Origin of the sequence: Nostoc linckia z4 (genome assembly GCF_002608075.1) — a bacterium.
In the GTDB taxonomy this organism is placed as follows: domain Bacteria; phylum Cyanobacteriota; class Cyanobacteriia; order Cyanobacteriales; family Nostocaceae; genus Nostoc; species Nostoc linckia.
Map to the genome: position 1 here is coordinate 1 of NZ_LAHA01000006.1, position 57,671 is coordinate 57,671.

55 protein-coding genes and 2 pseudogenes (1 of these 57 running past the window's edge) are annotated in these 57,671 nt (G+C 41.1%); 35 read left to right on the forward strand and 22 right to left on the reverse strand.

The annotated features are described in order from the left end of the window. Positions 1-914 precede the first annotated feature (914 nt). From VF06_RS07545 to VF06_RS40445, 3 genes are all read left to right on the forward strand, one after another. A complete protein-coding gene (locus VF06_RS07545; protein ID WP_099072653.1) occupies positions 915-2,105 on the forward strand; it encodes an AbrB family transcriptional regulator in 1,191 nt (396 codons plus the stop codon). Positions 2,106-2,271: 166 nt separating this feature from the next. Next, positions 2,272-3,087 carry a DUF1838 domain-containing protein gene (locus VF06_RS07550; protein ID WP_099072652.1) on the forward strand — a complete coding sequence of 272 codons (816 nt, stop codon included), beginning with the start codon at positions 2,272-2,274 and terminating at the stop codon, positions 3,085-3,087. 163 nt (positions 3,088-3,250) lie between these two features. After that, a complete protein-coding gene (locus VF06_RS40445; RefSeq protein WP_180267664.1) occupies positions 3,251-3,421 on the forward strand; it encodes a hypothetical protein in 171 nt (56 codons plus the stop codon). A 361-nt stretch (positions 3,422-3,782) separates the two neighbouring features. Here VF06_RS40445 and VF06_RS07555 read toward each other — a convergent pair whose 3' ends face one another. Beyond that, positions 3,783-4,673, reverse strand: coding sequence for a DUF1963 domain-containing protein (locus VF06_RS07555; RefSeq protein WP_244917938.1), 891 nt, complete (start codon positions 4,671-4,673; stop codon positions 3,783-3,785). Further along, positions 4,666-5,658, reverse strand: coding sequence for a glutaminase A (glsA, locus tag VF06_RS07560; protein ID WP_099072650.1), 993 nt, complete (start codon positions 5,656-5,658; stop codon positions 4,666-4,668). Before glsA ends, VF06_RS07555 begins: the two co-directional genes overlap by 8 nt. A gap of 887 nt (positions 5,659-6,545) precedes the next feature. Here glsA and VF06_RS07565 point away from each other — a divergent pair. The 4 genes from VF06_RS07565 (at position 6,546) to sodB (ending at position 10,998) form a co-directional block, all read left to right on the forward strand. Next, the gene (locus VF06_RS07565) at positions 6,546-7,652 is read left to right on the forward strand and encodes a septal ring lytic transglycosylase RlpA family protein (protein ID WP_099072649.1); all 1,107 of its coding nucleotides are present in this window, start codon (positions 6,546-6,548) and stop codon (positions 7,650-7,652) included. 14 nt (positions 7,653-7,666) lie between these two features. Further along, positions 7,667-7,891 (forward strand): hypothetical protein, encoded by a 225-nt coding sequence (locus VF06_RS41960; RefSeq protein WP_180267278.1) that lies wholly within the window; start codon positions 7,667-7,669, stop codon positions 7,889-7,891. A gap of 33 nt (positions 7,892-7,924) precedes the next feature. Continuing rightward, positions 7,925-9,532: a bifunctional pantoate--beta-alanine ligase/(d)CMP kinase gene (locus tag VF06_RS07575; protein WP_099072647.1), complete on the forward strand. Its 1,608-nt coding sequence runs from the start codon at positions 7,925-7,927 to the stop codon at positions 9,530-9,532. A gap of 863 nt (positions 9,533-10,395) precedes the next feature. Continuing rightward, positions 10,396-10,998, forward strand: a complete 603-nt coding sequence (gene sodB / locus VF06_RS07580; protein ID WP_099067066.1) for a superoxide dismutase [Fe] — start codon at positions 10,396-10,398, stop codon at positions 10,996-10,998. 471 nt (positions 10,999-11,469) lie between these two features. Here sodB and VF06_RS43610 read toward each other — a convergent pair. Next, positions 11,470-11,667 (reverse strand): annotated as a pseudogene (locus VF06_RS43610) (IS701 family transposase); the annotation flags it as partial. Between the two features lie 206 nt (positions 11,668-11,873). On the opposite strand from VF06_RS43610, the gene VF06_RS07590 reads away from it, so the two are divergent. Both VF06_RS07590 and VF06_RS07595 read left to right on the forward strand, forming a co-directional pair. Then, positions 11,874-12,794 carry a DUF928 domain-containing protein gene (locus tag VF06_RS07590; protein WP_099067065.1) on the forward strand — a complete coding sequence of 307 codons (921 nt, stop codon included), beginning with the start codon at positions 11,874-11,876 and terminating at the stop codon, positions 12,792-12,794. A gap of 99 nt (positions 12,795-12,893) precedes the next feature. After that, positions 12,894-13,514 (forward strand): hypothetical protein, encoded by a 621-nt coding sequence (locus tag VF06_RS07595; RefSeq protein ID WP_099067064.1) that lies wholly within the window; start codon positions 12,894-12,896, stop codon positions 13,512-13,514. Between the two features lie 127 nt (positions 13,515-13,641). Here the strand turns inward: VF06_RS07595 and VF06_RS07600 are convergent, their stop codons facing one another. Beyond that, a complete protein-coding gene (locus VF06_RS07600) occupies positions 13,642-14,274 on the reverse strand; it encodes an FMN-dependent NADH-azoreductase (RefSeq protein ID WP_099067063.1) in 633 nt (210 codons plus the stop codon). Between the two features lie 470 nt (positions 14,275-14,744). Here VF06_RS07600 and VF06_RS07605 point away from each other — a divergent pair, with 470 nt between their 5' ends. Next, a complete protein-coding gene (locus VF06_RS07605) occupies positions 14,745-15,617 on the forward strand; it encodes a helix-turn-helix domain-containing protein (protein ID WP_099067062.1) in 873 nt (290 codons plus the stop codon). 319 nt (positions 15,618-15,936) lie between these two features. On the opposite strand, the gene VF06_RS07610 is transcribed toward VF06_RS07605, so the two are convergent. From VF06_RS07610 to VF06_RS07620, 3 genes are all read right to left on the reverse strand, one after another. Beyond that, positions 15,937-16,554, reverse strand: a complete 618-nt coding sequence (locus tag VF06_RS07610) for a response regulator transcription factor (protein WP_099067061.1) — start codon at positions 16,552-16,554, stop codon at positions 15,937-15,939. Next, complete coding sequence (locus tag VF06_RS07615; RefSeq protein WP_099067060.1) at positions 16,551-17,366, reverse strand: S1C family serine protease; 816 nt, start codon at positions 17,364-17,366, stop codon at positions 16,551-16,553. The genes VF06_RS07610 and VF06_RS07615 overlap by 4 nt, the downstream gene beginning before the upstream one ends. 305 nt (positions 17,367-17,671) lie before the next feature. Continuing rightward, entirely contained in the window at positions 17,672-18,577 is a 906-nt protein-coding gene (locus VF06_RS07620; RefSeq protein ID WP_099067059.1) for a S1C family serine protease, read from the reverse strand. Between the two features lie 709 nt (positions 18,578-19,286). Here VF06_RS07620 and VF06_RS07625 point away from each other — a divergent pair. Continuing rightward, the gene (locus VF06_RS07625) at positions 19,287-20,369 is read left to right on the forward strand and encodes a hypothetical protein (protein ID WP_244917939.1); all 1,083 of its coding nucleotides are present in this window, start codon (positions 19,287-19,289) and stop codon (positions 20,367-20,369) included. Between the two features lie 145 nt (positions 20,370-20,514). Here the strand turns inward: VF06_RS07625 and VF06_RS07630 are convergent, their stop codons facing one another. Continuing rightward, complete coding sequence (locus VF06_RS07630; protein ID WP_099067057.1) at positions 20,515-20,796, reverse strand: hypothetical protein; 282 nt, start codon at positions 20,794-20,796, stop codon at positions 20,515-20,517. Between the two features lie 170 nt (positions 20,797-20,966). Here VF06_RS07630 and VF06_RS07635 point away from each other — a divergent pair, with 170 nt between their 5' ends. The 5 genes and pseudogenes from VF06_RS07635 to VF06_RS42480 all read left to right on the forward strand — a co-directional run bounded on the left by VF06_RS07635 (position 20,967) and on the right by VF06_RS42480 (position 22,313). Then, positions 20,967-21,332, forward strand: coding sequence for a hypothetical protein (locus tag VF06_RS07635; protein ID WP_099067056.1), 366 nt, complete (start codon positions 20,967-20,969; stop codon positions 21,330-21,332). A gap of 127 nt (positions 21,333-21,459) precedes the next feature. After that, positions 21,460-21,621 (forward strand): type II toxin-antitoxin system HigB family toxin, encoded by a 162-nt coding sequence (locus VF06_RS07640; protein WP_099067055.1) that lies wholly within the window; start codon positions 21,460-21,462, stop codon positions 21,619-21,621. Positions 21,622-21,764: 143 nt separating this feature from the next. Next, positions 21,765-21,908: pseudogene (locus tag VF06_RS07645) on the forward strand (type II toxin-antitoxin system HigB family toxin); the annotation flags it as partial. Then, positions 21,892-22,026 (forward strand): hypothetical protein, encoded by a 135-nt coding sequence (locus VF06_RS42475; protein ID WP_257207485.1) that lies wholly within the window; start codon positions 21,892-21,894, stop codon positions 22,024-22,026. The pseudogene VF06_RS07645 and the gene VF06_RS42475, both read left to right, overlap by 17 nt. A 38-nt stretch (positions 22,027-22,064) precedes the next feature. After that, positions 22,065-22,313, forward strand: coding sequence for a helix-turn-helix domain-containing protein (locus VF06_RS42480; protein WP_244917940.1), 249 nt, complete (start codon positions 22,065-22,067; stop codon positions 22,311-22,313). Positions 22,314-22,491: 178 nt separating this feature from the next. On the opposite strand, the gene VF06_RS07655 is transcribed toward VF06_RS42480, so the two are convergent. Together VF06_RS07655 and VF06_RS07660 are read right to left on the reverse strand one after the other, a co-directional pair. Then, positions 22,492-23,811, reverse strand: a complete 1,320-nt coding sequence (locus VF06_RS07655) for a serine/threonine protein kinase (protein ID WP_099076427.1) — start codon at positions 23,809-23,811, stop codon at positions 22,492-22,494. Positions 23,812-23,871: 60 nt separating this feature from the next. Further along, a complete protein-coding gene (locus tag VF06_RS07660; protein WP_099067052.1) occupies positions 23,872-24,906 on the reverse strand; it encodes a serine/threonine protein kinase in 1,035 nt (344 codons plus the stop codon). 180 nt (positions 24,907-25,086) lie between these two features. Here VF06_RS07660 and VF06_RS07665 point away from each other — a divergent pair, with 180 nt between their 5' ends. Beyond that, a complete protein-coding gene (locus tag VF06_RS07665) occupies positions 25,087-25,893 on the forward strand; it encodes a Uma2 family endonuclease (protein ID WP_099067051.1) in 807 nt (268 codons plus the stop codon). Positions 25,894-25,942: 49 nt separating this feature from the next. Then, on the forward strand, positions 25,943-26,704 hold the full coding sequence (locus tag VF06_RS07670) for a Uma2 family endonuclease (protein WP_099067050.1): 762 nt from the start codon (positions 25,943-25,945) through the stop codon (positions 26,702-26,704). Positions 26,705-26,974: 270 nt separating this feature from the next. Here the strand turns inward: VF06_RS07670 and VF06_RS07675 are convergent, their stop codons facing one another. The 3 genes from VF06_RS07675 to VF06_RS07685 form a co-directional block, all read right to left on the reverse strand. Next, positions 26,975-28,105 carry a CO2 hydration protein gene (locus VF06_RS07675; RefSeq protein WP_099067072.1) on the reverse strand — a complete coding sequence of 377 codons (1,131 nt, stop codon included), beginning with the start codon at positions 28,103-28,105 and terminating at the stop codon, positions 26,975-26,977. Positions 28,106-28,285: 180 nt separating this feature from the next. Next, complete coding sequence (locus VF06_RS07680) at positions 28,286-29,791, reverse strand: NADH-quinone oxidoreductase subunit M (protein WP_099067049.1); 1,506 nt, start codon at positions 29,789-29,791, stop codon at positions 28,286-28,288. A gap of 125 nt (positions 29,792-29,916) precedes the next feature. Beyond that, positions 29,917-31,773, reverse strand: a complete 1,857-nt coding sequence (locus VF06_RS07685) for an NAD(P)H-quinone oxidoreductase subunit F (RefSeq protein WP_099067048.1) — start codon at positions 31,771-31,773, stop codon at positions 29,917-29,919. Positions 31,774-32,432: 659 nt separating this feature from the next. Between VF06_RS07685 and VF06_RS07690 the strand changes: the two genes are divergently transcribed. The 7 genes from VF06_RS07690 to VF06_RS07720 all read left to right on the forward strand — a co-directional run bounded on the left by VF06_RS07690 (position 32,433) and on the right by VF06_RS07720 (position 38,359). After that, positions 32,433-32,741 (forward strand): carbon dioxide-concentrating mechanism protein CcmK, encoded by a 309-nt coding sequence (locus VF06_RS07690; protein ID WP_015209255.1) that lies wholly within the window; start codon positions 32,433-32,435, stop codon positions 32,739-32,741. Between the two features lie 94 nt (positions 32,742-32,835). Next, a complete protein-coding gene (locus VF06_RS07695; protein ID WP_010995041.1) occupies positions 32,836-33,180 on the forward strand; it encodes a carbon dioxide-concentrating mechanism protein CcmK in 345 nt (114 codons plus the stop codon). A 6-nt stretch (positions 33,181-33,186) separates the two neighbouring features. Further along, a complete protein-coding gene (ccmL, locus tag VF06_RS07700; protein ID WP_099067047.1) occupies positions 33,187-33,489 on the forward strand; it encodes a beta-carboxysome shell vertex protein CcmL in 303 nt (100 codons plus the stop codon). A gap of 241 nt (positions 33,490-33,730) precedes the next feature. Continuing rightward, positions 33,731-35,389 (forward strand): beta-carboxysome scaffolding protein CcmM, encoded by a 1,659-nt coding sequence (ccmM, locus tag VF06_RS07705; RefSeq protein WP_099067046.1) that lies wholly within the window; start codon positions 33,731-33,733, stop codon positions 35,387-35,389. A gap of 175 nt (positions 35,390-35,564) precedes the next feature. Further along, a complete protein-coding gene (ccmN, locus tag VF06_RS07710; RefSeq protein ID WP_099067045.1) occupies positions 35,565-36,323 on the forward strand; it encodes a beta-carboxysome scaffolding protein CcmN in 759 nt (252 codons plus the stop codon). A 47-nt stretch (positions 36,324-36,370) separates the two neighbouring features. Continuing rightward, complete coding sequence (gene ccmO / locus VF06_RS07715; RefSeq protein WP_099067044.1) at positions 36,371-37,159, forward strand: beta-carboxysome assembly protein CcmO; 789 nt, start codon at positions 36,371-36,373, stop codon at positions 37,157-37,159. A 258-nt stretch (positions 37,160-37,417) separates the two neighbouring features. After that, positions 37,418-38,359 carry a LysR family transcriptional regulator gene (locus VF06_RS07720; RefSeq protein WP_099067043.1) on the forward strand — a complete coding sequence of 314 codons (942 nt, stop codon included), beginning with the start codon at positions 37,418-37,420 and terminating at the stop codon, positions 38,357-38,359. Here VF06_RS07720 and VF06_RS40450 read toward each other — a convergent pair. Continuing rightward, complete coding sequence (locus VF06_RS40450) at positions 38,329-38,493, reverse strand: hypothetical protein (RefSeq protein WP_180267277.1); 165 nt, start codon at positions 38,491-38,493, stop codon at positions 38,329-38,331. The two genes, VF06_RS07720 and VF06_RS40450, sit on opposite strands and share 31 nt — an antisense overlap. A 127-nt stretch (positions 38,494-38,620) precedes the next feature. Here VF06_RS40450 and VF06_RS07725 point away from each other — a divergent pair, with 127 nt between their 5' ends. Both VF06_RS07725 and VF06_RS07735 read left to right on the forward strand, forming a co-directional pair. Beyond that, a complete protein-coding gene (locus VF06_RS07725) occupies positions 38,621-40,249 on the forward strand; it encodes a mucoidy inhibitor MuiA family protein (protein ID WP_099067042.1) in 1,629 nt (542 codons plus the stop codon). A gap of 816 nt (positions 40,250-41,065) precedes the next feature. Further along, complete coding sequence (locus tag VF06_RS07735) at positions 41,066-41,743, forward strand: Uma2 family endonuclease (RefSeq protein WP_099067040.1); 678 nt, start codon at positions 41,066-41,068, stop codon at positions 41,741-41,743. A gap of 171 nt (positions 41,744-41,914) precedes the next feature. Here VF06_RS07735 and VF06_RS07740 read toward each other — a convergent pair whose 3' ends face one another. Next, positions 41,915-42,115: a hypothetical protein gene (locus VF06_RS07740; RefSeq protein ID WP_099067039.1), complete on the reverse strand. Its 201-nt coding sequence runs from the start codon at positions 42,113-42,115 to the stop codon at positions 41,915-41,917. Positions 42,116-42,489: 374 nt separating this feature from the next. On the opposite strand from VF06_RS07740, the gene mnmE reads away from it, so the two are divergent. Together mnmE and VF06_RS07750 are read left to right on the forward strand one after the other, a co-directional pair. Then, complete coding sequence (gene mnmE / locus VF06_RS07745; RefSeq protein ID WP_099067038.1) at positions 42,490-43,884, forward strand: tRNA uridine-5-carboxymethylaminomethyl(34) synthesis GTPase MnmE; 1,395 nt, start codon at positions 42,490-42,492, stop codon at positions 43,882-43,884. Positions 43,885-44,112: 228 nt separating this feature from the next. Next, a complete protein-coding gene (locus tag VF06_RS07750; protein ID WP_099067037.1) occupies positions 44,113-44,616 on the forward strand; it encodes a GNAT family N-acetyltransferase in 504 nt (167 codons plus the stop codon). Positions 44,617-44,762: 146 nt separating this feature from the next. Here the strand turns inward: VF06_RS07750 and VF06_RS07755 are convergent, their stop codons facing one another. Further along, a complete protein-coding gene (locus tag VF06_RS07755; protein WP_099067036.1) occupies positions 44,763-45,656 on the reverse strand; it encodes an alpha/beta hydrolase in 894 nt (297 codons plus the stop codon). A 195-nt stretch (positions 45,657-45,851) separates the two neighbouring features. Between VF06_RS07755 and VF06_RS07760 the strand changes: the two genes are divergently transcribed. Continuing rightward, positions 45,852-46,829 carry a lysophospholipid acyltransferase family protein gene (locus VF06_RS07760; RefSeq protein ID WP_180267279.1) on the forward strand — a complete coding sequence of 326 codons (978 nt, stop codon included), beginning with the start codon at positions 45,852-45,854 and terminating at the stop codon, positions 46,827-46,829. A gap of 4 nt (positions 46,830-46,833) precedes the next feature. Here VF06_RS07760 and VF06_RS07765 read toward each other — a convergent pair whose 3' ends face one another. Together VF06_RS07765 and VF06_RS07770 are read right to left on the reverse strand one after the other, a co-directional pair. Continuing rightward, positions 46,834-47,130 carry a hypothetical protein gene (locus tag VF06_RS07765; protein ID WP_099067035.1) on the reverse strand — a complete coding sequence of 99 codons (297 nt, stop codon included), beginning with the start codon at positions 47,128-47,130 and terminating at the stop codon, positions 46,834-46,836. Between the two features lie 356 nt (positions 47,131-47,486). Next, the gene (locus VF06_RS07770) at positions 47,487-49,136 is read right to left on the reverse strand and encodes a hypothetical protein (protein ID WP_099067034.1); all 1,650 of its coding nucleotides are present in this window, start codon (positions 49,134-49,136) and stop codon (positions 47,487-47,489) included. 103 nt (positions 49,137-49,239) lie between these two features. Here VF06_RS07770 and VF06_RS07775 point away from each other — a divergent pair, with 103 nt between their 5' ends. Continuing rightward, complete coding sequence (locus tag VF06_RS07775) at positions 49,240-52,536, forward strand: alpha-mannosidase (RefSeq protein WP_099067070.1); 3,297 nt, start codon at positions 49,240-49,242, stop codon at positions 52,534-52,536. Positions 52,537-52,598: 62 nt separating this feature from the next. On the opposite strand, the gene psbN is transcribed toward VF06_RS07775, so the two are convergent. Continuing rightward, positions 52,599-52,730 carry a photosystem II reaction center protein PsbN gene (psbN, locus tag VF06_RS07780; protein ID WP_096540744.1) on the reverse strand — a complete coding sequence of 44 codons (132 nt, stop codon included), beginning with the start codon at positions 52,728-52,730 and terminating at the stop codon, positions 52,599-52,601. Between the two features lie 85 nt (positions 52,731-52,815). Here psbN and psbH point away from each other — a divergent pair, with 85 nt between their 5' ends. Further along, positions 52,816-53,019 (forward strand): photosystem II reaction center phosphoprotein PsbH, encoded by a 204-nt coding sequence (gene psbH, locus VF06_RS07785; protein ID WP_099067033.1) that lies wholly within the window; start codon positions 52,816-52,818, stop codon positions 53,017-53,019. A gap of 359 nt (positions 53,020-53,378) precedes the next feature. Here psbH and VF06_RS07790 read toward each other — a convergent pair whose 3' ends face one another. After that, on the reverse strand, positions 53,379-54,011 hold the full coding sequence (locus VF06_RS07790) for a Uma2 family endonuclease (RefSeq protein WP_099067032.1): 633 nt from the start codon (positions 54,009-54,011) through the stop codon (positions 53,379-53,381). A 452-nt stretch (positions 54,012-54,463) separates the two neighbouring features. Between VF06_RS07790 and VF06_RS07795 the strand changes: the two genes are divergently transcribed. Then, entirely contained in the window at positions 54,464-54,736 is a 273-nt protein-coding gene (locus VF06_RS07795; RefSeq protein WP_099067031.1) for a TatA/E family twin arginine-targeting protein translocase, read from the forward strand. Positions 54,737-54,933: 197 nt separating this feature from the next. After that, entirely contained in the window at positions 54,934-55,575 is a 642-nt protein-coding gene (gene pth / locus VF06_RS07800) for an aminoacyl-tRNA hydrolase (RefSeq protein ID WP_099067069.1), read from the forward strand. Between the two features lie 390 nt (positions 55,576-55,965). Here the strand turns inward: pth and rpsU are convergent, their stop codons facing one another. Beyond that, positions 55,966-56,145 (reverse strand): 30S ribosomal protein S21, encoded by a 180-nt coding sequence (rpsU, locus tag VF06_RS07805; RefSeq protein ID WP_008226419.1) that lies wholly within the window; start codon positions 56,143-56,145, stop codon positions 55,966-55,968. 379 nt (positions 56,146-56,524) lie between these two features. Further along, positions 56,525-56,866, reverse strand: coding sequence for a hypothetical protein (locus tag VF06_RS07810; protein WP_099067030.1), 342 nt, complete (start codon positions 56,864-56,866; stop codon positions 56,525-56,527). 385 nt (positions 56,867-57,251) lie between these two features. Between VF06_RS07810 and VF06_RS07815 the strand changes: the two genes are divergently transcribed. Further along, positions 57,252-57,671, forward strand: partial view of an SPFH domain-containing protein gene (locus VF06_RS07815; protein ID WP_099067029.1) — the beginning only. The gene runs 423 nt beyond the window's last position; 420 of the gene's 843 nt are visible here — the first part of the coding sequence; the start codon lies at positions 57,252-57,254; the stop codon falls past the right edge of the window.

Consider the following 57,671-nt stretch of genomic DNA (forward strand, 5'->3'; position numbering starts at 1 on the left):
CTATTTTTCATTCAGCGTAGGCACTCCCCGTTTTGATGTCAGATATCAAAACCTTTACTAATTGGGAATCCTACCTTTTTTTGTCCCAAAAAACGATTCATATTTATATTGAGAATAAAAATAAAATTTTACCAGTATTAGTACTGTTTGTAATGTTATAAATATTTATAGCGTACTGAAGCAAATTTTTAGCGATCGCTTGTTTTTCTCCGACCTCACGAAATCGCGTTGCTCCCGTACAATATTTGCTCAACAGTAAAGAACCTTAGAAAATATTGGTTACCACAAAATCAGGGTTTTACGAGTTTCCAGTCAAGAACCCTATTGCCTACGTACAAATGAATTGTTGACTGTTGAGAGTTAACTGTGAACGGTCAACAGTCAACGCATTAACTGGAATAATTGATTTTTTGGAGTTCCCTAAAACTATTCCCTATTCCCTCAACTCTGCTTCCTACCCCCATCAAACAACTTTTTCGGCAAACCCAATTTATTGATTACGGGATGTGCGTCTCATCTGCCCTTGACATGAATGCCAAGATACCCTTACCACAAAATTAATCAATCCCAATTCAAATATTGAGCCTTAATTCAGATAAAGTGCTTGTAAGTACTCTTTTCAATTAAGCATTTTTCTGCTGCTTAACTAACTCCTTGAATACCTGAAAGTTTTCTTGGATATCGATATGCACCACTGCTCTAATTGCACACCCACAATGCTAACTCTGTTAGATTTAATATATGACTTATTATTGTTGTATTTGCTGTAATTGCTGGAAGTGTTGAATACTTTCTGGGATATCGATATCTACTACCCCGGTTATTACGTATAGTAAATGATAACTAATCTGACATTTACCATCTGTCGCATTATTTTTCCAAATTAAATTAAATTAATAAAAAAGCTGATATCGATGAATCAAAGCCTCAGTGTTGCTTCCAACCTAGAAGAACACACTCATAAAAATCCTACTGTTAGCAAACAACAATTATTTGTAAAAAAATCAATTGTTCTTACCCTCGAAATACTTTTAGCATTAACTGTGGGTATAAGTCTCGCAAAATTTCATATTGGTGGGATTGCTTGGATATTTGCTGGAATTGCAGCTGGTTTGGTAGTTCTCCAAGGAAGCCGAATTTTCTATGAATATTCTCCCAAACCAAACCGTACTGCAAGAAAAGTAGGGATGGCACTTGTAGGCTTGACTGTCGGCGCTTCCAATGCTCACGCTAATTTAGCTAATGTTGCTTCTGGTATTCCCATCTTTATTTTTCTGACTTTGTTTTTGTTACTGTGTGGCACTTGCATTGGTTATTTATACTCTCGTGTTAGTAAAACTAACCTATTGACAGCATTACTGGCTACAGTTCCAGGTGGTGTGGGAATTATGGCAGCGATCGCCGCTGATTACAATAAAGATGTAAGCTTGGTTGCTTTAGTTCAAGCGATTCGCGTTACCTCAGTAGTTGTCCTGTTTCCCTTCATCGCCAGAACATTAGTTGGCAATTCCTGGATGCAAACACTACCCGTCAAAAGTGCTTTGCTCGATTTCGATCCGTCTCAACTAGGATTACTTTTATTGCTACTGGTAATTACTGCATTAGTAGTTTATCCCGCTATATTTTTCAAAATTCCCGCTGGCGATTTTTTTAGTGCATTGTTAATTGGTATTGGGTTTAATCCTTTGCTCAATTCCCTACCTTTTGTAAATGATATTAGCTTTACTCCACCACCTTTAGTTAACTTATTCGGTCAAATGCTGTTGGGAATTACCATTGGTGAGTATTGGGGAGACAAACCAAACTTTACCAAGCGGACTGTCGGCTATGCTTTGATGTCTGTGACCATGACCCTCGCAACTGGAGCGATCGCTGCTACACTTGCTACGCAATTAACCTCTTGGGATTGGTTAACCTGTCTCTTAGTCACAGCACCAGGAGGTTCAGCAGAAATGATCCTAGTTTCCCTAGCACTAAATCATAATGTTGAGATTGTCACAACTGGTCATTTAGTGCGACTAATTGCCATTAACAGTTCTTTACCTCTTTGGCTGTATTTATTTCGCTGTCTCGATAAGCAGCTTGATTCGGGGATTGGGGACTAGGGACTGGGGCATGGAAGAGGACAAGGGGGAAAGGGAAAAGGGTAAGGGGAAAAGGGTAAAGATTAAATTTATTCCTTTTCCCTTTAACCTTTAACCTTTTCCCTACCCAATACCTAATGACAAATTCGCTTATCCTTTTGTTATCCAGATACAAAGGATGTTTTAGATGGTTGCTCAAATCCAAGAACTTGAAGCGCAGCACTGGGTGAAAACTCGTTCTTCCCTCGATCCTAGCGAATCGACTTTTCTCATCTGGAAAGGTAAAATTTACGCTCTCATCCCTGGAGAGAAAAGACAACTTTTGTTTAAGATATTCGGATTGAGTGTTAGCAGGTGTATTCCCACAGAGGAAGGTAGCTGGGATTTTACTTCTAGAGAACTGACGTACTACCTAAATCCACAAACAGAGGAAGTTTTAACCAAGTGGGAAAATCCTTGGACAGGGGAGACAGTTCCGGTCATCCATGTTGCGAATAATCCCGTGCAGGGCATATTTAAGGGAAATTTTCCCGCCCAAGTAGACGGTGACAGTACAACCTTCATTTTTGATATATTCCCCTATTACCCCAATCCTTTAGCAGAAGATCCCAAGTTTGCCGAATACAGCCCACATCCAATTTATCAGGCAGCAGAATTATTTAAATTAACCGTGCCGACGGCGGATTTATTCAATCCTGAACTCTCTTCAGTTTCTCAACTGAAACTGAGTTGGGATAGAATTGGTCAATGGCTTCCCTGGATGAAAATGGGCGATCGCCCCGGTCAACTGATCTACAGTGCATTTGGCAGCAAAGTCAATGGTGTAAGTGACCTCCCCCCATTCCTCCAAGACGAAATCAATAACCGTATTCCTTTATATAAAAAAGCGCCAAAAGGCTTTATCGATGGTGAAGATATGACTTCTTGGTTGTACTTCCAAAAACACTTTCAAGCTTATTTAGATGGTGAAATCTTCCCTCTTCCCCAAGCAGAAGAATTGTAAATAGATATCTCCAGAAATTAATTGTGCGTTGCCTAAAACCTTTGTAGAGACGTTGTATTGCAACGTCTCTACATTTATTTTCTGATAACATGTATGAGTTCGATGTGCGGGTTTTAGTCGATAATCCCGCCAAAGCTTTGATAGAAGCTTTGGCACTGAGCAGGTGAACCTTCCTGCTAAACACGATGCCCAAGAAATTGCGCGATCGCTCCAATATACCATTAGCTTTTACTGCCAGCTTCGCGCTGAATTAAAAACCCCATTGATTATCCGTTCTCAAGCAGAAGCCGCCTCTAAAAAGTATCTGCAAGCAGTAATAGATAACTTCAAATAGCTATGATTAAAAAGATAATTTAGTAAAAGGCGATCGGGTTAAATTTTTTATTTCTCAATAATTTATTTACTATTTATTAAGTAGAAGGACTAAATTAAACCTAACTTGAGGTTGCCGGGTTTCGACTTCGCTCAACCCTCATTTTCTCAAGGTTCGAGCATTGAGCGCAGCGATGTCCTGAGCTTGCCGTTGGCGTTGGCGTTGGCGTTGGCGAAGCCTCTCGTAGAGAAGCCTCTCTACGAGAAGCCTCTCGTAGAGAAGGGTCGAAATGCGTCTTCTAAATAATTGTGTCCGCTTACTTAGCAGCTATCGCTGTGCTTTTTTATGAAATTAATTCTCTTTAGCTCTTGATTCAAAATCTTTAAGCACATTGCCATAAAAAAGCTACTATTTCTTTATGCTGTGAGCACTGGACAATATAGCCTGCTCCTCCATCACCCCACATATATGGAATATTATCATCTGACTCAAGGTGAAATACAAATTGATTCATTGGATGCTTACAAATTGGACAATCTGGATATTCAGGATATTGTACCCAATCAGCCCAACCGGCTAATTTATCGCCTCTTTGATGAAGTTCTTCCATTAAAATTTCATCTAAAAAATCTTTTTCATCTTCATCTAGCCTAATTTCCAAGTCATCAATTTCTAACCAATTAGGATAGTCATTTACTTCTTTCCATCCAACAATTAACTTAGGTTCAAACAAATTTCCTATCTGTGGAATTTCAATAAATTCAGGAGAAGCTTTTGGCTGAAAAATTCTAACAATTTGACATCTAGAAAATGGAGACCAACCTGCACAATCTATAACACAATCTTGTTCGCAAGCTAAAATTTTTACCTTTCCAATATCCCCTTCCCAATCTACATATTTGCCAATTCTTCCTTTGATTGGCATATCATCGGGCAAGTTCATCATTAAATTTTCGCACTCTTCATCTGTTCTTCCATACAATCCAGTATCATGCTCTACTATAATTTGGTTTGTGCAGTAGAAGAATTGAAATATTCCAGTGCCAAATTGAGTGTTTGAGTTTTGTGGAAGCTCGTCTAGATTAAGCTGTAAAAATAACTGCATCGCCTTGCCGCAGTTTGGACAAAGAGGCCATTTTTCATCGGCATTTAGCCAAGGTTTACCACCAAATTTTGATGCAGTTAAATCTCCATCACCTTCTTGAACAATTGGTTTCCAAGCTAAACGCTTAACGCTGGTAAGTTTATTTTTTAGTTGTTCTAATTTACTCAAATTTTGCCTCTTCATTTGAACAGTCAAATAAATGTAAACCCAACCTTTGGGAAAGTTCTTCGCACACTTTTACCCCGCGCACGCTATTACCCCGTACATCCAACGGTGGCGAAAAAACTCCAATGCCCATTTTATTTGGTACAACGGCAATAATCCCGCCACAAATCCCGCTTTTTGCTGGAATACCAATTTTGTAAGCCCATTCACCTGCAAAGTTGTACATTCCACAGGTGTACATCACACTCAGAATATCTTTGATGTAAGCCTTATCTACTGCCCGTTCTTTGGTGATGGGGTTAATACCTTTGTTAGCTAAAGTGGCCGCCATCACTGCTAAGTCTTGGCAATTCACCAGCACAGCACACTGTTGAAAATAAAGATCCAAGGCTTCTTCAATGTTGGGATCGATCATCCCAAAGTTGAGCATAAGATGTGCCATTGCGCGGTTGCGATGTCCTGTACTGCGTTCTGAGGTAAAAACTGACATGTCAACGAACACATCGTGCCCAATATATTGCCGGAACATCTCTAGCATCCGGTTGAGGCGTTCGGTGGGGCCAGATCCTTTGATTAAGCTAGTGGTGGCGATCGCCCCAGCGTTTACCATTGGGTTATAAGGTCGCTTCGATTGCTCATCCAAAATAATCGCGTTGAATGCATCCCCCGTTGGTTCGACGCCGACTCTTGTCAACATGTAATCGCGTCCACGATCTTCTAAGGCAAGTCCATAAGCAAAAACTTTGGAAATTGACTGAATGGTGAAGAACTGTTCCGAGTCCCCAACTTTGTGAACCTGACCATCTACGGTGGCAATACAAATGCTAAACAAGTCCGGGTTTACCTTTGCCAGTTCCGGAATGTATTTCGCTACTGCACCCTCGTTCAAAGACTTGTACTGGGAATGCAAGTCGTTGAGAACAGTTAATAATGATGACGAGTCTATTTCTGAATCTCCTGAATTTACTTGGTTTGCTAAGAGGCTGATAGCATTTTACGAAATAGCCGCTACATATATATGAAAAAATTCACTACAGTGCTATCTCTGTTGTTGCTTGTTCCATTTCCATATAATATTTGAACCAGTACTGATATTTAAAAATATAATATGTAAAATTTAATACTAATAAGAAAATATTCACAAGCGATCGCCGAGCTTTTCCTATGTTTTTACAATTAATGGCCAAAAAAGTTCGCTTGCGTATTATTCTTTTTTTTATACACAGTAATACTAGTGTAGTAAGTAATATAAATTACCAAATATAGCTTAGTTATCAATAATACCTGTTATGGTTAATTTAGCTAGAAAAAACTTCAAAACAAAGAGAATAAACTTGAAATGATTTAGAAGATAGTTTTATCTGTAACTCCTATTGCACAAGATTTACAGCAGAATATAAAATTTTAATTAAATAATAATTTTTGAGTATTTATGCCGATGCCGTTTAATAAAAGTTATATTAAATGACTCATTAAAAACTGAAAAATTAATGTGATATAGAATACACACATTATTGTGGGACTTACAAACAGATGTGGAGGAGGTACGATGAGTGTAGCCTCTAAAAAATGTAAAGTTTTGTTAAGAAAACTTTTACTTGCCGAAAAAAACGTTACACACTCAAAATCCGCATTCGAGCAAGGTTTCACCTTAAAAATACCAATTTAATTGAGATAAAGTTGTCAAGAATTACGGTAAAACCCTGATCCCCAAGCTAAAAGGTTCATGCTAGTCTGTTGCAGTTACAAAACACAAAGTGAAAAAGGAACGAGTTCGAGTTTTTAGGAAGGGAATTCACTGTTTACTAGCGAAAATCCCGCGAATTATAAGACTTAAGTTTTCTTAAGTTCTACAGTCGCTTTAAAATTGGACGCATGAATCAAAGACATTTCTGGACAATTGTTGCTCTGTCTCTGACTGTTTTGGGAATACCCTCAGTCGGTTGTACTCAAACCACAAAGGGAAATGCGCTAGCTTCCCAAAAATCGCCTGCATCTGATGTGGTGAAAGTCGGAGAGTACAAATCAAAAGCAGGGGAACAAACCTCGGATGCTGTGATTACACAAATTCATCCTTACAACATTGGAGGACGTAAGGCGGCAACTCTTTATATCAAAAATATTCCTGTTCTTACCTTTTTGAGTTCTGTATCAGATACAAGTTCTGAAACTAAAAAAGTTGGTGCAATAAACGAAACCGAGGGCGTACAATCATACGCCCTTATTGCTAGCAACTCACCTTCATCGGCGAGTGTTGGCAATGTGGCCGGAGCGAACAATCAGATTAATTCTGGTGACAAAGATCCTGTTGAGATAGCTGGAGTGATAGCAGCCAAAATTAACCAGCTGAACCAGGAAAATGTAGACGCGAGTAAGATTACCGTAAGTTGGAAAGCGGCGGGCGAATCTAAAGTTGCAAATGCCCAAAACAAAAGCTTCCCTGTGGAGGCGGGAGCTGGCGATCGCTATACAATCAAAGTTAACGGCCAAGAATTAGTAGAAATCAATCAAGGTACGCGGCTAGCAGATAGCACCAACAATCTCGCCCAAGATGCATTGCAAGCAACCAATCGCTTGCGGAGACTACTAGGCAATGCATCTCCCTTAAGCGAGATTGCCAACATGCCAGCGCGTCAGCCAATATCAAGACCCAAGCTACCGCAGGAGATTGCCGTCGGCGGAGTCCGAGTTAGCTTCAAAGGCATAGCTTCTTATTACGGCTATGACGGTTCTGGCAATCGTACTGCTAGTGGTCAAAGATTCAATCCAGAAGGCATGACCGCAGCCCATCGCAGCCTACCCTTTGGTACGCAAGTTCGTGTGACCAACACCCGCAATGGTCGTTCTGTGGTGGTGCGGATTAATGACCGAGGGCCATTTATTCGGGGTCGAGTCATTGATTTGTCTGCTGGTGCCGCTCGAATTTTGGGAATGATGGGTAGTGGCATTGCACCAGTACACGTTGAGGTGTTGGGAAGATAAGGGGACTGAGAAAGGTGGCAACGCCTTGGGGAAAGGGAAAAGGGAAAAGGGAAAAGGGAAAAGGTAAAAGCAGGGATCTTTCTTTGCCCCATGCCCAATGCCCAATGCCCAATGCCCAATGCCCCATGCCCAATGCCCCATGTCTCATGCCCCATGCCCAATGCCCCATGCCTCATGCCCCATGCCCATTACTTAATTCCTCTAGTTCAACTATCTCCTCTCTTTCAGATATAAACTAACGGGGGAGGGATGAGAGAACTAGGGGTATTTTTGTGCGCCTGTTGAGAACAGTTGCGGCTTTACGCTGCTATTTAACTAAACGCTGCTTGGAAAACAAGCTGATTGCGGCTCCAGAAAATCTGGTACTAGATGAGATGAATGGCTGGCATCAGACGGCAATTGGCCTGGTGCCGACAATGGGGAATTTGCATCAAGGTCATTTAAGCTTGATTCAACGGGCGCGACAAGAAAATTCCACGGTGATTGTCAGTATTTTCGTCAATCCGTTGCAATTTGGGCCCAATGAGGATTACGAACGTTATCCGCGGACTTTGGAGCAAGACAAACAGCTTTGCGAACAATTTGGGGTAGATGCAATTTTTGCGCCGACTCCGGAAGAAATGACAGTACCGCAGAAAAGTATACAAGAATCAAAGCTTACACAAGTTATACCCCCATCTGTTATGATATCTGGCTTGTGTGGTCGTTCTCGCCTGGGTCACTTTCAGGGTGTCGCAACGATTGTGACCAAGCTTTTCAACTTGGTACAGCCTGACCGAGCCTACTTCGGTCAAAAGGATGGTCAGCAACTGGCAATTATTAAGCGGCTAGTAGCTGATTTGAATATGCCAGTGGAAATTGTTGCTTGTCCAACAGTACGGGAAGCATCGGGTCTTGCCTTGAGTTCTCGTAATCATTATTTGACTGCAACAGAAAAAGAGCAAGCGGCGGTGCTGTATCGCAGCTTGCAAAAAGCTAAAGTTGCCTTTCGCCAAGGAGTTCGCGATAGCAGCAAGTTGATAGCAATAATACAGCAAGAACTGACAATGGTCAGCACACTTTTAGTGGAATATATTGAATTGGTTGAACCGACTACGTTGATGTCTTTAAATAAAGTTCAGGAGGAAGGAATGCTGGCGATCGCAGCCCGTCTGGGTTCTACACGTTTGATTGATAATATTATTTTGCGCGATCGTCAACCCATCATCGCCATTGATGGCCCAGCAGGTGCGGGAAAATCCACAGTGGCGCGTCAAGTGGCAGCAGTCCTAAATTTAGTGTATTTGGATTCAGGAGCAATGTACCGCGCTGTAACTTGGTTGGTACTGCAAAATGGCATTGCTATTAATGATGAGTGTGCCATCGCCGAATTAGCCAGCCAATGTCATATTGAGCTTACTCCCACCCAGAATTTACAATTTCCGGTGCAGGTTTGGATTAACGGTATCGATGTTACCCAAGCAATCCGCAGCGTTGAGGTGACATCTCAAGTATCAGCGATCGCAGCACAAAGTTCTGTACGTCAAGCTTTGGTTAAACAACAGCAAAACTGGGGTAAAAAAGGTGGTTTAGTAGCTGAAGGCCGGGACATTGGTACTCATGTGTTCCCCGATGCCGAAGTGAAAATTTTCTTAACCGCTTCTGTTAGCGAACGCGCACGTCGCCGCCACCAAGATTTTCAAAAACTTGGTCAACCCGAAGTCAGTTTAGAGCAGTTAGAACGCGACATTGCCGAACGCGATCGCAAAGATAGTACGCGTAAAATTTCTCCTTTACAAAAAGCGGCGGATGCCATCGAATTGCAAACTGATGGTTTAGACGTGTCTGAAGTGACTGCACAAATAGTTAACTATTACCGCCAACGCTTATCTGAGTGGTAGTCGTCGAACTCCAACACTCCAACAAATAAATTATTTTGCTTTGGATGGTTGATTATTGGCTGTTGACTGTTTACCGTTGAGTGTTAACTGTGAACCGTCAACGGTTAACTCTATTGTTTTATAGGCTTTTAAATTGCACAGTCGCTTCCTAAGTTGTTTGATCGCTAACAATCAACCGTCAACTGTCAACAGTTAACAGGAATATTTTTAATTTGTATTAAATAATTTTATTATTGTCTATTTTTATTTATCTTAAGCAAAAAGATTATCTTTATCATAATATGAATTTAAATATAAATTAATCTAGCTTAAGATTGATTTTTAATATAGCAATTAATCTCACTATAGGTAGAAGTTTCAAATCTTTAATTGCTAAATCCTAATTACTTAATACCACTCCTCAATTATTATTCTCAAACGAAAAAATCCGCGAGTTATTATAGAACTTGGGAATATAGGCATCGGATTTGATTTTTGAACAAAATTCCGTACACTTTACTCTTTTATAACCCTGTTGCTTATTGCCTCTTAGCTCTTGCCTGCCTATACAGTTCAGTTCATTAATCAAATCGCACTACCATATAACCATTCTGATTTCATATCCTTCAAATCAGATTGACATATTGGATGTTGCTATGAAATATTAGTCATTTTTATTTATAGCCATTATTCCCTAGCAGTTTGACTTATTTTACTTATTAGGCGAGTACTTTGTTTTCTCTTCACTTTGGTAGTAGAATGACGATGTTAAGTTTTATGTTTCATCATAGAAGACATAAAACTGCCAAAATTAAAAGCTGCTAATTTTCTAAGCTTCTGCAATAGCTTGAAACTAGAAACCGCTAAAGAGAGGATTACACACAATGGCATTTGTACAGCCCCCCCTACCTTTTAAGAGTGATGCTCTAGAACCATATGGTATGAAAGCTGAAACTTTCGAGTACCACTACGGCAAGCATCACAAAGCCTATGTAGATAACCTCAACAAGCTGACTGAAGGTACAGAACTTGCTGACAAGTCTTTGGAAGAGGTGATTCAAATTTCCTTTAAAGACTCCTCTAAAACAGGAATCTTTAACAACGCGGCTCAAGTTTGGAACCACACTTTCTTTTGGAATTCCTTGAAACCAGCAGGTGGTGGTACACCCGCCGGTGACCTTGCAGCCAAGATCGATAAAGATTTTGGTAGCTTCGACAAATTCAAAGAAGAGTTTTCTAACGCAGCCGCAACTCAGTTCGGCAGTGGATGGGCTTGGTTAATTGATGATAGTGGTACGCTAAAAGTGATTAAAACACCAAATGCAGAGAATCCTCTAGCTTATGGTCAGAAGGCACTCTTAACCTTGGATGTTTGGGAACACGCGTACTACATTGACTATAGAAACGCTCGTCCAGCCTTTATCAAGAATTTCCTAGATAACTTAGTTAACTGGGACTTCGTTGCTGAAAACCTTGCAAAAGCATAATTAACAATTAGTTAAAAACTGGTTGTGAAAGTAGCTTTTTACTAGCAGTCACGATGTTCTATCGTGACCGGAGTCCGGTTAAAGCAACAGCAGGGAGTAGTGAATCGGGAAAAAGATAGCCCAAACATTAGACTTCTAAGAGAAGTCGGGAAAAGGGGAAGGGGAAAGAGGGAAAGTATTGGTATTTTCCCTTTCCCTTTCCCCTTTAACATCCATTGCTTTTCCCGCAAGAGTGCAAAAAGCACTTTTGCACTCTTATACCAATTTGAAAAATGATTGCGACAGATGTATAGCCAAAAGCGATTACTACTAACTGTTTCACAATCCAAAATCTAAAATCTAAAATCCAAAATGGTATTACTCCATGAGTTGCGCTCACAAGGAGCAATAAAAATTAATCATCTCATGCCCAATGCCCTATTTTTAAGGCAGGTCTATTGGAGTGGGTTTCAAGGGTCATTGGAGCGAGAGTAGGCACAATTTATTTGTCGCATACCAAGTGTCCATCAAAACAACTTGAAATAATATAACTTTATGATGCACAAGGTTTTGCAACATCTCCGTCACATGTACTATCTTTGTTTTTCCATCTCTGTCTGGGTCATAAATCCGATAGTCAACTACCCAAATTTTTGTGATTTCATGATTGACATATAGACAATTGATTAACTTAAATTAATATGCCAGTTGCGTAAGTCCTGAATTATTTAATTATTTTTAAATTTGGAATTTGGAATTGGAGTGAAGCGACGGTTGTTTCATGCGCTACTTTAACTTGCTGAGAAAGTAGCACATGTAAAGCCTTGTTAGTGTCAACCTTAAGCTAATTTATTATATAAACCCCTCCGAATGTACTACAAGTAGACAGGGATATAATGAAACATAATTTTTGGGCAAGTTACGTGCTTGCAGCTTTAGCATTTTTACCCCTAGAACCTCTGAGCATGACTCAGGTTTTAGCAACAGAGTCAGTTTACCAACTGGCACAAACTAGAGCTGCTTATACTCAATACATGCAACTTGGTTATAACGAAACCAAACGCAGAAATTATCGAAAAGCTTTAGCATATTTTCAGCAAGCAGAACGCCTGCGTCCTGGAGATAAATATGCGACTGCGGCCATTAGAAATGTTACAGGTTATATTCAACGTGGCAGTGCTAGAAATCGTATTGCCTTTGTTCCGGGTAAACCTGGTAGAGTCAGGTCAGCAGGAACGCGCGGGACTTGTGTTCAAATTGGAGAATCTATTATTCCTTTGACACCAACAGATAAAGAAGCTCAACGAACCACAGCAGAACATCCAACATTCTATTTTTATATTCCTCAAACCTCTACAAAACTAGAAGCATTAGAATTTGTTTTGCAAGATGATGAGAGTATCGATCCATTATATAAAGAAACTTTCAAGCCTGTTGGGCAAAACGGTATTGTGAGTGTAACGGTACCTGCTAATAAGTCATCTTTACAAATCGGCAAAGAATATAGTTGGACTTTTTCTATGATTTGCGATGTGAGTAACCGTGATAAAGACTCATATACAGAAGGTACTATAGTGCGATCGCAGGATGAAAATCTATCCCTCCAGCTAAAACAACCAAACACAGACTTGGAACGTGCAGTTTTATTTGCTACAGCTGGATTTTGGGAAGACTCTTTGAGAACTTTAGCTAATTTACGCCGCCAGCAACCTAACGACCCCGAAGTTCAAAAATACTGGGAAGATTTGTTAAATTCTGTAGACATTAAAGAAGTTGTAAACAAGCCTTTGTTGCCCTGTTGTACAGCCCAGAGATAAGTTTTAAATTTGAAGTTGGCACTAAGAATAAAGCTGTGGGGTTTGGGGTGTGGGGAAAATGAGTAAAAGCATCATATAAATTTTATTCAAGATATCAATATGGCTTTCAGTAATTACAAAACTATTAGTGAAGTTCTGAAAGAATTTCAAATTATTTATACTGAGTCTGATTTTATCAAAGAATCTGAATTCAATATTCCTGATTATTTTCGAGAAGACTTAGCAATAGTCATGCGTGAAGGAGTAGTGGATAATTCCGAGTTTGCTATTTGCGAAAATTTGATTTATCCAGTTTTGAAGGAAGTTTGGAAGAAATACAGTAGCAAATTTACTTTATGGAGCCATGAGGCATTGAATTATGATGAAAAATTATCAGGATTTCCTGAATATCTTTTGGCTCGACGCTCTCCTTTAGGTAAAGTTGTATTTGATAAACCATACTTTATTTTAGTCGAAGCAAAACAAGATAATTTTGAAGCTGGCTGGGCACAATGTTTGGCAGAAATGATTGCGGCACAGCGATTAAATGAGGAAATGACAATCACTATATTTGGTATCGTTTCTAATGGCGATCGCTGGCAATTTGCTAACCTCAACGCTCAAGTATTTACGAGAAACATTACATTATACTCTATTCAAGAGTTAGATAAATTATTTGCGGCTGTCAATTATCTATTTCAACAGTGCCAATTGCAGCTAGAGAATCTGGTGTCTGCTTGAAAATTCCGGCACAGAAGCAGAGGAACAGAAGAGATGATAACAATTCAAAATTAAAAGTTCAAAAATAAAGGAGTGTAGGAAAAGTAGAAAGAAATTTATTTCCCACCTTCCCCACCTCCCCACAAAACTATGCTGCAACTAATTCTGTAATTTTCGCACGAGCTTTGGCGATGGATTCACTCAAACTTATGCCGCCTAACTCGTCATTTTCAACATGGATAAAGTTGATATCAGTGATGCCTAGAAAACCAAAAACCGTTCTTAAATAAGGGTCTTGATGATTCATCGTTCCGTAGCGTTCGCCAGGTTCAAAGCCAGAAGCGCCACGTGCGGTAATAACCCACATTTTTTTATTTAAAACCAGAGGTTTGTAAGGATTCTCAGTATCTTCTGGTTCATAGGAAACAGTTCTTCCAATCCGCACAATTTGATCGATATACGCCTTGAGGGTGCTGGGAATGCTGAAATTGTACATAGGAACGCCAATGACGTAGAAATCCGCAGCTAAAAATTCATCCACGAGCAAATCGCTGATGCGAATCGCTTCCTTTAATTGAGGGGTGTGTTGTTCTGGCGGTGTAAAAGCAGCAGCAATCCAGGGTTCATCTACATGGGGGACTGGATTTCGGCCAATATCTCTATAAGTAATGGTATCAGTTGGATGAGACTGTTTCCAAGCAGCAACGAATTCTTGTGTCAGTCTGCGAGAGTGCGATCGCTCACCACGAGGACTAGAATCAATATGCAATAGATGTGCCATAGTTGTTTTTGCTCAATCACGGAATTTTAGATTTTGGATTTTAAATTTTGGATTGTTGATTCAAAAATTTACAACCTCAGGACTTACGCAAAAATAACGTAATTCCGTCATTACGAGCGATAGCGTACTCCTACCCAGAAGCAAGCTACGCGGAGCGTCTCGTAGAGAAGTAATCCCCCCTGACGCTGAGATTGCTTCCCTACACTCCGTTACGGTCGCAATGACAATATCGGCGTTGGGTAAGTCCTAAACCTAAAAACAAGCCCCTATCCAAAAACTAGGAACAATACCCAAACACGCATAAAGTCAATCCAAAATCCTTTATCCAAAATTGTTTGATTATTCCAGCTTAGATAAATGACTGATACCGTACTATCTGATTTTTGTGCAATTATCAAAATCTTGCGGCTAATTGCTGGGAGTCTTCCTCAAGTGAATACAATTATTAAGATAGATTGATTATTTTTATCATGAAAATTCCAACGGGCTGCCAGACTCAAATAACCTGTCAGCCTATCTTATCTAGTGAAAATCAGGGTTGGGAAAATATTTGGTTGGAGGAATTCCAACACCCCCCAGGTGAAGGAACAAGTTATTACAGAGATGAACATGCTATTTGTGTATCTCTTGCACCCCGTCCTGTGCCTTTGCTACAAATTCAGGGAGGCAAAAGTTATACAGGGTTGTATGGCAAAGGTGACCTTTCCATAACTCCTGCAAAAACGCCATTTTTTGCCCGTTGGGATTTAGAAGACCACTATTTATTAATTCGGATTGCATCTGATTTTATCCAGCATGTTGCCAGAGAAACCATTGATACAAATACCGAACAGCTGGAATTAATCACAGAATTTCGGACTCGCGATCGCCACATTGAGTCCATCGCTATGATGCTTTTCTCTGAACTAAAACAAGAAAATTTAGGCGGAAGGCTTTATATTGAATCACTAGCAAATGTCTTGGCAGTACATTTGCTCAGACAATATTCTGCCATCAAACCCCGACTGACTGTTTACAACGGTGGTTTACCTCAGCGCCAATTAATTCAGATTTTAGAATACATCGATGCAAATCTGCATCAAGACATCAAGCTTGCAGATTTAGCCCAATTGCTTGGTATGAGTCAGTTTCATTTCAGTCATCTGTTCAAACAGGCGATGGGAATTGCTCCTTACCAATATCTGCTTCAGCAACGCATCGAACGTGCAAAGCAGTTGTTGAAAAAAAGCGATCGCTCGATTATCGAAATTGCTTTAGTGTGCGGCTTCAACAGCCACAGCCATTTAAGTAAACAGTTCCGGCAAATCACAGGTATGACACCGAAAGCCTACAGACAAAACTAGCCGATGTTGCTCAATAATGGGATGATTTAGGCTGACACGGGGATGGGGAGACGCAAAGACGCGGGGATTATGTTTTGATGCAAATTCTGAAATTATCCCACAATTATACAACGCTAACTAGCCCTGTAGAGACGTTGCAGTGCAACGTCTTGACTTATGCGTACACCGTAAATCATTTATGCGGGGGATATAAGCGAATGATATCATGTCCGCCTAATTACTATAATAAAAACCTCTCCGTGTCTCCGCGTCCCCGTGTCTCCGTGTCTCCGGCTCAGTCCTAACTATGGGTCTTTAACCGAACCTGATATGACCGCATTTATAACATAATTAAACCTAAGCGGACACCGGCTGTCACCGCTTCAGTGCGGGTAGAAACGCCAAGCTTTTGAAAAATTGATGAAACATGGAATTTTACCGTATGTTCGGAAATTTGCAGGCGTTTGGCGATCGCTTTATTTCCTAACCCAGAACCCAGCATACTTAAAACTTCCATTTCCCTTGGAGTCAATGTTTGCACGGGGTGAGATGCTGTTTTTTCCCGTATGGGTAACAATTCTAAAATACTAGGGTGCAGCACTACCAAACCACAAGCGACTGCTTCCACACCTGCAATAATTTCCGCCTCTGTGCTAGTACTGGATAATATGCCTTGGATCCCCAAACGGAATGCTGTTTCTAGGTCAATACTATCCATATCTTCAGCGATCGCTATAATTTGCTGTTCTGGAATTAACTGCAATTTTGACCAGATTGCTTCTGGGTTACTGCCGAAATCGAGCAAAATTACATCTGGTTGTAATTGCTCAATTTCCTGAGACACCATAGCCAAATCAGATGCACTGGCCACCACTGTCAGTTGGGGATTGCTACTCACCACCGCTGATAAACCCGCCCTCACCACCGGAGAAGCAGCAACCACTATCACCCGAATCATGTCGCCTCCACAGCAGTTTGTCTGGTGATGTAAACTATCAATTGCTGACCATTCCGCAGAAATTGTAATGGGATAGAGTTGTCAATTTGATGCAGATATTTAGCCAAGTCCTCAGGTTGAGTAAAAGCACGTCCAGAAACCCCAACTAATACATCACCAATTTGTAACCCCACGGTTTTTGCTACACTGCCAGGAAGTATTGATAACACTAATAAACCTAGAGTACGTCTGCCTAAAACCACAGGTTGCAGTGTCACTCCTAATTGCAAACGTTGACTACCACGTAAAAAGCGGTTAACAATATTGCTGGGAATTGCCACAGCCAAATTGTTCACAATCATTGTATTAATACCCACCACTCGACCCAGACAGTCGGCTAAAGGCCCCCCAGAATTGCCAGGATACAACTGTAAATCTGCCATTACAGTTTGTGGATGATTGGTGTGAACAATACCAATTGTCACTGCACCGCTATCAGCCATAGGATTTCCCACCGCCAAGACTAGTTCCCCAAGTCGTAACTTATCTGAATCAGCGATACTTGCAATGTTTAAATCCGTGGCGTTAATTTTGAGCGCTGCTAAATCTTGCTGCGGGTCAAAATGCGATCGCACTGCTTCAAATACCCTACCATCCCACAATTCCACAGTTGCCCGGTTGCTAGTTGCTACATGGGCATTAGTAATAATTAGTCCATCAGCTTGCCAGATAACACCAGAACCCACTGCTGTGGCACTGGTTTTAACTTTAACTGTGCTTTGGCGAAGTTTTGTGGCCACTGCTGACAGTTCATCATTGAATAGTGTAATCATACATTGCCCATTTTTTGCGGTAATTATTTAAATCAACTCCAAAAACCAAATTAGGGGATTGTAAAAAATAAATTAGTCAGGTTGTTGGGTGTTGACTGTTGACTGTTGACTGTTGACTGTTGACTGTTGACTATCGGAATGTTTTTTTGCCGTTGCATAATTGCGGGATAATTTGAGAATTTGCATCAAGACATAATCCCCGTGTCCCCGCGTCCCCGTGTCCCCGCGTCCCTGCGTCCCCGCGCCCCCGCGTCCCCCGCGTCCCCCTGTCCCCCTATCTCCGTGTCAGCCTAACTTGGAAGTTTCTAATCAGCAGGTCGTTCGCCAATGAGAATATCTAAGTTAATTAATGCGCCACCTCGAACAAGTTGCACGTTGACGAGTTTACCAATGCGATCGCTATTATTTAGTAGTGCTAATACATCATTGGTATCACTCACAGCAACACCATCAAATGTAACTAACACATCCCCCAGCAACAAACCAGCGTTATCAGCAGGGGCGGAGGGTTCCACATTAACAACAATCACCCCCGTTGCTGTAGCTAAATTTAAAGCTGTTTTGAGGTTGCTAGGTAAGCGTACAGGCTGCATTCCCACGCCCAAATAACCCCGTGAAATATGCCCTTTAGTCAGTAATTGGTTAACCACGCGATCGATTGTAGCCGCAGGGATAGTTAAAACTGTACCGCGTCGCCCCGATGTATTCATACCAACTATATAACCAGCCACATCTACGAGGGGGCCGCCAGCAAAACCAGGATAAAAAGTGATATCTGGGCGGATGAATTGGTCAATATTACCACCGCTCATACTCTGCCACGCACCAGTAACTACACTGACTGCTCCCATTGCTGCCCGTAAGTCACCTTGGCTACTTCTTGCTAGTCCCAATACCAAATGACCGACTTTGAGATTTGTGGCATCCCCAATTTGTACCACAGGAAGTTGATAATTTTGCAGTTGAAATACAGCTATATCAGTGCTAGGGTCATGGCCGAGGAAAGAAACTGGTTGAGTTTTGCCATCTGATACAGTGATGGTGATTTCTTCATAACGCCCAAGCGACTCATCCGAAGTGATAATAATACCCTTGCGCCAATGAATCCCACTTGGAGAAATGCGTTTACCAGCGTTGACAGCAACCACAGCACTTCCGGCTTGTTCTACTGTGTCGGCTAAACTGTTAGACAGTGCCAGCAGTGAAGACATAAAACTCTCCAACAACATTTTGTGATGCTTCTATACTGCCGTTTTACATCTATAGATAACATCGGAAAAATGGAGAGAATTCTACCTAGTAAAATGGCTAGTTGTTTTTAGTTTTGCTACCATTGTACGTCATTACAACTAAAACAAAATAATTCCTAAAATACAGCGTTTTTCAAGTAGGGGCGAACGGCTGTTCGCCCTTACAAATCACCATTCGCCCTTACAAATCATCATTCGCCCTTACAAATCACCATTCGCCCTTACAAACCACCATTCGCCCTTACAAACCACCATTCGCCCTTACAAATCACCATTCGCCCTTACAAACCACCATTCGCCCTTACAAATCACCATTCGCCCTTACAAATCACCATTCGCCCTTACAAACCACTATTCGCCCTTACAAACCACCATTCGCCCTTACAAATCACCATTTGCCCTTACAAACCACCATTCGCCCTTACAAACCGCACTGTTAACATTCAACAATTAACATTCAACAAACACCACGAACAGTTATATTTTTTTACTGCACATTAACAATTGGTATAGGATTCATATTTGATTTTTGAAAAAACTCAGTACACTTTGATTCCTTCTTACCTATTCCCTGTTCCCTCTTCCCTCTCTACGCAAATAATTTCAGGAATAAAAGCCGATTCCTGTATTAACATTTTCCGCAAAAGTATTGTTTAATTCAATGAACATCATGACAATTTTGACTAATCGCAGACAGCAGCTACTTTTACTTGTTGTTCTTATAACTATCGTAGCCATTCTTAGCCTTCATTATTCACCTACTTCTAGTCAAATCGTAACGCGAGACAAATTTTTGTGGCCTTTTTCATCGAGATCCCCTTGGAATATGCCCATTGGTTCCAATGCGCGTTACATAAAGGCAAATATTGAAAAAGCACAAAATATTAGCATCGATAAAGAGTATTTTTATAAAACTAATTCTAAGCATCCATTACGTCCAGTTTATGCTCCTGGTACTTGGGGTCAAGGACGTTGTACAGGCACTAAATCAATGAATATTTATCTACCGATACCAGATACATTGATTATTCCAGATGCCACAATATATCCATACTATACACCTAATAATGCTTCAGCTTTTTTAATGGCAGATGGCAAAACTTTAGTACAGCTTCAACCTTTAACTCGTTGCCAACAAGCAGGTTCAATTTATGGTTGGCATTACTATCCTGATATCAATATTTATGGAGACGGAATAGGCGGGGCACATTTTGGTTCTGGTCTTTCTTCCATTGGTGGTTCTATTCGCAAAGGTGAACTTACCAACAATCAACCCATTCGTCATGCATTAAAAGTGTTGCTGTGGGCTAAAAAATATCTTTACTACACAAATTCTATTCCTGGGTATCGTTGGCCTGCAAATCGCGCTGATAATTATGCCGCTCAAGTTTATGGTGGTAAAAACCCGGCTCTTGTGCAAGGAACTTTATTAGCTATTCCGCCAACAGTAAAAACAAATACCCTCAACTTGCAAACATCAGCAGCAAAAAAAATCTTTCATGCACTACAAGATTATGGCGCTTATGTAGTTGATGATTCAGCATGGGATTCTCATGATATTGCAGTTGAGCAAGGAGTTAACGAAGAATTTCGGAAAATTTATGGCTACGATTTAAACAATAAAAATGGCAAGTTCTATGGAGAATTAATGAGATTATTTCAAGCGCTTTACATTGTTGATAATAACAGTCAAAATAGCATTGGTGGTGGCGGTATTCCCCGTGTAGCCTTAGCTCCACCTATTGCTAACTAATCAGAAATTACGCAAAAATAACGTAACTCCGTTATTACGAGTCATTCCACCCGATGTAGAGACGTAGCAATGCTAAGTCTCTACTCTGTGGTTTGATTTTCCGTTACCTGTGCGTCAGTCCTGTTAATTATGCGGACATAATGACTCAAATTTTGGGGTTAAAAGAAGGCGATGTCTGCAACACACTACACCTACGCAGACTTTTGCGCGGGGTCAAGCGTTCGTTGAATTTGCTCAAGCGTTCGTTGAATTCAGTCAAGCGTTCATTGAATTCGGTCAAGCGTTCGTTGAATTTGCTCAAGCGTTCGTTGAATTCGGTCAAGCGTTCGTTGAATTTGCTCAAGCGTTTATTGAATTTGCTCAAGCGTTTATTGAATTTGCTCAAGCGTTCGTTGAATTCGAGCAAGCGTTTATTGAATTGAGACAAAAATAAGCAATTTTACTTAAAACACAAAATATTATTTGTATTAAATATTTTATAAAATACTGAATATTGCGGGTGTTGTTCGCCACTATTTTGTTTATCTTAATGGTGTGAAGACAAGAATAGAAGGCAGTTTTTATCCTTGTGCATGATTAAAAAAAGGAAAGTTATCTATGTCACGTCGAAAACGTGGGTCTAAAGTACTTGATAGGGCACAGCGTCGCATTGCGGCTTTGAAATCGATTAGTCCCACCTTAGATTTAGGTAATGGAATCACTATTGACACCTTTGCCACCGCCATTAAAAAAACACAGGACAAGTTGGAAGCTTATAACTCTACCCTTTCCACGGTAGATTTAACTCAGGGAGCCTTTGAATTAGCCGAAAAGTCGCTGATGGAACTAACAGAACATGTGTTAGTCAGCGTTGCTGCAAAGTATGGCAAGAATAGCGATGAGTACAAAATGGCAGGAGGCGTTCGTCGCAGCGAACGCAAACGTCCAGTGCGGAAGCCTAAGCAAGAGGTTGTTGCTTTATAAAAACAATACATTTGGGTTTTTTAACACTCTCCCGAATTCAAAATCGGGAGATTTTTGGTTAGGTGGCAGCTTTATAAAACCCTGAATTTGAGAGAAAATTTAAGAATCGTAATCAGAGTAAATTTAAATGCACGTTATTAGTCGCAGAATTCTACGAGAATTTTGTGAGGCACATGCAGATGCAAGGGAAGCACTTTATGATTGGTATAGGATAGCAACTAAAGCTGAATGGAAAAATCTGCTTGAAGTTCAGGCTATTTATCCAAAAGCAGAAGCAGTTGGTAAGTAGATAGACAAAAATATTTACAGTCATTGCGAGCGTTCGCGTTAGCGTCTCGAAGAGAAGCGAAGCAATCCTAGCCTTTGCGATTGCTTCATTTCGCTTCGCTCCATTCGCAATGACAGTGTGTAATTAATTCTGTCCGACTACTTAACTTCACTGTGTTTAATATTAAAGAAAATAACTACCGTTTGATTGCTGATATTATTTACGAAACTCAAAGAATCTATATTAAATATGTCCTGACTCACGCTGAATATGATAAGGATAAATGGAAAAATGACCCGTACTTTTAATTCAGAATCTTATGGTAAATTGCTAGCCGAGTATCAGCCAAAAATCATTACTACGGATGCAGAAAACGAAGAAGCGATGTCTTCGACAAGCCGCTTCGCGTCTACGCACTCGCATTAACCTTAGAACATCGTCCCAATCGTACACTAGAAGAAGAGATGCTGTTGCAACTGTTGGTGACTTTAATTGAGCAGTTTGAAGAAACTCATTACCCAATTCCCCAAGGTACACCCAATTCGATGTTAGTACATCTAATGGACGCACGCGATATTACAACCGAAGCATTAGCTGAGGTAATTGGTTCATTGGAAATTGCCTTGCAAATTGTTAATGGCGGCACCATTAGTAAAACTCAAGCAGAAGCGTTGGCGGACTATTTTAATGTAGATATCAGTTTATTTATTTAGCTTATTTTCTATAACAACGCTCTTAAAACCAGCGCTTGGTTTTGAGCCAGAAATTTAATATTTTGGTATGAAGTTAAAGGTGCGTAGACACGCAGCGGCTTGTTGTTAGACATCGCTTTTCTACTCGATACAACAGCTACAAAATCTTTTGTCATTTAGCTTCTAGAGCTTGAGTAAGCTATGAACCTGTATTAAAAATCCTATGTCCTAACCATCCCAAACCCAAGCCTAGACTAGAAGTGCTAGCTAATATTAGAAAAGTATGAAATTTGCTAAAAGATTTTTGTAATTCATCTCCAGCCCAAGCCACAGCCATAGCCACAGTCACAGCCAGAGCCACAGTCACAGCCACAACCACAGCCCAAGCCCCAGCCACAGCCACAGCCCAAGCCCCAGYCCCAGCCACAGCCACAGCCACAGTCACAGTCACAGCCCCAGCTCCAGCCACAGCCACAGCCCAAGCCCAAGCCCAAGCCCAAATTATGTACGGAGCGTTAAACGCTGCTAATAAGGAGCCTATCAATAGGTAGCCTAATAATACACCAATCAACCAGTCCCAGGGAATAATTCTAGATGATTTAGTACTTGGTTTACTTAGAATTGGCTCTAATAGCTTGGCTTTGGAACGAACAACTTCTTTTCTATGAACTGAAGCAACAGATGGTGGAGGCGTTGCTTTTGATACTTTTAGCATATTCAACCATGCTTCCATAGATTGGGGGCGGTCGTTTGCCTCCAGCGCCATGCCTTTAAGAATTGCCTGATTTAATCTGTTGCTAATGCTTGGACTAATTTGTTTAGGTGCAGTCAGAGAAGCATTATCGAGCTTGCGAGCTAGAGAAGTTGTAGGGCGTTGACCTGTCACTGCATAATAAAGCGTAGCAGCCAAACAATAAACATCAACAGTTGGCTCTCTACTGCCTCTGCTCATCTGTTCATAGGGCGCAAACCCTTCATTACCTGCAATACCCTTTGAACTCAAAGTTTTAGGCAAAAGTTCCTTAGCGATTCCAAAGTCAATTAAAACGGCTTTGCCATTTCTCCGCACCATGATGTTTCCAGGATGGGCATCTCTATGTACTAAACCTGCTTGATGCACTACGCTCAAAGCTTCCCCAATTTGACGGATGCAGGGTACAATCTCTGCTTCTGGTAAAGCCCCCCTACGCCTCACCGCCTCAAACAAATTTTCTCCCTCAACAAAGTCCATCACCAAACAGTGGATAGCACCTTCCCGAAACAAATCAATTACTCCCACAATGTGAGGATGAGGGTCTTCTGATAAGCGTGCGAGTATCCGCCCTTCTTGGATAAATCTGTCTATATACTTTTCATATTCCGGATCGTGGCTGAGGTATTCATTAGGTGTCTTAATTACAACTGTCTGATTTAGTTCAACATGTAAAGCCTTATAAGTAATCCCGAATCCCCCCTGCCCAAGGACTTGCTCAATTACATATTTGCCACCTTGCAATTGTTGTCCTGCTATCCAGGGCATGAATACCTCTAAGTAAAAAATTACTTTAATGCAAGCATTTTAATGAGAGTTTAGCTAATTCTACGGTGTTTTGCTAGATGAAGGACTGGGAGACACTAATGCTGGACTGGAAGACGGAGATGTTTTGATAAAAGGAATCCAACCAACTATGCCTGAAAGTAAGGTTCCAATTGCAGCAATGGCAGCTATCACAATTCCCCAAAACTGGATGTTTCGCTCCCAATTTGAGTTGGTGTTAGATGATACAATTACTGAAGGCTGAGAATTTTCCACAGTTAACCCTAAAGAATCGAGCCATTGGCGCATTGATTGAGGACGCTGTTTCGGGTCTAGTTGCATAGCTGTTAAAATTGCTTCATTGACGTGACGGCTGATTTGCTCGTTGAATTCTTTAGGAGATACTAAATGCTCGCCGTCAACTTTGCGCTTTATTGCATCAACAGGTGTTCTTCCTGTCAAAAGTTTATACAGAGTAGCAGCTAGTGAATAAATATCGCTATATGCACGAGTTATAGTACCTCTAGCGTAAAGCTCAGGGGGCGTAAATCCATCAGAAGTTTCCTTAGTTCGGCTTGTGGTTAAAATATGGTCAAAGTCCAAAGCTAAACCAAAATCAATTAGTACCGCTTCTAGCTGTCCCTCTCGCTTCCGCAACAAAATATTTCCTGGATGCACATCCCGATGAATCAGTTCATTTTCATGTACAACTATCAGTGCTTCCCCAATTTGCTGAATGTAACGTAGTGCATCTGGTTCTGAAAGTATTGGTGGACGCAGGTCAGCCAAACTCACTTCATTTACATACTCCATTACCAAACACAAACAGTCTGCTTCTTCAAAGGAGTCTACAACCTCCACAATGTACTTATGCTTACACTTTTGCAGCTTTAAAGCCTCCCGCAAAAACATTGTCTTTAGCCGTTCGCGCTCCAATTGACTAAGGGAATTTAGCAAGTCATCATTTAAGGTTTTAATGACAAAGCGATCGCCATTCTGATTTTTCACCAAATAAGTAATGCCAAAGCGTCCTCTTCCCAACTCTTTTTCAATGGTGTATTTTCCACCTTGCAAGCGATCGCCAACTCCCCAAGCCATCTTTGCAACTCCCAAAATGCTTAGATTAATTCTCACACAAGAGAGCCTTAATAACTTGAGCCTAGCTTTGGAGAAAGACTGCGATCCAATACTGTTCGGTTAAGGCACCAGACGCGATCGCTTTTTTCTCCCTCTATTGCTAAACTAAAAACAACCTTTAGCTAGTGCAAAGGTAACTTTATGACCTCTGCAACCAACCTCGATACCGATCTCACCCCATTTCCTGACCACACGCAGCTACCAGATTCCGATGGCACCTTTGTGAAAAATTGGCAAGAGCATCCCCAAAGTATCTTACTAACTGACTCAATTACACCCATTCTTCAGCAATTACATCCAGAAGGTCAATATTGTATAGGTCAGGACTTAGGTATTTACTGGCGGTTAACAGATCCTCCAGAGAAAGGAGCAGTAGCACCGGATTGGTTTTATGTACCAAATGTACCGCCTTCGTTAGATGGACTTTCACGAAGGTCTTATGTGTTGTGGCGAGAGTTTATTGCACCATTGATTGCTTTGGAATTTGTCTCTGGTGATGGCAAGGAAGAAAGAGACAAAACTCCTTGGAAGGGTAAATTTTGGATTTATGAGCAGGTGATTCATCCAGCTTTTTATGGCATTTATGAAGTGAATCAAGCCAGTGTGGAAGTTTATGAATTAATCGGAGGACAATATCAGTTATTAGCAGCAAATGAGCGCGGACATTATCCCATACATCGTTTAGGCGTTGAATTAGGTCTGTGGCATGGACAATATCAGAACATGGAATTACCCTGGCTGCGCTGGTGGGATTTGCAAGGTAATTTGTTGTTGACTGGCGATGAAAGAGCTGAACAAGAACGCCAACGTGCTGAACAAGAACGCCAACGTGCTGAACAAGAACGCCAACGTGCTGAACAAGAACGCCAACGTGCTGAACAAGAACGCCAACGCAATGAGATTCTGATTGCTCAATTGCGATCGCTCGGCGTTGAACCAGAAGCTTAAGTCTATTGCTAAACTAAAAAACAACCTTTACCAGTGCAAAGGTAACTTTATGACCTCTGCCATCAACCCCACTGACCTCACCCCTTTCCCAGACCACACGCAGCTACCAGAGTCTGATGGCACATTCGTGAAAAACTTTCAAGAACATCCCCAAAGCATTCTCATCACCGACTCAATTCAACCGATATTACAAAAACTTCACCCTGATGGGCAATATTGTATTGGTCAAGATTGTGGCATCTATTGGCGGATGACTGACCCACCAGAAAAAGGCGCAGTTGCACCAGACTGGTTTTATGTCGCCAATGTCCCGCCCTTACTCGATGGACAAATCCGCAGGTCTTATGTAATATGGCGAGAATTTATTGCCCCATTAATTGCCTTAGAATTTGTCTCTGGTGATGGCAGTGAGGAACGAGATACAACCCCTTGGAAAGGCAAATTTTGGATTTATGAGCAAGTAATTCGTCCTCCGTTTTATGGCATTTATGAAGTGGATAAAGCCAGCGTAGAAGTGTATCACTTAATTGAAGGCAAGTATCAGCCATTACCAACAAATGAACGGGGACATTATCTCATACATCCTTTAGGCGTTGAGTTAGGTATCTGGCATGGAGTTTACCAAAATATGGAATTGCCCTGGTTACGCTGGTGGGATTTGCAAGGTAATTTGTTGTTGACTGGCGATGAAAGAGCTGAACTTGAACGCCAACGCGCTGAACAAGAACGCCAAAGAGCTGAACTTGAACGCCAACGAAATGAGATTCTAATTGCCCAATTGCGATCGCTTGGTGTAGAACCAGAAGTCTAATATTTTGGAATCAGGTTAAAACTGGTAGAGGTGAAGCGTCTTGTTGTCAGACATTGCCGGGATTTTACCACAAGCGATCGCTTAACTGCTTAATTACGCTCTTTAGGCATTGAACCGGATGCATAATTTTTACCTACAGTCAATCGATTTTGGAATTTGGATTTTGGATTGCCAACAACTAACTCCCCCTGTGTCGGCGAGCTTCTATTGAAACAAACCACTCTGGATAGAGGTAATTTTTAATCTAAAATCTAAAATTGCCACGGTCAACTATTTATTCACCTCTAGCAACTGGGAAGTTTCTAAGCGACTCATCCACTTTGCAAAATAAACTCGATTTGCTTTTTCCTCGGATGGATCTTTTGTATCTAAAGGATAAGGCGCTAGTCCTAAAATCGCTGCTGTGGTTACGCAAAACATCGATTTTTGGAAGGTCATACAAATTTGTACTCGCAAATCATCTTCACCCCGGAGGCTGCGACGATAAATTTCATGCAAGTACTCTGGAAGAAAATGACGCATATCCTGCATCAACAAGGTGGGAGGAATACCAGCACCGCCGATGGGCAAAGGATCGGCGTACAATGCGCCATATTGGAATCGACTTTGATCTGGAGATATTTGATAAGCTTGGGCGTTGTATGAAACTGTACCGTGGAAAGGTGTTCCTCTAAAGAAAACTGCCTCTACATAAGGTATTGCTGTGTCTGCTAAGAAAGTCAAACCAACGTCTTGAGGAATGATGTCATAGAGTTTTTCCTTAATTTTGACGCTGTAGGTAATTGGCTTTGATGCACTTGCCACTAATCCTGCTTTAATATGGTCTACAACTTGGGGAATTGATTTAATTTCGCCATTGTCGTAGCGGTCTGATAAGGTCAAGAAAATATCAGCCATCACTCGCCAAAATTGACCTAAACCAGTGTAATAAGCAGAAAGGCGTAACTGTTCCGTTAAAAAATCTGGAAACAGTTGATTGATGCCCAAAATTAAAGGATTATTTTTAAATTTAGCTTTGATTACGGCTTGCGCTCTTTCTTGAAATTCGTTTGTATCTAAATATTCATCTAGACCGCCACCACCGTGCCACATCATGGCTTTCATACAATACTCAGCATATTCAAAATTAATGCGATCGTGCCACCAGTGACGCAGTAATTTTTGAAAAGATACTTCTCCGTTAAAGTATTTAAAAAAGGGGAAAAATACTAAAAATTGGTGTTCGGCAATGTAATTTAGATTGATTGAATAAGCATCTAAAACCACGCCATAGCTTTTGAGAATACCAACCACTTCCACCACATTTTGTGGAGTATCAATGAGTAGTGCCTGTCCGGTTTGCAGACGTTCAATAAATTCAGGTAAAGGTTCGTTTGTAAATTTATTTCTAATAGTTACCACTGCGATTTCTCCATTAACTATTGGGCATTGGGCATTGGGAATGGGGAAAGGCAAAGGGGTATGGTTCGACAAGCTCACCAACCGGGGGAAAGGTTAAATTTATCCCTTTACCCTTTACCCTTTAACCTTTTTCCCTGCCCCTTTGCTCCCCATCTCCCCATCTCCTCATCTCCCCACTCTCTACTCCCCACTCCCCATTTTCTTATCCAAGGACACTGTTGCTACTACGTTTTGAGTATTGACCATTGCTGTAACTGTTGGTTCAGTCCAGCGTGCTAACCAAGAAGGTTGGATGCCAAAAATCACAATTAGTAAGGCTAAAATGGCAGCAGGAAGGCGATCGCTCCAATATACGCGTGGTAAATTCACAACAGGTGCAGATAAGCGTCCAAAAAAGGCGCGGTTGACAAGTAATAAAAAGTAAACCGCTGTCAAACCATTACCAATCATGCACAGTAAGGTTTGTACTGGAAAAACTGCAAAACTACCGCGATAAACTACGAATTCGGAAATAAACCCTACCATTCCCGGTATCCCAGCGCTGGCCATAACTCCCACAATCATTAAGCTACCAATTACCGGCATACCGCGTTCTGGGTTCAGTAGTCCTCTGAGAATTTCTAAATCCCGACTACCGGCTTTTTTATAAACAACGCCCACCAGCAAAAACAGCATTGCCGAAATCAAGCCGTGGCTAATCATTTGCATGACAGCACCCAGTACACTTAAAGGTGTCGCCGCCGCCGCCGCTATCAAAACGTAGCCCATGTGTCCAATGGAACTGTACGCCACCATTTTTTTCATATCTGTTTGGGCGATGGCACAGGATGAACCATACAATACACTGACTGCGGCCCAAACTGCTAACCAAGGAGCCAAATAACCCCAGGCTTCTGGTAACAAGTTCATACCAAATCGCAGTAAGCCGTAAGTTCCCAACTTCAACAGTACCCCAGCCAACAGCACGGAAATCGGTGTGGAGGCTTCAACGTGAGCATCTGGTAACCAAGTATGGAAGGGAACTAAGGGAATTTTAATCCCAAAACCTACCAAAATTCCCACTAACAGTAAAACTTGGGTTGCTAAAGGTAGAGTTTTTGGGTTCAAGGTTGCTAGCGCAAAGCTAGAAGAACCACTCAGCCAAACTATCCCCAGGAAACTTGCTAAAATCAAGATTCCGGAAACAGCAGTATAAATTAGGAATTTTGTTGCTGCATAGCCCCTTCTTGCACCACCCCAAATTGCTATTAACAAATATAGGGGAATCAGTTCCAGTTCGTAAAACAGGAAAAATAGCAGTAAATCCTGTGCTAAGAAGGCTCCAGTGACGCCGACACTTAGCAGTAGTATCAAAGAATAATACAATTTGGGACGTGCAAGGGATTCATCACTACTATAGATGGCGATGGAAGTCAACAGGGCATTTAAAAGCAGCAATACCAAAGATAAACCATCTACTCCCAGGCTATAGTTCAAGCCTAAGGCATCTATCCAAGGAACTGACTCAGCAAACTGTTGACTGACTTCTCCAAGACGGAACTGAATTGTGAGTACAATTGTCAAAAACAAAGCGATAATCGCAAATACCAAAGCCACCCCACGGGCAAGTTTCCCACTAATGCCAGAGGGCCAGAAACCAATTAAAGCTGCGCCAATCAAAGGCACTAGAATTAAAGCACTAAGCATACATTTGAGCTAACGGGGGATGAGGGAGATAAGGGGGACAAGGGGGACAAGGGGGACAAGGGAGACAAGGGAGACAAGGGATAATAACTCTTAACTACTAACTCCTAACTCCTAATTCAACACTTTTAGAAGGGCAATTTATTGAATAAACCCAACGACCAGCTGATGAAAAATCCCAGGATGCTCACGACTGCTAGGATGGTTAGCATATAACCTTGGGATTGTCCAGAAATGCTGTACTTTAAACTTTGTCCGCCAATAATTGTGGCAAACCCAACTAAGTTCACTATACCGTCAACCAAATAGCGATCGCTCCAAGCAGAAATCTTAGATAGCACCGCTACTGCACTCACTACGGTGACTCGATAAACTCGGTCGATGTAAAAGTCATAACCCAACAAGTCTTGGAGAAATCTCCATGCCAAAATTCTCGATCTTGACCAAGCTTTGTGCAGATAAATTGTAGAGCCTACACCTACTCCTAGTGCAGTAGAAGCAAACAAGGCTGACGCCACATACCAATTAATACTTTCCCAATCAGGTAGCAGATACCATTGCTGTAGCATCAGGGGTAGAAGTAAAGTCAACACTGTCAAAGTCACCATTGGCAATGCCATCGGCCAACCAACTTCTGGCGTACGACGGGTTTTTGGTTGCGGTTTACCCCAAAAGACTAATCTAAATACTCTAGTCAAGTTCAATGCTGTTAAGCCATTGACTATTAATAAAACTCCAATTACCCAAGGGCTAATAGTCACAAAACCGTCTGCCCATGCTAACATTGCCCAAAAGCTTCCTAATGGTAGGAGTGTCACCAGCCCTGCGGAACCGACGACGTAGGCAGTGGTAGTAGCTGGCATTCTTGACCATAAACCGCCCATTTCTGTCAAGTCTTGACTTTGGGTAGTTAAGATCACTGAACCAGAACTCATAAATAATAATGCTTTGGCGATGGCATGGGTTAAGAGCAACATCAAGGCGACACCACCTTGCTGCAAGCCAACTGCCAAAAACGCTAACCCCATGTATGCACTGGTGGAGTGAGATAAGGCTCGTTTAATGTCTATTTGAGCTATGGATACTAATGTTGCACCAATGGCCGTCACTGTGCCCATGATTACCAAAGCATTCAAAGCAACTGGTGATAGCGCTAACAATGGTTGTAGTTTAAATAGCAAATAAGCACCACCAGCTACTACCAAGGAATTTCGCATTACTGAGGCCGGGTTCGGCCCTTCCATTGCCTCATCTAACCACAGGTGCAACGGGAACTGGGCGCATTTCCCAGCAGGCCCAGCAATTAACGCCAACCCCAATAATGTCGATGTCATTGGGCTTAAATTAGCCGTTTGCGCCCACTCATATAAATCGGAAAAATTCAAACTGCCGGCTGAGGTGGAAAGGGTGACTACAGCCATCAGCAGTAACAAGTCTCCCACCCGTTTGGTTAAAAACGCGTCTCGTGCCGCTGTCACTACTAACGGTTGAGCATACCAGAAACCCACCAGCAAATAAGTCGAAAGTGTCAACACTTCCAAAAGCGCATAACTCAAGAACAAAGAATCACTGATTGCTAAAGCACTCAGGGCTGCTTCAAAAAATCCCAGCAACGCAAAAAAACGTGCTAGCGACCAGTCTTTTTCCATGTAACCCAAGGCGTAAACTTGTGCCATTAAGCTTAAGCCTGTAATTAAAACTGTTGCCCCAATACTCACTGGTGAGAGTTCTAAGGCAAAGGATAAGTCTAAATCCGCAGCTTTGAACCAGGTAACCAACAAATTTTGGGGTTCTCTATCCCAAATATCTTTAAATACAAACAAGCTATGGACGAAAGCCAAAATTGTCGTCAATAAGTTGAAGTATGCCGCAGGTCTTGGCCCTGTCCGTCGAATTATTCCCAACCCCCAGGGTAAGGTCAAAATTGCGCCGAATAAGCTATATAAAGGCACAAACCAACTCGTTAAAAATAAAAATTGACTCATTTAAATTTCCCTTGACGACTCAGCCTTAATTTTAAAAAAGCTTTCGGACAACTATTTAATTTAATTAAATTAATTTGCTAAAACCTCTACATTTGTTTACTATTGTTTAAACGAAAACTTCGGGGTATTTTTGCTTAATTTTACCTTATTAAAGTTGATTAACATATAACTTTATATAAGCAAAAGCATTTACTTGCCTTAACATCATCCACCTTTTTACATTTGATTTCTACTTTGACCAAAGTAATTTATTGAATATATTTGAAAAATTTATATGTTTTTTACTTAGTCATTGTACATGTAGCAAAAGTTAGGGAAATATAGAGACAGCAAAAGTTACAGCGTCTGCCACTCTTTTCCCACATCGGATTAGCCTTGGCTATGAATCTCGTTTTGTATATGTAATAAAGAAATTATAAAGCATAAGTGGCTGCTCTAGGAATCAGTAAACTTTAATTGCTTCTGGAGACAGATAAATTTTTGTTAAGTTTTTTAAAACTTTTTTATCATAAACTATTATAGTGATTTATATTGCCAGGGACGCCAAGCTTTCCTATGCTTAATTTGGAAGTGTTTTCTTAGCTCATTAAGATCAAGCTCTCCCCGTCAAAAATTTCAAATAACAGTACTGATTGGATTAATTTTGTAGGAGTTCTGCGATGCCAATTGCAGTTGGAATGATTGAAACGAAGGGCTTTCCAGCAGTCGTGGAAGCTGCGGATGCGATGGTGAAAGCAGCCCGTGTCACTTTAGTAGGGTACGAGAAAATTGGTAGCGCTCGTGTCACCGTGATTGTTAGGGGAGATGTATCGGAAGTTCAAGCTTCCGTAGCTGCTGGCGTGGAAGCGGCGAGAAGAGTTAATGGTGGTGAAGTTTTATCCACACATATAATTGCTCGTCCTCACGAAAACCTAGAATATGTCTTGCCGATACGTTATACAGAGGCTGTGGAACAATTCCGTACCTAAAAGGTGTTTAACAAAGTAATTAGCACTTTTGTTGTTTTTTCGATCATCATCTGAGTGTGTCCAAAGCTAAAACTTTAAATAGGAATTAAAACTAATGTCGATCGCAGTAGGAATGGTTGAAACGCTAGGCTTTCCGGCGGTAGTGGAAGCTGCTGATGCGATGGTGAAAGCAGCCCGCGTCACCTTGGTGGGTTATGAAAAAATCGGTAGTGGTAGGGTAACAGTAATTGTGCGGGGAGACGTATCAGAAGTTCAAGCTTCTGTAGCCGCAGGAGTTGAATCTGTGAAGCGAGTTAACGGCGGACAGGTACTTTCTACTCATATCATTGCACGTCCTCACGAAAACTTAGAATATGTCCTGCCAATTCGTTATACAGAAGACGTAGAGCAATTCCGGGAAAATGTGAATGCAATTCGTCCTTTTGGTAGAAGACCATAATTTGTAATGCAAGTTGCCAAAGTTCGCGGCACAGTAGTTAGCACCCAAAAAGACCCAAGTCTTAGAGGTGTGAAACTACTGTTGTTACAATTGGTGGATGAAGAGGGAAACATCTTGCCACAGTATGAAGTAGCAGCAGATACTGTGGGAGCAGGAATAGATGAGTGGGTACTTGTCACTCGTGGCAGTGCCGCTCGTCAAATTGATGGCAATGGACAGCGTCCATTAGATGCAGCAGTGGTGGCAATTATAGACACCATTCACGTTGCAGATCGCCTAATTTACAGCAAAAAAGATCAATATAGATAGTCAACGGTTAGAGAAGTTAGGAGTGAGCAGTGAGAAGTGAGAAGTGAGAAGTGAGAAGTTAGGAGTGAGGAGTGAGGAGTTAGGAGTAAGAAGTTAGGAGTTAGGAGTTAAAACCCATAACTCATAACTCATAACTCATAACTCATAACTCATAATCCATAACCCATAACCCATAACTCATAACTCATAACTCATAACTCATAACTCATAACTCATAACTTAATTCAGGAGGAATCTCGCGATGGTAGTCCGCAGCACGGCGGCCCCCCCAACCCCGTGGTCAAGGAATTTAGCCGAACCCGACATCCATGAAACTGCCTTCGTACACAAATTTTCCAATTTGATTGGTGATGTACGCATAGGTGCAAACGTAATCGTTGCTCCGGGGACTACGATTAGGGCGGATGAAGGCACACCTTTTTATCTTGGTGAAAACACAAATGTCCAAGATGGAGTTGTGATTCATGGATTAGAGCAAGGTCGAGTAGTTGGCGATGACCAAGACAAATACTCGGTGTGGATAGGCAAAAATGCTTGCATTACCCACATGGCTCTCATTCATGGGCCAGCTTATGTTGGAGACAATTCTTTCATTGGCTTTCGCTCTACAGTGTTTAATGCCAGGGTAGGTGCAGGTTGCATCGTGATGATGCACGCTTTGATTCAAGATGTAGAAATTCCGCCGGGTAAGTATATACCTTCAGGAGCGATAATTACCACCCAACAGCAAGCCGATCGCTTGCCAGACGTGCAAGACCGGGATAAGGAATTCGCTCATCATGTGGTTGGGATTAATCAGGCACTACGAGCTGGTTATCTCTGTGCTGAGGACGTAAAATGTATTGCGCCGATTCGGGACGAAATCGCTAAATCTTATACAGGTAATGGTATTACTGTTTTAGAGTTGGAAAGGAGTAATGACGTGGGAAGTAATAGCTTGGGTGCAGAAACCATAGAGCAATTGCGCTATTTATTACAGCAAGGCTATAAGATTGGCACGGAGCATGTAGACCAAAGACGTTTCCGCACAGGATCTTGGACTAGTTGCCAGCCCATCGAACCGAGATCTTTAGGAGAAGCGATCGCTTCTTTAGAAAGTTGTCTGAGAGACCACACAGGCGAATACGTGCGGCTGTTTGGCATTGATAAAGGTAGACGCCGGGTATTAGAAACCATTATCCAACGTCCTGATGGTGAAGCCAAACCTACCACCACCTTTAAAGCTCCTGCTAGTTCTGGCAATGGCAGCTACAGCAGCAATTACAACAGCAATGGTAACGGCTCTGGCAGTGGCAAAATTAACAGTGAAACAGCAGAGCAAATCCGACAACTGTTGGCTGGTGGTTATAAAATTGGTACCGAACACGTAGATGAACGCCGTTTCCGCACTGGTTCTTGGAGTAGTTGCAAGCCAATTGAAGCAACTTCCACAAATGCAGTAATTTCCGCAGTGGAAGAATGTATAGATAACCACCAAGGCGAATATGTGCGTTTAATTGGTATTGACACCAAGGCCAAGCGGCGCGTGCTAGAAAGTATCATTCAACGTCCTAACGGTCAAGTAGCTTCCTCTAGTAGCCAGAAATCTTCATTCACCAGCAGTGGCGGCTCTTCGACAACTACAACAGCTACCAGTACTCGTTTGGATTCTGAAGTAGTAGACCAGCTCAAACAATTGTTAGCTGGAGGCTATAAAATTAGCATCGAACACGTAGACCAAAGACGTTTCCGTACAGGCTCTTGGACTAGTACGGGTCAAATTCAAGCCTCTTCACAAAGAGAAGCGATCGCAGCGGTAGAAGGACTCCTTGGCGAATTCCCAGGAGAATATGTACGGTTGATTGGTATTGACCCCAAAGCCAAGCGCCGGGTACTAGAAACGATTATTCAACGACCTTAAGCAGTTAGGAGTTAGGAGTTAGGAGTTAGGAGTTAGAAGTTAGGAATTGAAACAGATTGTTAATTCATAGCTCTGAACTTAAAATTTATAACTCCTCACTTTTAACTAACTCCTCACTCTTCACTCCTAACTTCTTAACTCTCTAATTTCTTCTGCCTTCCGAGGTTAAATTTCCATGTCTGTGCCGCCACTGCGCCTCAGCAACAACTTTGAATCTTACATTAGTGGTGAGGTGACTGTTCATCCAAGCGCGGTACTCGCACCTGGGGTAATACTCCAAGCAGCTGCAAATAGCAAAATCATCATTGGCCCAGGAGTCTGTATTGGCATGGGGTCGATTCTCCAAGTTCATGAAGGAACCCTAGAGGTGGAAGCCGGGGCAAATCTCGGAGCGGGGTTTTTGATGGTTGGCAATGGCAAAATTGGGGCAAATGCTTGCATTGGTTCAGCAACAACAGTTTTCAATTCTTCAGTTGAACCCGGACAAGTAATTCCACCAGGTTCGATTTTGGGAGACACCAGTCGGCAAATTAGTCAAACAAAACAACTTAGTCCATCCCCAGATAATCCACCTGCTACAAGCGCAGAAAACAACAACAATAATGGCTTGGGGGAAGGCGAAGAAAAGTTAATTTCCTCAACTAACTTCTCCGCTTCGGCTTTTGTAGAATTAAAAGGGCGATCGCTTTCTTTCTTTAAATCTTCCGCTAGTGCTGAAAGCCAGTCTCCTCCACCACCGCCCAAACCTGTTAATGAGGCGGAACCTAATTTAGAACCAGCAGCCCCAGAAGAACCAACTCAACCAACCACAGAATCCCCCAATAGCTTCGGGACTCAAATTTATGGGCAAGGCAGTATAAACAGACTGTTGACCACTTTGTTTCCCCATAGACAATCCTTGAGCAACCCAAACTCTGACGATCAGTCCGAGTAAGTGTTAATTGTAAGTTGTCGGCTTTTTCCGTATCTTGGAAAATTCATATGGAAACATTTAATCAACAGTCTATGAATACTATGCGTTCATCGGGTCAATTTGACGACCTTAAGGATACTGCCTTGGGCTTAGTTTCTACCCTTAGCTTCCCGGCGATCGTTGGCACGGCGGATATGATGCTCAAATCAGCTGGAGTTCACCTCGTTGGCTATGAAAAGATTGGTAGCGGTCATTGTACCGCCATCGTTCGGGGTGGAATTGCTGATGTCCGCCTTGCTGTAGAATCAGGCGTTCAAACTGCCGAACAATTTGGTCAGTTGGTTTCTAGTTTGGTGATTCCTCGGCCTTATCCCAATTTAGATATTGTGCTTCCCATCACAGCTCGTTTCACTAAATTGATGGAGGAAGGTAGTCACAGCCGTTTGAGTAATCAGGCAATTGGTTTGGTAGAAACGCGGGGATTTCCAGCAATGGTGGGCGCTTGTGATGCCATGCTCAAAGCTGCTGATGTGCATCTAGCAGCTTATGAAAAAATAGGTGCGGGGTTGTGTACGGCGATTATTCGTGGTTCAGTAGCCAATGTTGCTGTAGCAGTGGAAGCAGGAATGTTTGAGGCAGAACGCATTGGGGAATTAAATGCTGTGATGGTGATTCCTCGTCCCCTAGACGAAATGGAACAAACTTTACCGTTAGCAAGTTGTTGGATAGAACGAAGTCAACCCTTGAACTTGCCTGTAAATATTAAAGAGCAAGTAGCCGAAATCGAAATGTTAAGATTACCAGATTTAACGAAGTTACCAACAAAAATTGCAGAAGAAGTATGGAATGATGAATGATGAATGATAAAGTGTGAAAAATTCACATTCATTATTCAACATTCATCGTCTGCTAGAAGGCATCTTACGCTTTTCTTATTGTTCTGATAATAGCTTCTTCAATCCATAAGTCAAATATTTTTCTACTAATAGCGATAATAGAGTTTTATCTATAATTAATAAAACTCATCAGTTTCTATAACCATCGCTACATCATTGACCGCTGTTCAGTAATACTAGATATATATCTATGAATCGCTATTTACAGGAGAACTACCCTTGAATCAAGCGACGCTGCACCAATTAAAAGTCTTCGAGGCAGCGGCACGGCACAGTAGCTTTACTCGTGCTGCTGAGGAATTATTTCTCACCCAACCTACCGTTTCCATGCAGATTAAGCAATTGACAAAATCGGTAGGGTTACCATTATTTGAGCAGGTAGGTAAGCGGTTATATTTGACGGAGGCAGGAAGAGAATTATATGCCACTTGTCGGCAAATTTTTGATAATATAGCCCAGTTTGAAATGAAAGTGGCAGATTTAAAAGGGCTAAAACAAGGACAACTAAAGTTGGCAGTGATTACAACAGCGAAATATTTTATACCACGTTTGTTAGGGAAGTTTTGCGAACTTTATCCAGGTATTGATATCTCATTACAAGTGACGAATCACGAACAAATTTTAGAACGGATGTCTCAAAATCTGGATGACTTATATATTATGAGTCAAATTCCAGAGAATATGGATATAACTTGCCAACCATTTTTAGAAAATCCTTTAATAGTTTTTGCCCCAATAAATCATCCTTTATCCCATGAGAAAAATATTCCCATACACCGCCTAGCTGAAGAACCTTTTATTATGCGGGAACCAGGTTCCGGAACCCGTCGTGCTGTGCAAAGCTTATTTGACGAACAAGCTGTGAAGGTAAAAGTTAAGTTGGAATTGGGAAGTAACGAAGCAATTAAACAAGCGATCGTCGGTGGTTTAGGAATTTCTGTTTTATCTCGTCATACTTTACTATTGGACGCTTCACAGTTCAGCATTTTAGATGTCCAACATTTCCCCATTCACCGAAATTGGTACATGGTGTATCCATCTGGGAAACAGCTATCTATTGTTGCTCGTGCTTATTATGATTATTTACTAGCTGCGGCCAAAAATATCGTAGAGCAAAACGCTACTTATATTTATAGTGCAGTTGAAGCAGGTAACAGATAAATATATATTGGGCATAGGGCATAGGGCATGGGGCATTGGGTATGGGGAATGTTGGATGAGTTTAATACTCGGCGACGAATATTTGATATTTGTGAATGAATCTTTGAACTCTCCTCCTCTGCCCCATGTTCCATGCCCTATCCCCCATGCCCCATCTCCCACGATGGATTTTTAATTTTCAATTCCCCAAGGGGTTGACGCTCAGGCCAGGAAACATTAAAAATTAACCAGCGAACCATTCAAAATGGGGGAAAACTAACGGTGGTTAACCCGGAAATACAGTCTTGGCGCAAAACAGTACAAAGTGAGATTGTTGCTGTTACAGTCTACGCTGATAGAGCATTGGTGACACGACGGGGTGTAGTTTCTTTAATAGGAATAGAACGGGAATTAGTAATTACCCCAGTGCCAGTAACTCTAGAATCTGAGTCTGTAAGGGTTAGCGGTAATGGTACGGTGGGAGTGCGGTTGCTGGGAGTGAGTAGCGATCGCATTTACACTACTGAACCTGTGGCAGAACGTGTAGCACATTTGACTAGGCAAATTCAGCAACTAGAAGCCGAAAAACGCCACCTGCAAGCCCAAATTGATGCTTTGGCATTGCAATCTAGGTTTATCGAAGGCTTACGGGAAAAAACAGAAGAACCTTTTTCCCAGAGTTTATCGCGAAAAAATCTGAGTCTGAGCGAAACTTTGGATTTTCTCAACTTTCTTGGTAGCCAGTATAGTGAATATGCCATTGGTTCTGGAGAATGCAAAGCCCAACAGCAGGAATTAGATAAACAATTGCAAGCACTCCATACCTCATTGCAAAAAATCCAAACACCCCATCCCAAAGAAAGTTTGAGCTTAGTTGTAGCAGTTGAAGTTGCTGGTGAAGGCGAATTTGAACTGGAAGTATCATATTTGGTGAATCGCGCCAGTTGGACTCCATTATATGACTTGCGCTTTAGCACTACGAGCGATATTGTGCATTTGAGTTACCTGGCAGAAATTACTCAAAGCAGCGGCGAAGATTGGATTGGTGCAAGTCTCACTCTTTCTACTGCAAAACCCGGATTGGGTACACTTCCACCCAAACTTCAACCTTGGTATATTGATAGTCTACGTCCACAAATAGCACGACAACGATTTGCCGCACATCCACCACTACTGCCCAGCATACCACCTCCACCTGCCGCAGCCAGAGCCGATATACAAGAAGAAGAAGAAGAAGTTACAGAGGATAGTTTCATAGCAGCAGAAAGTGTTACAGCAGAAGTATCGAAAGAAGGAAGTGTAGTTACCTTTAAATTAAATGGTGGCGGTAATATTCCCAGTGATGGCGCACCACATAAAACAACAATATTTAATGATGATTATCCTTGTAATTTTGATTATGTGGCAATGCCGCGCTTGGTAAGTTTTGCTTATCTGCAAGCGAATGTGAAAAATAGTCCCAACGGTGCGACTTTGTTACCAGGCAAAGCAAATATTTTTCGCAACAATGTTTTTATTGGTGCTACTAGATTAGATAATATTGCACCAGGGCAAGAATTTAAACTTAATTTAGGAATTGATGAAGGTTTAAAAATTGAACGCGATTTAGTTGAACGTCTGGTAGATAAAAAATTAATTGGCAACCAGCGGCGGATTAATTATAGCTATCGGTTGATAATTACTAACTTACTTGATAAAGCAGCAAATTTACAAGTAACTGAACAATTACCTGTTAGCCGCAACGAACAAATTAAAGTGCGTTTGATTCGTTCTAACCCGCAAATTCAACTTGGGGAAATGGGTATTTTAGAATGGCAATTAACTCTTGCACCACAAGAGCGGCGAGAGATATATTACCAGTTTAATGTTGAACATCCACCAGAGTTAACGGTGGTTGGGTTGGATATTTAAACAGCGTCACTAACAATGATTTAAATTTAACAGAGTATACTGAACCTGAACTTGATAAATATAAATCTGTACTTGCTTTTTTCTCTGTATTTGCTTTCAGCATTTGCAATGTTTGATATGCACATATTTTTTAGCAAACGCACAAATTGACGGAGACGTTATTGTTAGTTATTGTGAATTCAGGCATTTTTATCTAAAAAACTAAATATTAAAAAGCATGATGGAGAATTGGGATAATCGAAAGAATCGCATTGAAGCATATATTCAGAATCAGATTAAAGCATATCTTCTGTTCACAGAAATCTCTGCTTCTGAACTAAGTAGTAGTGAAAAAAGAGATCAAATACTGGAAGCCATCAAGCAAGGTACTAAGGAAGAAAGACTACAGAAATACTTGAAGAAAACTTGTGGGTTGCTGCAATTGATTGGGATGCAATCAAAGAAATTGGCGATCTTGCTATTCAGACTAAATACTAAATGTGTTCTTATGGCATAGCCAAAAACTGCATCGGAATGCTTGGCTAATGTGTCATATGATGTTTAGTTAAATACTTATAATATCTGTAGGTTGGTTGAGGAACGAAACCCAACACTTAATCGACATTCATGTTGGGTTTCACAGTTGTTCAACCCAACCTACATTGATAGATTTTATTATAAGTAATCGGTCAAACTTGATATCACCTTGTCTCATCGATTCATGTTTATATTCCTACAGAAATACTTTATAATACCTGATATATCTAATAATAAGTTGCTAATCGTCTATCTTTCTAACTGCTACGCTAAACTTATAACACTAAGACACTTCCTACCATGTCTGTCGTTGAAAATTTAGCAAGCCCAGAAGATGTTATATTTCCCCCAGGGGATTTATATAGTGACGAACCGCCTTTGGAAACTGACTTACATCGGCTACAAATGACATTGCTGATTCAATGCTTGGAGTGGTTGTGGCGAAATCGCAACGATTTCTATGCATCGGGTAATCTCACCATCTACTACAGTCCACGCCAACTCAAATCAGAAAATTTCCGAGGCCCAGATTTTTTTGTAGTGCAGGGGACTGAACGCAAACCTCGTAAAAGCTGGGTTGTCTGGGAAGAAGATGGCAAATATCCCAACCTCATTGTAGAACTGCTATCAGATTCCACGGCAGCAACTGATAAAGGCTTGAAAAAACAAATTTACCAAGATATATTTCGTACACCAGAATATTTTTGGTTTGATCCCAATAATTTAGAATTCGCTGGGTTTGTTTTGCTAGCTGGTAAGTATCAACCGTTGGAACCTAATCCTCAAGGTTGGTTGTGGAGTCAGCAATTAGAGTTATATTTGGGGATTGATAGGGAAAAATTACGATTTTTTACGCCTGAAGGAAAACTAATTCCAGCACCAGAAGAAGTTGCACAACAGGCGGAACTGGAAAAGCAACGTAGCGATCGCCTTGCAGCAAAACTGCGAGAATTAAATATAGATCCAGATAGTATTTAACAGTGGCAATTTTAGATTTTAGATTTTAGATTTTAGATTAAAAATCATTTTGTTAGATACTTCGCCCCTAGTTTGTGGAACAAATCGTTGCATCCAAAATTTAAGATCCTCAATCCCTTAGAGTGATATATTTCAATCCAAAATCCGCAATCCAAAATCCAAAATTGATTGCTAGGGTTCTTCAGGAAAAACCCATTTTGGCGGTTCCGTCATTTTTCTTCGCAGACGTTCTTCAGCCATTTCCAACATTTTGTCTAAAGAAGTCTCTTCAACAAATTTGGCAGCTGCTTCTCTAAACTCAATATTAGGGCATTTATCCCCTAAAACGCAGCCGTTAACACAGGCTACAGCGCAGTTAATTTTTTGCTCCACAGTGAATTCCTCTCTCTAAAAGTTATGAGTTATAATTTCAACTCCTAACTTCTTAATTTTCAAACATTAGCTTCCAAATAAATTTTACCTTGGCTGTTGCCATCCCAATGGTCTAAATACTTACCATTTAGAAAGTTAGGAGTTAGGAGTGAACCATTTAGAAAGTTAGGAGTTAGGAGTGAGGAGTTATGAGTTACGCATTATGTGGATTAGACACTAAAACCCTTGATTTATCGTTGTAGAGACGTTGCATTGCAACGTCTCTACAGGGCGCACAATCCTTGATATTTCCTTGATTTGGATAATTCACATCAGACGTGAGTTATGATTTTTACTCCTAAGTGCTAAACTTTTCACTCTCATAGAAACCCCTGATGTCCCAACTCTTTGCCACTACTGGAACTATAGCCGCCATAGCCACTGCTGTTGTCCCCCAACAGGGTAGTGTGGGGATTGTGCGGGTATCTGGTGACCAAGCAATGTCCATTGCTAAAACTCTGTTTCACACACCAGGGCGACAAGTTTGGCAGACTCACCGGATTCTTTACGGTTACATCCGGCATCCCCAGACGCAACAATTGGTCGATGAAGCTTTATTGCTGATTATGAAAGCACCCCGTTCTTACACCCGTGAAGATGTGGTGGAATTTCATTGCCACGGGGGAATTATGGCAGTGCAGCAGGTGTTACAACTGTGTTTGGAAAATGGTGCAAGGTTGGCTCAACCGGGAGAATTTACCCTCCGCGCCTTTTTGAATGGGCGATTGGATTTAACTCAAGCTGAAGGTATTGCTGATTTGGTGGGAGCGAAATCGCCCCAAGCTGCCCAAACTGCCTTAGCTGGTTTGCAAGGAAAATTAGCTCATCCAATCCGGCAGTTACGCGCTAACTGTTTGGATATTTTGGCGGAAATCGAAGCTCGAATTGATTTTGAGGAAGACCTTCCTCCGCTGGATGATAAGGGAATAATATCAGAAATTGAGAAAATTGCCGCAGAAATTTCTCAGTTGTTGGCAACCAAAGACAAAGGTGAATTATTACGCACTGGGTTAAAAGTGGCAATTGTCGGGCGTCCGAATGTGGGTAAATCGAGTTTATTGAATGCTTGGAGCCAGAGCGATCGCGCCATTGTCACAGATTTACCCGGTACGACCCGCGATGTGGTGGAATCCCAGTTAGTTGTGGGGGGAATTCCCGTGCAGGTGCTTGATACTGCGGGAATTCGGGAAACAACAGACCAAGTAGAAAAAATAGGCGTGGAGCGATCGCGCCGTGCGGCAAATGCAGCTGATTTAGTCTTGCTCGCCATTGACGCTTCAGCAGGTTGGACTCAAGACGATGAAGAAATTTACCAACAAGTGCAACACCGTCCGTTAATTTTAGTGATTAATAAAATTGATTTAGTACAAGAAAGTCAAAGCAAAAATCTTCACTCTCAAATACCAGATGGCAAATCTCAAATTTTTACCTCAGCTGCTAAAAATCAAGGTATTGATGCTTTAGAAACAGCTATTTTAGAAATAGTTAAAGCTGAAAAAATCCAAGCTGCCGATATGGATTTAGCCATTAACCAAAGGCAAGCAGCAGCCTTAACCCAAGCCAAAATCTCCTTGCAACAGGTACAAGCAACTATTGAGCAACAGTTACCTCTTGATTTTTGGACAATTGACTTACGCGGTGCAATTCAAGCACTAGGAGAAATTACTGGAGAAGAAGTTACAGAATCAGTTTTAGATAGGATTTTTAGTAGATTTTGCATTGGCAAATAAAATTAAAATATGTTGAAAAATCAAAATGTATAATTGATTTAATGTATAATATCTCTAATTATATTGATACAGATATAAAAATCCTATTTCATTTGTGAGAAATATCGATTTTGACTATTAACTGTCAACTGTTAACAGTCAACAAATCTAACATGTAATATTTCACAAATTATTTGGGATTGTTATAGATTTGACTGTCATTTAATCGAGCTTATAATTAATAACTAAATGTACATCTCAATTCGCCAAGCAACTATACAAGATACTGTTATAGTCTCAGATATCTTATTAGAAGCAGCTTTGTGGCTCCAGCAGCGTGGTATACCTTTGTGGCATGATAGCGAACTTTCACCAGAATATATCTCTGAAGATGTTGCTAATGGTTTGTTTTTCATTGCTGAGTGGGCGGGTGAACCAGCTGGTACAATCAAGTTTCAACTAGAAGATTTAGTTTTCTGGCCGGACATCCCCCAACAAGAGTCAGCATTTGTACATCGTCTTGCAGTCCGACGACGTTATTCTGGCGGGAAAGTCTCCTCGGCATTACTAGCTTGGGCTGTTGAACGCGCACAAACACTTGGTAAACTTTACTTACGTTTGGATTGTGAAGCTTCGCGTCCGCAGCTGAGAACAGTATATGAAAGCTTTGGTTTTCGCTATCACAGTGACAGACAAGTTGGTGCTTTTTTTGTCTCTCGCTACGAATATGAAATACCTCAACAAACAAGCTAGTATCAATAATTTTGGCGTTACTGAATCAGAACATAAAATGCCATTTATTGCTGCTATCAATAAAAACAAGACTTACGCAAAAATAACGTAATTTCGTCATTACGAGCGATAGCGTACTAATCCCCCCTGACACTGTAATTGCTTTCCTACATAGGAAACTCCAAATTAATACTTTCTCCTCCCAGTGCTGTTTTAGATGTTAAATGTCGCTCTAACCAATTTTCTAAATCAGCTAGTACTTCTTGATAATTCAAGTCGTTTTGTAGTTCGTGATAAGCACCTGGATACTCGATTCTAGATTTATCCGAGTAACTCACACGCTGATAAAAAATTTTTCCTCCTTCAGGTAGAGTTACTCGGTCTGCTCCACCGTGGAGTATCAACAATGGTAATTGCCAATCACTAGCATGGGCATTAACCCAATCAACAGTAGCAAAGAATTCTGTAGCTAGACGCGCACTACCTCTGGTGTGGCGCAAAGAATCTTGAGCATAAGCAGCTAAAATTTTCTCATCCCGCGAACCACCGGAAAGATCTAGTCCTGTGTTTAAAGTAAAACGCGGCCAAATACGGGAAAGCAGTTTTCCTATAAGTAACCGGGTTTTTGATACTCCGACTTTTCCTAAAGCTGGTGCTAAGGTAATTACACCTTGCAATGTAGATGGTTGTTGGGGATAACGCAGAGCATAATCCAAAACAATCACTGAGCCTAAGCTATGACCTAAAAGAAAAATTGGCTTTCCTGGGTTTTGGGTTTTAATTAATTCTAAAAAAGCTCGCAAATCTTCACGAAACTCACTCCAACCATTAATGTAGCCTCGTTGACCAGGGGAACGTCCATGACCGCGCAAATCAAAACCGTAGATAGCGTATTGCTTGGGTATAAAATGTTTAATTAAGTTATCGTAGCGATCGCTGTGCGCCCCCAATCCATGTACGATCGCTAATATCGCCTTTACCTTTTCTTCTGGATACCAACTTTGGTAATACAGTTTTAACTTTCCTGCACCTTCAAATGTATCTGCTTGATAGTGGCTCATGAGATTAATTTGTTACCGTTGTTACCAATTAACTACTAGTTATCAAGGTACATTGTCAAGAAAATCGCTTCTATCTTCAGGAAGAATTACTATGTTTAACGGAAGTTACGAAACAAAACCGTATGAGCTTGATTTTTGAGAGATTTTGCTAGGATGAATGCAGACACAGCCGCCATAGGTTTATCGGTGCGGTCAATGCAAAATCCCAAATTTCCCATCGACAATCTTTTGACATCGAGTCATCAGCAAGAAAATAATACGCAATCACAGATTTTAGCGCCTGTAACCGATGCGAGTATTAAGCGCGTAAAGGAAGGTTTAGCCGCAGCTGGCGATGGCGCTGTTCGTCAAATTATTCAGGAAGCACTCAATTGTCTAGAAGCCACACATCAAGAAAATTGTGAACCTAGAGTCAATCCTTGGGTGCGTCAATTTGTATTGCGATCGCTCATTCGTATTTTATTCCAAGTGGAAGTCGAACACCGCAACAGGATACCCCAACAACCAGCAATCTTAGCCGTTAACCATCTCCACCATATCGATCCATTACTTCTATTAGCGGAACTTCCCACCCAACCCTATTACTATATTCTTGGCGATGCTCGTACTCTTTATAATAAGTGGTGGAAGCGCTTCATCCTGGGTTTTGCCGGAGGTGTAATTCCTCTCAAAAGGATATGGAAAGAAGAACTAGCTGTGATGGAAGCGGCTAAAGCAGGAAGAGAAGATTTAATCGATTTAGCCGCAGCGATCGAACACACAGTACCCACAGGGGAAGATATACACACATTGCGACAAATAGACCGCATTATTTTAGCAATTTTAGCTCGTGGTGATGGCATGATTCTGTTTCCTGAAGGAAAATTGGGAACAGTTGAAGCTCAATTGCATCTGCCATTAAAGCGTGGCACTATAATTTATGCTTTGCGTGGTGGCGTACCAATTATTCCCATTGCACTCATTGGCACTCATGACCTTTATTTGAGAAAAAAATTAACTATAAGGATAGGCGAACCATTACAATTTCCTTCCACAACCAGACCAAAACGCCAAGAAGTAGAGGTGGCTTTGCAAACTCTAGAAAAAGCCATGCTGAGTTTATTACCAACTAATTATCAGGAACCAACAGGCTTAAAACCTCTACGTCATTTCCTCAATCATATGTTGTGGTGAAAAATCACTTTTCTAAAAATTTGGTAATCTTGAAATTTGATGTTCCCTCCCAACAGTGATTTAAAAATGCACTTACTTGAGCATCTGCTGAATCAGCCGATTCTTTAGAAGCATTAAACTGAACTGCTGTCACAATATACTCAAAAATAATCACAAACTGCTTTTGGGGTGAAATTCTTTCAACAACAATTGTTTCACCTACTTGAGGAATTTGCGGTACATCCACCACAAAAGTTTCAATCTTTGGTTTATCTAGTGGATTTTTGAAATTGAAATATTTCGAGTAAACAATAACTTTCACTTTATTAAAGTATATTTAACACTAAACTATATAAACTTCGTCCAAATTGAGAAGTGGACATCTTCAAAAGGGAACGAGGGAATAAATAAAAAGGATTAAAATTATACTAAGTTTTTTGTCAAAAATCAAATATCATTTTTACATACAGCATATTGCAGGTAACTGAGATACAAGTTTTCAGAACAAAGCTATATGTTAATCAGCTTTTAACCCTGTTCCCTGTTAAGTACACGATCTTGACTCTTGTGGGATGGGCGTCTCGCCCGTCCGGGGCGGGCTAGAGAGCTTACACCACAAGAAATTTGCTTGCAACATTAAAGGCTTACCACGCCACTATCTTTACTACAAATTACGAATTATTTATTGCCTTGCCACACTCGTTGTAACGATTGAAAAAGCTTCGCAAATATTTCTTCTAACCAAAGAATAACAGCATCGAGCCATTCTAGAATTTTCTCTAGAGGATGTTTTTCATAACCCATTGTAGTTGCTTTGGTTTCTATCCAGTCTGGCTGTGCTTCAACTTCGGTGGTTTGAGAAAACCGCTGTTGAGAAATTTCCCCTTTATGAGTTTTGCTATGAACTTGCGAAATCGCCTTTTGAGTTTTTTGGAAAGAGGTAACTTTTGCAAATGTTTTGCGAATTGAGGTGAGATGACGAGTTATTTTTTTCCTTTGTACTAATTCTGATTTGGCTTTCGGCTGTTGTCGATGTAAATTTTTTGGCCAGAAAATCCCTGTTGATAAACTTGCAGCTAAAGCAGGAGTTGTGTTTTCAGGAATTGGAACTGCTTTTTCAGTAACTTTTTCGCCATTGCCAAACAAGTCACTCCACGTTAACCAAGGATCGTTTGTTAAATCCTGGTTTGGCAGGTTACGGTTTTTAAATAAAGCTTTTTTTGGGTAACTAAATAATAATCTATTTTGCTGGTTGTCAGCAATTGTTGATTCCAGTGTTTTTCGATTCCTAACGCCAAAAAAGTAATTTAGCGCAGCTTCAATTAAAGCCTGGACATTGAATGTATGAGTTTCTATATCGTCTGCGGCAACTGCCATTTTTCCCTTAGCAGTTAACTGTTCTTTTCCATAGATAAATACATTTAACTGAGTTTGGGCTACTTGGATAATTTTTTGGCTACCTTGTTGAACGGGTATTAAAGCCTTTGATTCTACTGTGGCAACAGCTAAATCTAAAAATGTGAATAATTTGCTGGAGTTGAGTGAATTGTTTGATGTTGTGCCTGGTAGAATCGGTATTTTAACCGGATTTTCTCCAGTTAATTTTGCCAATAAACCATCAATTTGTGGTAATAATTCTTGGTCTTTTTGAGCTTGAATTAATCGCCAAGACTGCCAGTAACGAGCAACTTCATTAATAATTTTTTCTTCTAGTTTTGCCTGCTGTTGGGGTGTTAAAATATCGAGTATTTCATTGCCAGTGGTGACAAGTACCAAATTCCGATTCAGTAAATTAGTGGCAACTCCTTGGATAGTTGCAAGATGCTGTTTGAGAGAATTTTCTGGGGACGAAGATTGGATACTTGCGGTGGAACGATCTGTAATAGTTGGAGAATGAATAATATTAGTGTCTGTGGAATTTTTAGAGATAGATTTTTGCCAAAAAATTCCCAAAAAGCTCAAAGGATTGAAACTTTGAGAATTTTGTTTCGGAGTAGCCACTACCTCCTCCGATGACAGATAATAAACTGTCTCTAATACCTGCTCAATGGGAGTATCAACATTTAAATGATTCTCTGGCTGAAAATCGGTATCATTTGATGGTAAATTCAGCCTGGATTGTGGTTCTTTGGTGTGTAGCGTTTTCGCATCTGCTTCAGATGATTGAAACAGTAGATACACTGGGTAAAGTAGCAATTCCACACCCCACTTAGTGGCAACTTGTAAATGCCGGAAGCTGTTTCCCCACTGTTGTGTCAACCGCCGAGATTGCTGGTGGACAAAATTAAATAGTCTGCTTTGATAACGACCAGAAGAACCAGAAGACATAATAGTAATTTTTGAGTTCGAGTCTTGTTTAGTTGTGAGACTCCCGCCGAACAATAAAAACCACAAACTGTTAATGATTGTGTGCCCTCATTTTAGCGAAAATATGACTCAAATTATCTCTGAATCTCAAACCAATTTAATCTCAGAAGCTATTGAGCAATTACGCTCTTTTTCTCAGGTGAATCTTCAGTCTACTTGGTTATACCGAGAATCTGACGAGATGATTACTGATGTGACAGCTGCTAATTTATCTAATTGGCAACCTGTAGAATTGAACGCAAAGGAACATATTGCTTGGACAGGGGGGAAAAAAGTTCTATGGTTAGGGCAAAAATTAATTGTTCCCCAAGACTTACATGGTTATCCACTCACTGGGTTATCTTTGCGACTGGCGTTACTTTGGTGGGCTGATGCTGCTGAAATTTATGTGAATGGAGAGTTAGCGCTGGAGGGTGATTTATTTGATTGTTCGCCGAGAGTGCTGTTGAGTCGCAAGGTAACGCCGGGGGAAGAATTGATTGTTGCATTGCGGCTAGTCAGTCCGGGACATTGTGATGGTGCTTTAGTGCGATCGCTCCTTGTTTATGAGTCTAATGATGATGATAATCCCGATCCGGGTTTTGTGGCTGATGAGTTGGCTGTTTTACAGCTTTATTTGCAAAACTTTGCACCAGAAAACTTGGATGTTTTAGTACAAGCAGTGAGAAACATAACCAACCGTCCAGATGCAAAGCCAAAAGAGTGGGTAAAGTCGTTAAGGCAAAATCTAATTCAATCCCAAATCCAAAATCTAAAATCCAAAATCTACCTGCTTGGTCACGCTCATCTAGATTTAGCATGGTTGTGGCCTGTGAGTGAAACTTGGAATGCAGCACAAAACACTTTTGAATCAGTGTTAAAGTTGCAAGCAGATTTTCCAGAATTAATTTTTTGTCATTCCACTCCGGCGCTTTATGCTTGGATTGAAGAACATCGCCCGGATTTATTTAAAGCAATTCAAGCACAAGTAGCAGCCGGAAAGTGGGAAGTTCTCGGTGGAATGTGGGTAGAACCGGAACTAAACTTGATTGCTGGTGAATCGATTGTGCGTCAGTTATTGTATGGTCAGCGATACATACAAGAAAAATTTGGCAAACTTTCCCCTGTGGTGTGGGTTCCAGACTCTTTTGGTTTTTGTGCAACTTTACCGCAGTTTTTCGCTAATGCTGGAGTTGAGTATTTTGTCACCCAAAAGTTACGCTGGAACGATACTACTAAATTTGATTATGGTGCTTTTTGGTGGCGATCGCCTGATGGTAGTCAAGTATTTAGTTTCATGTCTGCAACCATCGGTGAAGCCATCGACCCAATAAAAATGGCATCATACGCCCTAGAATGGCAAAATCAAACAAACTTACCAGAATCTCTCTGGCTTCCCGGTGTCGGCGACCACGGCGGCGGCCCCACCCGTGATATGTTAGAAACCGCCCAACGCTGGCAAAAATCCCCCTTCTTCCCAGATTTAGAATTTACCACCGCCGAAAAGTATTTACAGCAAATCCAATCAGGAGTCAGAATTCAGAATTCAGAATTCAGAATTCAGAATTCAGAAGTCAGAAGTTATGATTCTTCCTCATCCCCCCCACCTCCCCATCTCCCCATCTCCCCACCTCCCCATTTCCCCACTTGGAATGACGAACTCTACCTGGAATTCCATCGTGGCTGCTACACTACCCATGCAGACCAAAAACGCTGGAATCGTCGTTGTGAAACTTTATTGTATGAAGCAGAACTGTTTGCAACTTTGGCAAACATTAGCTGTGGTGTGACGTATCCCAAAGCCGAAATCGAAGTTGCTTGGAAACAGGTGTTATTTCAACAGTTTCACGATATTTTGCCTGGTTCTTCCATTACCCAAGTTTATCAAGATGCCTTGGTTGAATGGCAAGAAATCCAACAAACAGGAACGAAGATATTACAAGAATCATTGCAGGCGATCGCATCTCACATTACCCTACCACAACCACCAAAACCCAATAGTTTACCTATTTTTATTTTCAATTCTCTCAACTGGCAGCGTTCTGAGGTAGTTTCTATCACCTTACCCGCACCAGCAACAACTACCCAACAATGGCAAATTTACGATACTTCCGGCCAGTTGCTTATCTCCCAATTATCTCAACCATCAACTTTACTATTTCTCGCCCCCGAAATCCCACCCATAGGCTACCGCCTCTTTTGGCTTTCCCCCTCATCTCCCACCCTGGACGAACCTAAAGCTACATCCCCACAATGGGTTCTAGAAAATGAATTTCTGCGAGTCGTCATAAATCCTGAAACGGGAGATTTATCAAGTGTTTTTGACAAAACTTATCAACGCGAAGTTTTGAATGGTGCGGGGAATCAACTGCAAGCTTTTAAAGATAGCGGTCAATATTGGGATGCTTGGAACATAGACCCCAACTATACCCAACATCCCTTACCCGCAACCAATCTTCAATCTATTGAGTGGGTAGAACAAGGGGTGGTGGAAAATCGTCTGCGTGTGGTGCGTCAGTTGGGTAATTCAGAATTTTGCCAAGATTATATTCTCCAAGCTGGTTCCCCTGTGCTGAAAATTTCCTCTAAAGTCAACTGGCAAGAAAATCAGGTATTGCTAAAAGCTGCTTTTCCTCTCAACATTGAAGCAGACTTCGCTACCTATGAAATCCCCTGTAGCGCAATTCGCCGTACCACTAAACCCCAAAACCCCGCAGAACAAGCAAAATGGGAACTTCCAGCCTTACGTTGGGCTGATTTAACCAGCGAAACAAATGAGGGTTTATACGGAATCAGTTTACTCAATGATTGTAAATATGGTTACGATGCCAAGCCTAATCAATTACGCCTCACATTACTACGTAGCTCCAATTGGCCAGACCCCGAAGCCGACCGAGGTTTCCATGAATTCACCTATGCCTTATATCCTCATCCGAATACCTGGCAATCAGCCCATACAGTACAGCATGGCTATGAATTAAATACACCCCTACAAGTGATAGTAAACCCACTCCCCAGTCACCAGTTAACAGGAGCCACTGCGGTCTTGGGGTTTCCCCAAATGAAGCAAGTGCCGTTTAACACTCAACATTCAGCAAGCTTTTTAAATTTGTCATCCGCAAATCTGATTTTGATGGCTTTGAAGCCAGCAGAAGATGATCCACAGGAGTTAATTCTGCGGTGTTATGAATGTCACGGAGAAACAGCCGAGTTATGTGTGCGAAGTGATTTAGGAATAACTCTCGGAAATACGGTAGATTTGTTAGAGCGTTCTGCTGCTAATGCTGCCCAATTCTCATCTGGGCAACAAATCTTGACAATACAGCCTTGGAAAATCGCTAGTTTCAAGGTGACACCAGCGACTAACCCCAGGCTTGGGTAAGGCACTATTCTTTAGTCGGTGGTCAGTCTTGCTTTTCCACCGATTAATGCCCAATGCCGAATCTAGTCTTCATGATCTTCAAAAGGATCGCTCAACTGCTTACTGGGAGGGCCAAAAGATGTATAAATTCCATAGCCTGTAATGGCAATCAAAACAGCAGCTACAGAAATGCTAAGAACTATTGCAGGTTCCATAATTTTAAGATTGATTATGAGTGCTATTCTTATAGAATATTACAGAAGATTAAAAAAAGCTTGGGCAAGTAATCTTAGGTGAACTATGGCACAAAGGACTAGGTTGGGAGATATCCTGAGACCACTGAACTCTGAGTATGGGAAAGTGGCACCAGGTTGGGGTACTACCCCTGTAATGGCTGTTTTTATTTTGCTGTTTTTTGTGTTTCTGCTGATTATTCTGCAACTTTACAATAAAACAATCTTGATTCAGGATGTGAATGTTGATTGGCGGAGTTTAGGACGCTAATTGATACACACTTATCTGATTTGGATCGCGAATGAACTCACACCCGGCTAGTCCGGGTTTTTTTGTCAGTAAGAAGTCAGGAGTCAGAATTCAGGAGTCAGAATTCAGGAGTCAGGAGTCAGAATTCAGAAGTCAGAAGTCAGAAGTCAGAATTCAGGAGTCATATCATGTTCGGATAATTACTTATGATAAAAGTAAGGATGAGAACTAAGAAGTATGCCAAAAAGAATCAGTATAGCCATGCATTTATAGCAGTCCGATTTGATTAATAAACTCGTCAATACCAGATTATATGGTTACTAGCACAAGGAAAACAGACGGAAGAAGTAGAGGAAGTAACAGGCTACATTGGCTTGTGGTCAATTTGGCAGACCTCCAGCTTGAAAAATCTGTTGAGCAGTTAAATTTAATTCGGGAAATGTAGGCGATTGTATGCAGTCTGTACCTCTAAATTGTTTTCCTCTATATTCACCTTCATCACTTAAATAATAAATTGTAATTGTTGGCTGTTTGGGGTCGCCTATCAACTCTTTGCTACCCAAACCTGCATAATCCACAATCCAATATTCTTGAATACCCATTTCTTCATAATCAGCAAACTTTTTATGATAATCATCTCTCCAGTTAGTACTGACTACTTCAATCACTAATGGTATTGATTCTGGTTTACTAAGGATTGATTGTTTTTCCCATAGTGGTTCATTGCCCAAGTTTGAAAAATTCATTAATAAAACATCTGGATAGTACCCTGACGTTTTATTTCCTGGTTTCACTGTAGCGGTTTTAGGTATACCGTAAAAAAGTTTAAGGCGAAGGCATTCATAACCTAAAATAACTGTTAAAAAAGCTACAATTAGCTCGTGCTTACCTGATGGTGGCGGCATTTGAATAATATCTCCATCATGTAATTCATATCGAATATTTTCTGGTTGTGTTTCTAAAAATTCTAAAAATTCATTAAATGTAAATAGTTTTTGTAGAGATTGTGTCATGGTTGGTAACTTCCTAGTTCATCTTTATTACTTGCTAGTCTTAGACCTCGTTTTGTTGCTTGACACTGTTGTTCGCCTGGTGGCTCAACTCGCTGATGTTCTAGTTTTTCCGTTTCATAGGTTGTTCTTAGCGATTTTGGCTAGCAGAGAGTGAATTTAGACATAGATGCAAACCGAACAGTTGCTCAACTCTACATACAGCAAATTTCAAGTAAATGAAGTACACCGATAGGGGCGCATAGCTATGCGCCCCTACGATTATCTGTACCTCACCAAGGTACAATATGCTGTAAATACTTGGTTCACTACACTAGACTCAATCTTTAATTGTCAGTGACATAAGACATCACTTTCTCGTGGGGCGATCGCTTTCTATAATAGGCGATTATTGAGTAGACTACATAAATATGTAAGTCTATATAGTGGTTTTAGGATTTATCGGAGATAAAAAAATGAATATATTTGGTATCGGTCTACCAGAAATGGCTGTAATTATGGTAGTAGCACTGTTAATCTTTGGCCCAAAGAAGTTACCAGAGATTGGCCGCAGCGTCGGCAAAACAATTCGCAGCTTTCAAGAAGCTTCTAAGGAATTTCAAAGTGAGTTTCAAAAAGAAGCCGAACAATTAGAAGAAGCTGTAAAAACTACCGCAGAATTGGAACCCAAGCAAATCGAGCCTGCTAAATCACAGCACGACGCTGCTAATTCTTCACAAGTTGGCTAGAAAAAACATAACTATTTTGGATTTTGTAGTTATTGGACATTGGACATTGGGCAAACAGGGCATTGGCCAAACAGGGCATTGGGAACAAGCAGTTCTTGGCAGAGGGGAAGATTTTCTCCCCAGCTCCCCAGTCTCCTCATCTCCCCATGCCCCATGCCCTATGCCCCATGCCCCTAAAATTGATTGATTGTACCAAAATGACAGAAGCTGTTACGCAACCAGCTTTGGTGATTCCCCAGCTAATTGTCGGGTTGGGGAATCCAGAAAGCAAATATGACCAAACACGCCATAATATTGGCTTTGCTGCTGTGGAAGCTCTCTGTAGTGCTTGGGGCATTACCTTAGCAGAAAATCGCAAGTTTCAAGGAGAGTACGGTGAGGGTATGGCACCAGGTGGAGGAAAAATTCGCTTGCTCAAGCCCTTGACTTATATGAATCGTTCGGGACAAGCTATACAATCAGTGACGAGTTGGTATAAATTACCGCCTGAGTCGGTGTTGATAATTTATGACGATATGGATTTACCTTTGGGAAAGACTCGTTTGCGCTTGTCTGGTTCTGCTGGGGGACATAATGGAATGAAAAGTGCGATCGCACATCTGAACACTCAAAATTTTCCCCGTTTGCGAATCGGTATTGGTAAACCCAAAGATGCAGCTAATAAAGATGATTCGGATACTATCTCCCATGTACTAGGGCGATTTTCTGCTAGCGAAAATCAACTGATGTCTCTCGTACTTCAGTTCGTGGTTGATTGTGTAGAACTAACCCTAAAACAGGGAGTAGAAAAAGCGATGAATGTTTGTAATAGTCGTACTATTAGTAACTCTGAGTCTTGATGACTGGTGACTGATGACTGATGACTGATGACTGGAAAATCAGGATTTATCTCCCTTGTCTTCCTTGTCTCCCTCATCTCCCGGTTGGTGAGCGTACTTCGACTCCGCTCAGTACAAGTTCGCGTAGCGTCTCGTAGAGAAGTCGAACCTCATCCCCCTCATCCCCTCCCATCTCCCAGGCTGCTTATTTTGGTTGATGGGCAGCAATTTTAGCTTGCTCCATCCAACCAATATAAAGCTCCTATACACTCTGTGTATAAGTAAACTGACTCATCGACACCGAAACAAATCGGTGAGGTACATCTTAATTTTTGTAAGAATAATGGCGATGGTGCCGTTGCCTGTTGTAGGTTATTACCTCAAGCAACGTCAGTACCAAAGCAAATAGGTTTATTTAAAACGTCTTTTGCGTCTAGCTGCCACTGCCTTACGTTTGCGTTTTTCCAACGGTGTTTCAAAGTGCCGATGATATTTTACGTCAGCCAATATGCCAGCTTTGGATACCTGGCGTTTAAATCGACGTAAAGCTGAATCTATTCCTTCGTTCTCTCCTAGAACAACCTGGGTCATTCTTGCCTTGTCCTCATAATCAATAGTTTCCATTGTAATAGTAGCCTCAACCTTAGTAAAACCCCCTGAACAAAGCTATGATTAGGAGGCTGTTCTCCTGGTTGAGAACTGAAATTAACATTTAGCTACAAGTTTAATCTAATTCAGGTGGTTGATTGTTGAGTGTTAACTATTGACTGTTGAGTGTTGACGGTTCACAGTTGACAGTAGCAATGGAATTTTTACTTGCAAGTCCCTGAGCATAACTTTTTTGTTTTAATTTAATCGTGAAGTTTGGGGACTAAAGCCTTGTTAATTTTGACTTCTGGATTCTGGATTTTGATACTCAGTTGCCCTCAAAGAGAATACTCTCACTTCCAACTCCCAGCCTGAGTAGTATTTAAAAGTGAATTCTGCCTTCATTAAATAATTTATATCCCACTGCTAATGCAGTGAAAGCAACTAATAAATTCCATAAGCTAGTGGATCTAAAAATTACTCCACCACTCAAGAAAACTAGCACTACACCAACGCCTAACAATATCCATCCCAAATTGCTAGCTTCTCTGTGAAAAAACACTAGTGTAAAAGTACCAGCCATCATTGCTAAAACTGAGGCTGTAGCAGGTAAGCTCCGGGAAAAAGAATAGTAACCTGCCACAAATATGATGTTTTGAGTAAAAAAATATAATCCTGTAAAAAGTAATATTAAACCTATAAGTTTGATCCACAGTCTGCCCATAGTATTTGTATATGATTTTTATGTGGCTGAACCTAATTTTATTCGGACTCATACTGGAGTTTTGAAATTAGTAATAAAATTTACGTAAAATTATTTTAATTTTTGTTCACGTATATTTACTTAGATTGTTTCGGCTGTGTGGAGGTGCTGGTGTAAGTAAAGCTGATTACAGAAAGTACTTCTTGCCAGGGTGCGATCGAGGTGCTTTAATAGCGATCGCATTCCGCAAAAGTTTCATACATACAAGACACCAAGCAACTCGATATTAGATATTGCTGGTGATGTTCATAAAATTACAGACTCAAAACATTTAACTCAAAGGTATGACAAGCTAGTAGCATATCCTTGACACTAAATTCTCCCAAACAGCTAAATAGGAGCATATATGGAGCCAATCATTGCTATAGTCCTAGCCCTTATAGGTTATGCCTTAGGTTCTGCCAAACTGATTAATCAAGGTAGTGAAGCTTTAGTGGAACGCCTGGGACGGTATCATCGCAAACTTAAACCAGGGCTAAACTTTATTGTTCCCTTGGTGGATCAAATTGTCATGGAAGATACCACGCGAGAGCAATATATCGACATCAAGCCCCAAAATGTAATTACCAAAGATAATATTTACGTAGAAGTAGATGCGATTGTATACTGGCGGATTATAGATATTGAGAAAAGCTTTTACGCTATTGAAGATCTCCAAGGAGCATTGGTGCAGCTGGCCACAACCACGTTGCGAGAAATCATTGCTCAAAACACCCTTGAGCAAACCAACGTCTCTAGAGCGGAGATGGATACAGCTATCTTAAAT

Bases quoted from the DNA above. Each gene is read 5' to 3' on its own strand.
- VF06_RS07545 (WP_099072653.1), top strand. From the start codon at position 915: ATGAATCAAAGCCTCAGTGTTGCTTCCAACCTAGAAGAACACACTCAT.
- VF06_RS07550 (WP_099072652.1), top strand. From the start codon at position 2,272: ATGGTTGCTCAAATCCAAGAACTTGAAGCGCAGCACTGGGTGAAAACT.
- VF06_RS07565 (WP_099072649.1), top strand. From the start codon at position 6,546: ATGAATCAAAGACATTTCTGGACAATTGTTGCTCTGTCTCTGACTGTT.
- sodB (WP_099067066.1), top strand. From the start codon at position 10,396: ATGGCATTTGTACAGCCCCCCCTACCTTTTAAGAGTGATGCTCTAGAA.
- VF06_RS07590 (WP_099067065.1), top strand. From the start codon at position 11,874: ATGAAACATAATTTTTGGGCAAGTTACGTGCTTGCAGCTTTAGCATTT.
- VF06_RS07595 (WP_099067064.1), top strand. From the start codon at position 12,894: ATGGCTTTCAGTAATTACAAAACTATTAGTGAAGTTCTGAAAGAATTT.
- VF06_RS07600 (WP_099067063.1), bottom strand. From the start codon at position 14,274: ATGGCACATCTATTGCATATTGATTCTAGTCCTCGTGGTGAGCGATCG.
- VF06_RS07605 (WP_099067062.1), top strand. From the start codon at position 14,745: ATGAAAATTCCAACGGGCTGCCAGACTCAAATAACCTGTCAGCCTATC.
- VF06_RS07610 (WP_099067061.1), bottom strand. From the start codon at position 16,554: ATGATTCGGGTGATAGTGGTTGCTGCTTCTCCGGTGGTGAGGGCGGGT.
- VF06_RS07615 (WP_099067060.1), bottom strand. From the start codon at position 17,366: ATGATTACACTATTCAATGATGAACTGTCAGCAGTGGCCACAAAACTT.
- VF06_RS07620 (WP_099067059.1), bottom strand. From the start codon at position 18,577: ATGTCTTCACTGCTGGCACTGTCTAACAGTTTAGCCGACACAGTAGAA.
- VF06_RS07625 (WP_244917939.1), top strand. From the start codon at position 19,287: ATGACAATTTTGACTAATCGCAGACAGCAGCTACTTTTACTTGTTGTT.
- VF06_RS07635 (WP_099067056.1), top strand. From the start codon at position 20,967: ATGTCACGTCGAAAACGTGGGTCTAAAGTACTTGATAGGGCACAGCGT.
- VF06_RS07640 (WP_099067055.1), top strand. From the start codon at position 21,460: ATGCACGTTATTAGTCGCAGAATTCTACGAGAATTTTGTGAGGCACAT.
- VF06_RS42475 (WP_257207485.1), top strand. From the start codon at position 21,892: ATGACCCGTACTTTTAATTCAGAATCTTATGGTAAATTGCTAGCCGAG.
- VF06_RS42480 (WP_244917940.1), top strand. From the start codon at position 22,065: ATGCTGTTGCAACTGTTGGTGACTTTAATTGAGCAGTTTGAAGAAACT.
- VF06_RS07660 (WP_099067052.1), bottom strand. From the start codon at position 24,906: ATGGCTTGGGGAGTTGGCGATCGCTTGCAAGGTGGAAAATACACCATT.
- VF06_RS07665 (WP_099067051.1), top strand. From the start codon at position 25,087: ATGACCTCTGCAACCAACCTCGATACCGATCTCACCCCATTTCCTGAC.
- VF06_RS07670 (WP_099067050.1), top strand. From the start codon at position 25,943: ATGACCTCTGCCATCAACCCCACTGACCTCACCCCTTTCCCAGACCAC.
- VF06_RS07680 (WP_099067049.1), bottom strand. From the start codon at position 29,791: ATGCTTAGTGCTTTAATTCTAGTGCCTTTGATTGGCGCAGCTTTAATT.
- VF06_RS07685 (WP_099067048.1), bottom strand. From the start codon at position 31,773: ATGAGTCAATTTTTATTTTTAACGAGTTGGTTTGTGCCTTTATATAGC.
- VF06_RS07690 (WP_015209255.1), top strand. From the start codon at position 32,433: ATGCCAATTGCAGTTGGAATGATTGAAACGAAGGGCTTTCCAGCAGTC.
- VF06_RS07695 (WP_010995041.1), top strand. From the start codon at position 32,836: ATGTCGATCGCAGTAGGAATGGTTGAAACGCTAGGCTTTCCGGCGGTA.
- ccmL (WP_099067047.1), top strand. From the start codon at position 33,187: ATGCAAGTTGCCAAAGTTCGCGGCACAGTAGTTAGCACCCAAAAAGAC.
- ccmM (WP_099067046.1), top strand. From the start codon at position 33,731: ATGGTAGTCCGCAGCACGGCGGCCCCCCCAACCCCGTGGTCAAGGAAT.
- ccmN (WP_099067045.1), top strand. From the start codon at position 35,565: ATGTCTGTGCCGCCACTGCGCCTCAGCAACAACTTTGAATCTTACATT.
- ccmO (WP_099067044.1), top strand. From the start codon at position 36,371: ATGGAAACATTTAATCAACAGTCTATGAATACTATGCGTTCATCGGGT.
- VF06_RS40450 (WP_180267277.1), bottom strand. From the start codon at position 38,493: ATGGAACATGGGGCAGAGGAGGAGAGTTCAAAGATTCATTCACAAATA.
- VF06_RS07735 (WP_099067040.1), top strand. From the start codon at position 41,066: ATGTCTGTCGTTGAAAATTTAGCAAGCCCAGAAGATGTTATATTTCCC.
- mnmE (WP_099067038.1), top strand. From the start codon at position 42,490: ATGTCCCAACTCTTTGCCACTACTGGAACTATAGCCGCCATAGCCACT.
- VF06_RS07750 (WP_099067037.1), top strand. From the start codon at position 44,113: ATGTACATCTCAATTCGCCAAGCAACTATACAAGATACTGTTATAGTC.
- VF06_RS07755 (WP_099067036.1), bottom strand. From the start codon at position 45,656: ATGAGCCACTATCAAGCAGATACATTTGAAGGTGCAGGAAAGTTAAAA.
- VF06_RS07760 (WP_180267279.1), top strand. From the start codon at position 45,852: ATGCAAAATCCCAAATTTCCCATCGACAATCTTTTGACATCGAGTCAT.
- VF06_RS07770 (WP_099067034.1), bottom strand. From the start codon at position 49,136: ATGTCTTCTGGTTCTTCTGGTCGTTATCAAAGCAGACTATTTAATTTT.
- VF06_RS07775 (WP_099067070.1), top strand. From the start codon at position 49,240: ATGACTCAAATTATCTCTGAATCTCAAACCAATTTAATCTCAGAAGCT.
- psbN (WP_096540744.1), bottom strand. From the start codon at position 52,730: ATGGAACCTGCAATAGTTCTTAGCATTTCTGTAGCTGCTGTTTTGATT.
- psbH (WP_099067033.1), top strand. From the start codon at position 52,816: ATGGCACAAAGGACTAGGTTGGGAGATATCCTGAGACCACTGAACTCT.
- VF06_RS07790 (WP_099067032.1), bottom strand. From the start codon at position 54,011: ATGACACAATCTCTACAAAAACTATTTACATTTAATGAATTTTTAGAA.
- VF06_RS07795 (WP_099067031.1), top strand. From the start codon at position 54,464: ATGAATATATTTGGTATCGGTCTACCAGAAATGGCTGTAATTATGGTA.
- pth (WP_099067069.1), top strand. From the start codon at position 54,934: ATGACAGAAGCTGTTACGCAACCAGCTTTGGTGATTCCCCAGCTAATT.
- rpsU (WP_008226419.1), bottom strand. From the start codon at position 56,145: ATGACCCAGGTTGTTCTAGGAGAGAACGAAGGAATAGATTCAGCTTTA.
- VF06_RS07810 (WP_099067030.1), bottom strand. From the start codon at position 56,866: ATGGGCAGACTGTGGATCAAACTTATAGGTTTAATATTACTTTTTACA.